Raw genomic sequence first — 41,707 nt, forward strand, 5'->3', positions numbered from 1 at the left:
CTAATATTTACTGTTATCATGTTATAAAAACATTAATTATATTTTAAGCCTTGATATAGCGGTATTTTGAGCTTGCTCAATCTTTGGCAGTCTGCTTTATAGTCTGTACCTAGTCTAAAGGTCAACATATCTCGCAAATTCATCACCTATCTTGTTTTGTTTGTCTTTCATCGTATGAGTATAAACATCAAGGGTCGTTTGTACTTTACTATGACCTAGTCTAGCTTGTACTTGCTTAATATCCATACCAGACGCAAAAAGTAGCGTAGCATGAGTATGTCTAAAACCATGAGACGTGATTGGATGAATACCGGCTTTTTTTGCTATTTGCTTAATGTCGTATGTTATTACAGAGCTAAATATAAAGCTATTCTTATTACTGTTAAAAATTAACTGATGCTTATTCATTGAGTTAATCCCTATCTTTAATAATTGTTTTCTTTGCTCAAGTTGCCAAGATTTTAATATTTGAATTGTTTCAACATCAAGACTTATAACTCTATTACTTGCCTTAGTCTTTGGCGTTTGAATGGTTATGCCTTTATCAGTCCTTGCAAGAGTTTTATTAATAGTGATGGTATTATTCTTGTAATCCAAGTCATGCCACGTTAGAGCCAAACACTCGCCGATACGGATACCAGAATAGGCAAGTAAGCGGAATATAGTATATTTTTCTTGGTTGTAATACTTAGCAACCTCAAGGAACTTTTTTAATTCATCTTTATTATAAAAATTGTCGTGCTTGTCTGATATTGTTGCTTGTTTCTTAGGTTTAATCACGTATAGCATCGGATTGCTTTCAATCATGCCAAGCCTTAACGCATAATCAAGGGTATTTTTAACAATGCTAATTAAATATACATATCCTTTAGGTGTAGTAACAAAAGCTTTACTAACAAAATCTTGGCAATGTCTCACTGTTATCTTGTCTACATACATATCGTTAAAATATGGACGTACGTATTTAGTTACTCTAGTTTCAATAATATGATAAGTTGACGCCTTAACCCTTGTTTTGTGTAATGTTAACCATTCATCTAAGACATCGCCAAATTTTCCACTCTTAACATCTTTAAAATATTGGTTAGTACTAACTAAGTACTTAATCTTTAATAACTCATTCTTTGCATCCTCTTCACTGGTAAAACCTTGACGCCTTATATAGCGTTGCTTTCCAGTCAATTCATCAACGCCCGCATAATAACGGAACTTATAACGTGTATTTTCATCTTTATCTAGATATTTTTGTATTTTTACCATGTTCAATCATCCTCGTATTTAGTCTAACAACCCGCTTAAATATCAATAGATGAATATATGTATTATCTAGAATAAGATGCTTGAGGACTTTAGCTCAATTTTGAGCAGTCCTAAAATACTTTTTAAAGTCTGAATTTTATGCCTTTTGAGAAAGTCGCTACTACCTTTTAGACATTTTTGTCCAAAAGCCTATTAAATAAGGTTTTTCTCAAAAAAGTGAAAAACTAAATGCAAGCGATGCATCTACTGGAATAACCTTGAAAAAACTTATATTTCCCGTGTTGGACATTTTTGTCTATCACGCTAGAGAGCTATTAATCTTTTTTGACTAAGAGCTACAGGGCGTAAAGTTTGAACTTTCTCAAAAATAAGAATGTTGCTACTACCGCTATGAACAAAAATGTACAGGGCGTAAAGTTTTTAACATCTTAATACTTACCGTGTTTCTCAAAAATGAGTAAGACGCTAAAAGCACTAGATCAAAAAATAGCTTGAGTAAATCATTGATCTTACAGGTTTATCTGAAAAATCCGATAAACTTAGTTTTTCCGAAAAAACGGATAAACCTAGTTTCGTACAAAAATGTACGAAAATCAAATGTCAAAATCAGAAGCATCCATAGGAGTATACTTGTGATATTTTGAATTCATAAATTTTGTAAAATTAATTATGTCTTTTAAGATTTCATCACTATCATCCTTATTTTTATTAATTACTATAACAGTTTCATTAATTAAATCTATGAATGTACGTGCAAATTTTTCTTTTGAAATCCCCGCATAATTGATTATAAAGTTTTGATAATAATCATAATTCTCATCAAAGTTGTCAGAAATACATCCGAGATCAAAACCATTTAATATTAATAAGTTTAATAATGTATCAAATGTATGAATTAAGATAGCACGCTCATTGTAATATGCGTGTTCATCTTCGTACTCTTCTACTGGAACTATTTCTTTTAAATTTCTAACCCTACTAGGTCTTTTTTCTTTTATACCTGTTCTACCAAGTAAATAATCAGTAGTTACATCAAAATAATTAGCTACTTTTTCCAATTTATCACTCGGTGCTTTTTTTCTCCACTTATTAACCGCTCCATTACTAAAGTCTAGTTGCTTTTCTAATTCACGAATAGAAATGTTTTTTTCATTAGCTAAGTCTTTAATTCGTTGGTATATAGACATTCTTTTCACTCTTTCAAAAAATATTAAGAAAAATAAACTACACATTATTGACATGTAGAAAAATAGGCTATATATTTAAGTATGTAGTTAACACATCTACAAAAAATTAAAAACCATGATTAATACATTTATGTGTTAATTATTTTTTCTATGCCTTGATTGTAGAATAAAAAGCTACAAAAATCAATAATGTAGATAAAAAAGATACAGAAAGGAACTATACAATGCTTTATGAACGTATTTCAAAACTTGCAAATAAAAAAGGTTACTCAATAAGAAAAATAGAGCGAATTTGTGGTTTCAGTAATGGAACGATTAGAGCATGGAGGAATAATAACAATGCTCCTGTACGCAAATTAAAAAGAGTTTCTGATCTTTTAGGCGTAACCATTGATGAACTTTTAAAAGAGTAAGGAGGCTTAGACATGCTTAATTTAGTTTTTTACAGTGATAGCACGCTAAAGGCACAACCATACACAACGCCAGACGTGATTGCATCCAATACAGGAAATTCTTTAAAGGCAGTCAATCAGTTAATCAGATACAAGAAAGAACATTTAGAACGTTTTGGAATTTTGACATTTGAAATGGCTAAATTAAATGGACGTGGTAGACCTAGAAAGATCTATCACCTTAACGAACAACAAGCGACTCTTTTAATTACATTCTTGGACAATACGCCACAAGTTGAATTATTTAAGGTTGCCTTAGTCAAACAATTCTATGAGATGAGAGACGAGCTAACCAAGAGAAACATTAACAGAGCGATAGAAAAGCCAGTTAAAAAGACTCTAATGGATAGCGTTAAGAACTGGAAACATGCCAGTAAATACGCTTATAGCAACATCAACAAGCTATTAATTAAGGTTGCTACTGGAATGAATATTCAAGAATTAAAGAAACAAAGAGGCGATGCAAAGACCGCCCTTGATTTACTGACATCACAAGAACAAGAGAAATACAAGGAACTAGAAAATAAAGTCATCGCATTTATTAATGCTGATTTTGATTATTCACTTATAAAAGCCTTGCTAACTGGTGGAAAAATCCAAGTAGTACAGGCAATATAAACAATTAAGCTAAACAACAACCCGCTTAAACATCAATAGATGAAATTAAAACAATCAAAAACAAAAAGACTTGTCCAAAATTGGACGCATCTTTTACTTAAGAATACAAGAACTATTAGAGAGGAGTTTTCACAATGGAATATGTAAGAGATAAACAACAAACACAACAAGCATCGCCGGTAATTAAGGTTTATTTAACCGATGATCAATTTAAGGAATTAGTACCCTCATTGCTAGATAGACTAAGCTCAGACTTAGTAAATGAATTGATTGATGAACGCATCGAAAAAGAGCAAGCCCCTTATTTAAAGCAAAAAGACTTTGCCAAATGGATAGGCGAGAGCGTAGCAACAGTAAACGAGCTAAAGGCTCAAGGCTTACCAGTATCTTATGCACTAGGCACGGCAAGATATGGAAAGCAAAGTTATATTGACTTTATGAAATCAAAAGAAAAACAAAATATGCCGGGAGGATTTTAACAATGAAAAAGATAGACATGTATGACGTATCTAATGAATTAGCAACTTATTCAATCCAACTAAAAGACATAAGCGAGCTAATACTTTTTAACTTGAATAAGTCAGACATTAGCAAGAGCGATGAATTAGACCGCCTCTACTTTTTAAATGATTATATAAAGCAACTCTCAAACGAGTTAGACCAATTTAGTACGAAAGTTATACGAGGTGATAAAAATGACCGAGACAATTAACGGAATACCAACAAGCAAGACATTAAGCGATATTTTTAACGTTGTCTGTAACTCTAGTTTAGATAATCCAGTGAAAACAAAACAATTAATACTACTAACTGGATTGAATGAAAGACAATTAAGAGATGCTATCAACACTTTAAGATTTATGTACGGCGTACCTATTGGAGCGGTGAGAGGAACAAAGAAAAACGGTTATTATCTCATCAATACTCAAGATGCCCTACTGGAAACAATAGCACCGATAAGATCTCAAGCACGAGAAGAATTGAAACTTATTAGGAAACTAACAACCAACTTTAATGAATGGAAAGAGGTACAACAACAATGATTACTTACACACTTAACATCGCTCAATACATTATATTAATTGCCTTGTCTGTTAGTACTGGATACATTCTTAATGAAATTGTAAGAGCAATTAAAAATGGTGATTTTTTTGATTGAGAGCAAAAGAAAAAGCCTATTCAGTTAGTGGCTGAATAAGCTCGAGAAAATAAATATCTTAAACGATCACAAACAAATAAAAGCATTCGATTTATTTGTGCTTTTTTATTATACCATACAGGAGGTACAAAATGAACGATGATATACAAAATTGGAATGTACCAACTAAAGACGAGAGAGAAACTATATTAATTTATGATGAACTATTAGACCAGTGGCACATCTATACAGACGTACCTAAACACATTAAAAAATACGAGAAATACCTTGATGAAAGTAAGCAGTATAGAAAAGGTTACGATGCTAAGGGCGTGTTATCCATGCTAGACGGATGCATTAAAGGCGGTAATGTTTCAATCAATAAGAAAAGAACGATGACCGAGGAGCAAAGAAAGCAAGCAAGCGAGAGATTGAAAACATTTAGACAAAACAACAAGGCTTAAAATGCTTTATTTGCTCAAAATCGTACTGAATTCATTCAAAAAAACAACATAACCTATTAACTGAGTGTAATTATACCTAATTGGAAATACACTCTTTTATTTTAGAGAATAGAGGCGAAAAACATGAGTAAAAAAGATACAACATATATATTAAACGAGATTAGAAATTATCTAGATGAGTTCAATAATGCAAGCGATGATTATTACTCTTTCATAAAGCTAAGCAAAGAACTAACGGAACTAAGAAACACGATACAAAGAATTGAACTAGCTGATGCAAGTATACCCTACATTAACCAGTTAAAGAAACAGTATGATGCCAAAGAGAAAATCTACATCGCATTATACAAGCATATAAAACACGGTTTAATTTCATCGTGGTATGAAACCAACAAGATAATAAAAGACATTGGAAAAATAAGCGATGCTGATTTATCAAGTAAGAACAAACAAATGCAATACCTCAATCACTATAAAACCTTGCTACAGGAAAACAACAATATTATAAAACCAACACTAAAAGAACGCATCGCATATAGTCTCAGTAACCTAATTAGAAAGAGATGAAAGCATGAGTAAATTAATAACGAATGAAGAACCGGTGATGGTAATATCACCTAAGTTAGCAGTATTATTAGGCGATGCAGATAAGGCAATTATCTTACAACAGATAGACTATTGGTTAGATCATTCAAATAATATTCGTGATGGTCATAAGTGGGTATACAATAGCGTGGCAGATTGGAAAAGACACTTTCCGTGGATCTCAACTAGCACAATAACAAGGAAATTAAAATCACTAGAGGATCAAGGCTTATTAATTACAGGTAACTATAACAAAAGGAAATTCGATAAAACAAAATGGTATAGGATTGATTATGATGAATTCAAAAAAATTGAAAAAGCGTTTAGTCAAAATGACCAAACGATTATGTCATTTTGGGTAAATGGAGTTAGTCAAAATGATAAAACCAATACCAGAGATTACACAGAGAATAACACAGATACTTATAACTCAAATGAATTTGATTATAATGAGTTTATTGAATGGTTTAATAAATTAGCTGATAAGGACTTAAAAAATACAGAAATTAATAGACAATATATTAAAGATTTATTGAATGATGGTTATACCAAAGATGATATAGTTAATGTAATTGAATATAAAGTAAATGAATGGAAAAATAGCGAGAAGATGAATATGTATCTTAGATTTAGTACATTACTTTCACCTAATAATTTTGAAAGGTATTTACAAGATGCAAAAGAATTTTTACCCTCTGAACCACAAGAGAAAAGAAAAAGAAAAGTTCCGCTAAAAGAAAAAGAAAGAGACCCTATTGATGAACAAATACATCAAGGCAAATTATTTTTAGAGAACTTTCCAGATAATGAGGTAATAAAAGCAGAGCTTAAGAAACTTGAACAAATTAGAGATGAACTAAATAAAATTGATGAACAAATATATGGAGGCAAATTATTTTTATCAGAGCATCCAGATAATGAGGCAATAAAAAAAGGAATAGAGAAACTTGAACAACAAAGACAAGATATGATTGAAAAGGCGATGATATTAAGTGAATGAATTAAGTGAGTTACTTGGCGATGAAAAAGAGATAGACATTAAAAAGACGATTGATAATGTAAAATACTTTTTTAAAGTCAAATATGATAAGTTGCTGATGCTTGCTAGTGAGGATCAATTACAAGGAATTAGATACGATAAGTTAAAGGTTACCTCATCGCCTATTAACAATATTGAAAGTACGCAGTTAAAACGAATAAAGGCACAAGGCTATCTTAACAACATTAATCAATGCATTAATAGCCTAGATCCACTAAAAGCTAAAGTTTTAAGATACAGATTGATAGATAATAAAATGATGATTGAGGTTGAGTCAATTATTGGCTACAGTCATAAATCAACTTATCGTATATTTAATAATGCTTGTTATGAGTTTGCTCAACGTTTAAAGTTACTAGCTGATATAGACTTACTAGAATATAAAGAGTAGTCAAGATGCATCTACCCTTTTAAGTTGCTAACTCAGAAAATTAATTCATTGTCGAAAATTCGACCGTGAGAACTAACTGGATATAAAAAAACTACCGTAGCGATGAACCACGGTAGCAAATACGAAAAAATGATAATAACTAAGAACCTTAATTCTAAGATCCTTAGTAACATGGTAGTTATATTATACCATGATTGCTAATTATTTACATGTTGCCACTTGGTAGCATGTTTTTTTATTGCTTACACGCCGTTATTTAATCCACTAATACAACTAGATCTTCCCAAAATTGAGGACATCTTTTAAGCAGTTTATAGATACGCCTTTATTTAAATCACTAACACAATTACATAGCTTACTAGAATTACAGACGCTTAGAACTAACATTACAAGAGCTAAATAAACACGTTTCAAGACATTTAAACCTTATCCAGTATAATTACACTCAAAAATATTTCATGTTAATATTTCCACTATTTTCATTCAAAAATAGAGAAATAAACGCATTCTATGCCTTAAGTTATATTAATCCATACATCGCAAAATAAAATTATTGTAATTCGATTGAGTTGATTTAAACATGTAGCCCCCTAACCTCAATAAATACTTGAAATAATTAGCGTTCAACGGTGATGAGGTACTTATACATTAAATTCGTTTTTCAGTAAAAAAACACTTATAATTTTAGAGGAAAATATTTAATTCTTAACCCGTCCGAAATTGGCTCGGTTAAATTTATATCAAGGGTTCATTGACAAATAGTCAATAATTAGTAGAGCTGAATTTCAAGCTCTATTAGAGGAGCATAATTTCATTATTTTCAATACAGGCGATGCCTTACTGGACGGAATTTTCCGCTCAGTTAAAACAACTTTTAAAGTGAGGTTTAGCAAATGAATACAGACAACGAATTTAAGCATAACAAGGCTTACTTAATGCAATATCGTAAAATGCATACAAAGATAGAGAGATTAAAGGATAAACTAGAGAGGCTTAATGAACGCTATAACCTAAAGGGCGTATCTTATTCATCGCAACCCTCTAGCACGGTAACACAAACATTAGATGATATTATTGCTCAGAAAGAATATGTTGAGGGAAAAATTAGAGAACTTACAGGCGATGCAATCAAGATAAGCAACGAGATACAAGATAAGTTACTGGATCTAGATAATCAATTAGAGGCTGAAATTTTAGACCTATATTTTCTTGAAAGTCATAGCTTGAATGAAATTGCTAATGATTTATGTTATTCAGAGCGTCAAATTGAACGATTATATGTTAAAGGTATCAAACATCTTTTTAAATAATATATAAAAAATTTACTAGGCTGAAAATTCGGCTCAGTGTTTTGTATATTCTCATGGCTGAAAATTAAGCAGTGAGAAAATAAGATCCTCAAGGGCGAGACATTTTTGTGACACCCTTAAAAGTCTGAACCGTCTGAAAATTAAGCTCGTTATAAACGTGAATACGAGTGCGGAAAATTACGCAATCAGAATATACATAATCTCACTGCGGAAAATTACGCAGTGAAATAGTAGAGCCGAAAACTTGGCTCAATCAATCTAGACTTTATTAACGTACGCATCCTATAACTCGCATCCAACTCAGACCAAAATAAAAAGGCGTTCCTCGGTTAGAAACACCTTATAAAAAAACAGTCTGTACATTAATCTCTTATCCTCATTCTACCGATATTTAAACGGGTTGTTAGCAGTCTGTTAGTAGTCTGTTTGACAGTCTATTTTATCCTTAATCATTAAAAAACATTTATAATCAACATTGCCAAGAATGCTATTATATAGGCTTTTCTTGAATATCCTTAAGCATTTAGATAGTCAAAAACTATTATGTTATAATAAATCAGAGAAAAATTCGAGAGGNGAGAGGTTAAGATTATTCATGCAAAAGGTAAAGAATGATATAAAAATAAAAGTTGGACAGAAGTTTCCTTTAACAATTAAAAGACTAGGAATAAATGGTGAAGGAATTGGATATTTTAAGCGTAAGATAACATTTGTGCCTCAAGCACTTCCTGGTGAAGTAATTTTGGCTGAAGTAACTAAAGTTCATCCTAAGTATTTAAATGCGAAAATAAAGAAAATTAGAAAAGCAAGTCCTGATAGGGTAGAACCTGTTGATAATTATGATGTTGGTGGGATAGAGCTTGAACATTTAGCATACAGCAAGCAGTTAGAATTTAAGACAGATGTTATTCGTCAATCTTTAGAAAAATTCAAACCAACCAATTATGAAAATATGGAATTACGGCCAACCTTAGGGATGGAAGTACCTTATGAGTATCGAAATAAAGCCCAATTTCAAGTAAGAAAAGTTAAGGGAAATAAGGTAATTGCCGGATTATACAAACCTAATAGCCATATCTTAGTAGATTTACCAACTTTTAAAACTCAAATGCCATTAACAATGGAAATAATGAGAAAGATAGTTAAGCTATTAGAAAAATGGAATATTTCAATTTATGATGAAAGAAGAAATTCTGGAATCTTAAAAACGGTTGTAATCAGACAAACGCTAAAGACAGAACAAGTTCAAGTAGTATTTGTAACGGCAAGAAATAATTGTGCTAACTTAAATCAGGTTGTAAACGAAATTATGTCAGCATATCCACAAATCGTATCAGTCATGCAAAATATTAATCCAAGCCGTTCTTCCTTGGTTTGGGGTGAAGAAACCTTTAAGTTAGCTGGAACGGATAGATTACTAGAACAATTAGGAGACATAAAATTTGAACTATCTGCACGATCATTTTTCCAATTAAATCCTAGTCAAACTGAAGTATTATATACAGAAGTGAAAAAGGCATTGGATTTAAAAGAAGATGAAACACTAGTAGATGCATACTGTGGGGTAGGAACAATTGGTTTATTTGTTTCACCAGACGCCAAAGAAGTAAGAGGAATGGATATTATTCCTGAAGCAATAGAAGATGCTAAGAAAAATGCAGAATTATCAGGTAGAAAGAATATTCATTACGAAGTAGGGAAGGCAGAAGATCTTTTTGCCAAATGGACTAAAAATAATTTTGTACCAGATGCTTTGGTAGTTGATCCTCCAAGAACTGGACTGGATGATAAGATGATAGAGACTATTTTAAAGTATCGTCCCAATAAATTTGTATATGTTTCATGTAATCCGTCAACTTTAGCTAGAGATTTAGTGAAGTTGGTCAAAATATATAATGTTGAGTACATTCAATCAGTAGATATGTTTCCACAAACAGCAAGAGTAGAAGCCGTTGTTAAATTGAGTAAAAAGTAATTAAATAATATACATTTTTTGTAAATTAATTAGCTCTTTTTGTGTATTTAGAGAAATATCTGGTATAATATCAATGAATATCGGTGTAATTTACATTCGTGTTTATGAAGAAGCGGAGGATTTTCTTATGATGAATATATCTGGTCCGCGAGAGGGCGATTTCATAACTATTAAAAGTTATAAGCATGACGGTAGTTTACATCGAACGTGGCGAGATACAATGGTACTTAAAACCAGTGAGAATGCGTTAATTGGTTGTAATGACCATACTTTAGTAACAGAATCTGACGGAAGAAGATGGATTACAAGAGAACCAGCTTTAGTTTATTTTCATAAACATTATTGGTTTAATATTGTGACAATGATTCGTGAGAACGGAGTATCATATTATTGTAATTTAGCCTCACCTGCTGTATTAGATAAAGAGGCTTTGAAGTATATTGACTATGATTTAGATGTCAAAGTCTTTCCTAATGGTGAAAAACGTTTGCTAGATGTCGATGAATATGAGGATCATGGAAATAAGTGGCATTATTCGGCAGACATTGATAAGATTTTGAAACATAACGTTAGGGTTTTAGTTGATTGGATAAATAATGGTAAAGGTCCATTTTCAAAAGAATATGTTGAAATCTGGTATAACCGTTATTTAGAATTGTCGCGTCAACAGTGAATTACCGCTGTAATGTAATATATTCTAAGGAGTAAAAAGAGGTTGCGATGTTATATCACAGCCTCTCTCTTATTTAGCAATAGTTTTTTGAGGAGGTTTCTATGCCTAATAAAAAGAATTTGATGTTTTGGTCGTTAGAAATTTTGATTGTTGCAACATTAATTTGGGTTTGTATGAAGATAAATTTTGTTTTTCAACCAGTAGCAGCATTCTTTTCAACCTTATTTATCCCGGTAATCATATCAGGATTTTTGTATTACATGCTACTACCATTAGTGAAGTTATTAATGAAGGTTAAGATTGGGAAATTTAAAATTAATCGAACTGGAGCAGTCGCCATTGTTTTTATAGCAGTGTTTGCGATTATTGCGATGTCAATTGCTTTCCTCTTACCCAAAATTATTGTGCAGGTAGAAAATTTAATTACAAAATCTCCAACCTATGTTTCTCAGTTGGAGAAGAATTTCCAACATTTTTTGAAATATGATAGTCGAAGTAGTTGGTTGAAAGATATTGATTTGCAATCTTACTTAAACCGTTTTGAAGGATCCGGTAGTGAGATGATAGCTAAATTTATGAAGTCATTAACTAACAGTTTAGGAAGTATTATCTCCGCAATAACTAATATCACAGTTACAGTTTTAACTGTTCCATTTATGTTATTTTATATGTTAAAAGATGGTTATAAATTAATGCCTAGTATTTTAAAGTTTGTACCGCGTAAACGTACTGCTCAAGTTGAAGCAATGTTACAAGATATGAGCAATACTTTATCAAAATATATTAGTGGACAAGCAATTGAATGTATTTTTGTTGGTATTTGTACAGCTATTGGTTATGGACTTGCCGGTGTACCTTATGCCTTATTGACAGGAATATTTGCTGGGGCAACTAATATTATTCCATATATCGGTCCTTATATTGGATTAGTTCCAGCTTTGATCCTATCCTTAACTGATTCTTTTAACACTGCAGTAATGGCAATAATAGTCTGCATTATCGTACAGCAAATTGATGGTAATCTGATATATCCAAATGTTATCGGAAAATCAGTCGATATCCATCCTCTAACAATTATCTTATTGTTGTTGGTAGCTGGAAAAATTGCTGGGTTACTAGGTATTATCTTATGTATACCATTTTATGCAATCATCAAGGTAATTGTTAAACATGTAAGGGAAGTTATTATTTTAGAGAATGAATCCTCAGATGAAGTAAAAATTGAAAAATAATTAAAATATTAAGATTTATCTGAAACTATTAATGATTAGTGATAACATATAAGAGTAGAACTCTAAAAAGTAAGGATGAGCGAGATGACAGAAAAAATTGCAGTTCTTGGTGCTGGATCTTGGGGAAGTATCTTGGCTGGTGTTTTAGATGAAAATAAAAACGAAGTATGGTTGTGGACTAATAAAGAATCACAAGCCAAAGAATTAAATGAAAACCATACTAATGAACATTACATACCAGGACACAAGTATTCAGAAACAATTAAGGCTACAACAAATCTTAAAGAGGCAGTTGATGGAGCTTCAGCAGTTTTATTCGTAGTACCTACTAAAGTAATAAGACTAGTTGCTCAACAATTAGTTGAAGTTTTAAAAGAACTAGGACAAAAGCCATTAATTATTCATGCAAGTAAAGGGCTTGAATTAGGTTCTCACAAACGAATTTCTGAAGTAATAGAAGAAGAAATTCCAAGTGAATATTGTAAAGATGTAGTAGTCTTATCTGGACCAAGTCATGCTGAAGAAGTAGCACGTAAAGATATTACTTTAATTACGGCAGCTTGTGAAAACTTAGATTCAGCTAAGAAGGTACAATCTTTATTTATGAATGATTATTTAAGAATTTATACAAATAAAGATGTAATAGGTGTTGAAACAGGAGCAGCATTTAAGAATGTTATTGCGATTGGTGCAGGTGCTTTGCATGGTTTAGGTTATGGTGATGACGCTAAAGCCGCTTTAATGACACGTGGTTTGGCTGAAATTAGTAGATTAGGTGTTGCTTTTGGTGCTGATCCACTAACATTTATCGGTTTATCAGGTGTAGGTGATCTAATCGTTACATGTACTAGTGTTCATTCAAGAAACTGGCGTGCAGGTAATCAACTAGGTAAGGGTAAGGCACTTGATGAAGTTATTCAAGATATGGGCATGGTTATTGAAGGTATCAATACTTGTAAAGCAGCCTATGAATTAGCTCAACAAAAAAATATTGAAATGCCAATTACTGAAGCTATCTATAATGTTCTTTATAATGGTAAAGATATTAAAGATGAAATTAGTTTATTGATGCAACGCGAAGGAAAAGAAGAAATTAAATGATTATTTTTTGAGGTAGTCTGATTGAGGCTACCTTTTTTATATAAGTTAACGATAAAAAACTAGAGTATTTTAATAATCAAAAATTACAGGTATAATGATAATAGTTATTATTAAAATAAAAGGTGAGTAGTGGACATGGAAAAGATAAGTATAAAGTATTTAACTAAAAAAAGTCCGCTTTTAAGCGATAAGAATAAAAAATCAGAAAATAATTTTTGGTCTTTACGAGGGATCACTTTTAGCGTAACTGAAGGCGAAGCGATAGGTTTGATTGGGAGGAATGGTTCTGGAAAAGCCTTGTTACTAAAAATATTAGCAGGGCTAGAAGAACCTACTACAGGATTTATATCAACAAAGTCCCATATATATTTAGCATCAATGACAAATTCTATTAATTTTCAGTTAACAGGACTTGAAAATATAAAAAAACAAGTAGACCAAGCATACGATGATGAAATTGAAGCTGATCATGTAGTTAAGGCGATTATTGATTTTACTGAAATCGGGCAATGGGTATATCGACCAGTATCAGAATACTCAACAGGAATGTTGTCTAGACTAGCATTATCGATAGCTTTATTTAACAAACCTGAAGTAGTTTTGTTGGATGAAGTATTTGCATCGTTAGAAAGAGCATTCTTTGAAAAAGTTATTCGAAAAATTCAAGATTTAAAAGATCATGGAGTATCTTTTATTATTACAGCTACGACTGGTTTAGTATTAGAAACTCTATGTGAACGTTCGATGTGGTTAGACTTTGGTGAAGTAAAAGAATTAGGTCCTACTCAAATTGTAATGAGTAAATTCCAGTATCAAAATGATTGGTATAATGGTCTAACATTACCTGAAAAAAATAAATACTTAAAAGAAAAGCAAATAGAACAAGAAAATTTTGATATTACTAAAGTGTATAATGAGTTCAAAGTTGAACAATTTGAGCATGGATATACTAGACGCGATGAACCTAGAATGAAAAAAGCATTTTATCACAATCATCGCCAAGACCCAGTAATATCTGAAGCAGAGAAAGAAGTAAAAAATAACAATCTGAATAAGAATGTTAAAGGACATAAAAAGAAAAAAGGTAATAAGGGATTAGTTAGAGTTGTAGGTGTTGTACTAGTTCTAATCTTATTACTAGGTGTAGGTAAGGTGTTGCATTCACACCATGAAACAAAAAACAGACAAGTGGAATCTAGTAAAAAAGTTGAAGCTAAGAAACGCTATAGCAAATCAGTATCTATCTCTAAAGCTGAGGAAGCAAGCAAGCAAAGTAAGATTGAGAGTTCAAAGAAAGAGCAAAGTTTAGCAGAAAGTAAACGTGCAAGTGAAGCAGCAGCCTCAAGTGCTGCCGCTGCAAGTGAAAGTGCTAGAAAAGCTAGTGAGAGTGCTGCCAGTGAAAGTAAAGCTTCTATGTTATCAAACTCACAGGAAGTGACAGTTAATGATGGTGATACTTTAGCAACGTTAGCTAGCCAATATGGAACGACAGCACAAGCTATTCAAGATTTGAATGATATGGGGACAAGTAACTCATTAACGGCTGGGCAAACTATTAGAGTTCCAAATAGTAATTAGAAATATAAGGGGTAGGTGTTGAAACCTGCTCTTTTCTTATGTAGTATAGAAAATGGTATTTGAAAAGAATTAATTAGAGAGGTTTAAAATGGATAAAAAACAATTAGAAGAATCAGTTAATAATCGTCGTACATTTGCGATTATTTCTCACCCGGATGCTGGTAAGACTACGATAACTGAACAATTATTACTTTTTGGTGGAGTTGTAAGAAAAGCAGGAACTGTTAAAGCTAAAAAAAGTGGAAATTTTGCTAAGTCTGACTGGATGGAAATTGAAAAGAAACGTGGAATTTCTGTAACAAGTTCGGTAATGCAATTTGACTATGCTGGGAAAAAAGTCAACATTCTTGATACACCTGGGCACGAAGATTTTTCCGAAGATACATATCGTACTTTGATGGCGGTTGACTCAGCTGTCATGGTTATTGACTCAGCTAAGGGTATTGAACCACAAACAAAGAAATTATTCCAAGTTTGTCGTATGAGAGGTATTCCAATTTTTACTTTTATTAATAAATTGGACCGCGATGGTAGAGAACCATTAGATTTAACAGCTGAATTGGAAGATGTTTTGGGAATTGAATCCTATGCTATGAACTGGCCAATTGGTATGGGTAAAGGTTTGAAGGGGTTATATGACATTTATAATCATCGCATTGAATTGTACCGTTCTGAAGATGAAGGTCAAGCCTTTTTAGAATTAGACGATAATGGTGAAATAAAAGGAGATAACCCATTAAAAGATGAAAGTATCTACAAACAAGTTTTAGAAGAAATAGAACTTATTGAAGGTGCAGGTAGTGAATTTGATGAAGAAAAAATCGCTAAAGGTGAATTGACACCAGTATTTTTCGGATCTGCACTGACAAACTTTGGTGTTAAGACATTCTTAGATGCATACTTAAAATACGCTCCAAAGCCTGCAGCACATAAAACAGAAGATGGTTCAGAAGTAGAGCCAGATAGAAAAGATTTCTCTGGATTTATCTTCAAGATTCAAGCCAACATGAATCCAAATCATCGTGACCGTATTGCTTTTGTTAGAATCTGTTCCGGTGAATTTGATAGAGGAATGGATGTGTTCCTAGAAAGAACAGGCAAGAAACTAAGATTATCTAATTCAACTCAGTTTATGGCTGATACACGTGAAACATTGGAAACAGCTGTTGCTGGGGATATTATTGGTTTATATGATACTGGTAACTTCCAAATTGGAGATTCAATTTATACAGGTAAAAAAGCTGTTAAATTTGAAAAATTGCCACAATTTACACCAGAATTATTTATGCGTGTGACTGCCAAGAATGTTATGAAACAAAAATCTTTTCATAAAGGAATTCAACAATTAGTACAAGAAGGAGCTGTTCAGCTCTACCAAAGTTACAGTACTGGAGATTATATTTTAGGTGCTGTAGGACAACTTCAATTTGAAGTGTTCCAATTTAGAATGGCAAATGAATATAACTCTGAAGTTGTTATGACTCCAATGGGACATAAGATTGCACGTTGGATTGATCCAGAACAATTAGATGAAAAGATGTCTAGTTCACGAAATCTTCTAGTTAAGGATAGAGCTGGTATGCCATTATTCTTATTCGAAAATGAATTCGCTGAAAGATGGTTTATGGATAAATATCCAGATGTTAAATTAACAGCTAAATTATAATAATAACTAAGTCATTAGAAAAATTTCTAATGGCTTTTTATTTTTATAAAGACAAAGACACTTTCTAAGTAAAATTTTTATTAAATTTACTAATATTTTAGTAAAAATAGTTTGGTTATATAAAAACTATGAGTTATAATCAACAATGTAAGCATTTTATTAGAAAGGTTGATAGTAATGGAAAATACAAAAGCAAAGTTAAGTTGGCTAGAGAAACCCGATGTTTTTGCAATAAATCGTTTGGAGGCTTATTCAAGTCATAAATTTTATGCTAGTCAAGAAGAATATCAAAATAAGGAAACAAGTTTAAAACAAAGTTTAAATGGATTATGGAAATTTTCTTATGCACAAAATCCAGACTTGAGAGTAAAAAAATTCTATAAAGAAGATTTTAACGATAGTGGGTTTGATACGATAAAGGTTCCTGGTCATATTCAAACTCAAGGATATGATCATTTGCAGTATATTAATACACAATATCCCTGGGATGGATTAGATGAATTACGACCACCATATATTTCAAGAAAATATAATCCAGTTGGAAGCTATGTTAAGACATTTACAGTAGATAAATCTTTAAAGAATAAGCGTATCTTTATCTCGTTTCAGGGCGTTGAAACTGCGATGTATCTTTGGTTAAATGGAAAATTTATTGGCTATAGTGAAGATTCATTTACACCTCATGATTTTGAACTTACTGACTTTATTAGAGAAGATTCAGAAAATAGGTTAGCAGTTGAGGTATATAAACGTTCATCAGCAAGTTGGATAGAAGATCAAGATATGTTCAGATTTTCTGGAATTTTTCGTGATGTATACCTTTATGCAATTCCAGAAGTTCATGTGCGTGATATATTTGCAAAAACTACGTTAGATGATAGTTATAAGGATGGAATTTTGCTATTAGATACTAAGTTAGAAGGAAATCTAGAAAATACAGAAATTAATGTAGAGTTATATGATGAAGATCAAGTAGTTTGGTCTCGAAAAGAAAAAGCACGTGAGAAAACATTTATGGACATAAAACTGGAAAATATAAAAAAATGGAGTGCTGAAACGCCTTATCTCTACGATTTGAAGATTACATTGGTAAAGAATAGAGAAGTAATTGAAGTGGCAACTCAAAAAATAGGTTTCCGTAGATTTGAAATGAAAGACGGAATCATGCTAATCAATGGGAAGCGAATTGTTTTTAAGGGGGTTAACCGTCATGAATTTGACTATCTCCATGGTAGAGCAATTTCTGAGGATGTAATGCTACATGATATTAAGTTTTTCAAACAAAATAATATTAATGCTGTAAGAACTTCACATTATCCTAATCAAACACGATGGTATGAACTATGTGATGAATACGGTATTTATGTTATTGATGAAACTAACTTAGAAAGTCATGGTTCATGGCAAAAATTGGGTGAATGTGAACCATCTTGGAATGTGCCTGGAAGCAAAGAAGAATGGTTAGATAATGTCTTAGATAGGGCAAATTCAATGTTTCAGCGTGATAAGAATCATGCATCTGTAATTATATGGTCATGTGGTAATGAATCCTATGCTGGTGATGATATCGTAAAAATGCATGATTTCTTCCATAAAGTAGATGATTCACGTTTAGTACATTATGAAGGTGTAACTTGGAATCGTGATTTTGAGGAAGCAACTGACATGGAAAGTAGAATGTACGCTAAACCTCAAGAAATCGAAGAGTATTTGCAAGGAAATCCTTCAAAACCATATATATCTTGTGAATATATGCATTCAATGGGAAATTCCACAGGTGGTATGAAGTTATATACAGATTTAGAAGATAAATATCCACAATATCAAGGTGGTTTCATATGGGACTATGTTGATCAAGCAATGTTAAAAACTGATGACTTTGGCGAAAAAGTTTTAGGTTATGGTGGAGATTTTGATGAGAGGGCAACTGATTATGAATTTTCTGGAGACGGTATTGTTTTTGCAGATCGTACACCGTCTCCTAAAGCTGCTGAAGTTAAGCAATTGTATGCTAATGTTAAAGTGAAAGTTACTGAAGAAGGAGTAATTATAAAGAATGACAATCTCTTCATTGACACAAGTGCGTATATTTTTGAAACTATTGTAAAACGTGATGGTCAAAAAATATGGCAGAAAGATTATTCATTTAACGTTTTACCACAAACAAAACAAGAAGAAGTCATTGATTGGCCAAACATTGAAAAAATCCCAGGAGAATATATTTTTGAAGTAAATGTTTGTCTAAAAGAGAGCGTTGCTTGGGCAAATGAAAGACATGAATTATCATTCGGACAGTTAGTAACTAAAGTATCGTCTAAGGATAATGAAATAGTATCTGGGAAATTAAATGTTGTGCATGGTGATGTTAATATTGGTATAAATGGTGATGGGTTTAGTGTGCTACTTTCTAGAGCTGAAGGTGGAATAGTATCTTTGGCTTATAATGGTAAAGAGTATATTACACGTACACCTAAAACAACATTTTGGAGAGCGATGACTGATAATGATCGTGGTGTTAAGCATGGTTTCGATCGTGGGGTATGGTTGCAAGCAGGTTTATATCAAAAATTAGTTGATGTTAATGTAAAGGAAGAATTAAGTGAGATAACTGTTTCATTTAAATGGAAATTGCCATTAGCTAAAGAAGTATATAACGTAATAAGTTATACAGTTACACCAGATGGAAAAGTAAAAGTAACTGCTAAATATTTTGGAGTTGACGGACTACCATCATTACCTGCATATGGTTATGAGTTAAAATTAAAACGTAAATACAATCAGTATAAATTCTACGGATTAGGTCCAGATGAAAACTATATCGATCGAGATAATGGGGTAAAACTAGGCATATATGAAGGTGATGCTGATACTAATTTAGCTCCATATTTAGTACCACAAGAAACAGGGAATCATCGTGGTACTAGATGGTTGGAAGTAACTGATGTATATGGAGAAGGGTTAAGATTTGTGGCAAACGGTGATACTTTCGAAAGTTCAGTACTTCCATATAGCGAATATGAAATAGAACAAGCAATGCATCAAGAAGAATTGAGTAATCCTCATTATACTTGGGTAAGATTATTAGCTGCTCAAATGGGTGTAGGTGGAGATGATTCTTGGGGTGCACCTGTACAAAAACAATTTTGGATTCCATCAAATAAAGATTTGACAGTATCATTTACAATTGAACCAACAATTTAACAAAATAGAGTCTCGTATTTCTTATGAAGTATGAGACTTTTTTGATACAAAAGAACAGGTGGTAAATGTATATGATGTCACTAAAATAACTTTAGTAAAAATTAATAAAAAATATCCTGAAAATTTACTAAACATTATTGACTTAATCGTTGAAATCGTTTACTATAAAGTTGTAAAAAATAGTAAAGGGGATTTCGTTATATGGAAATAAGAAATTCACAAAGTAAAAGTGAGAAGATTACTTCTCGTATTGCATATACCTTTGGTGCCTTTGGTAACGATGTGTTTTATGCAGCGATGTCTACATATTTAATTAATTTTATTACATCTCATTTGTTTGATACAGGGGATAAAACGTTAAATAACCATTTAGTTAGTGCTGTTACATTGATTATCATGGTTTTACGTATTGTTGAATTATTAATTGATCCATTTATTGGTAACGCTATCGACCGTACCAAGACACGCTGGGGACACTTTCGTCCTTGGGTAGTAATTGGTGGTACTGTTTCATCAATTGCTTTATTGGCATTATTCTCAAATATGGGTGGTTTAACTAAAACACATCCATGGTTATATTTAGTAATTTTTGCATTTCTTTATATTGCAATGGATATATTCTATTCATTTAAAGACGTCGGTTTCTGGTCTATGTTGCCAGCGCTATCATTTGATTCAAGAGAACGTGAAAAGACAGCTACATTTGCTCGTATCGGTTCTTCAATCGGTGGTTCCTTAGTTGGTGTTGTTGTTATGCCTCTTGTATTATTCTTCTCCCTTCAAAGTAATGGAGGAACAGGTGATGACAGAGGTTGGTTCTGGTTTGGCTTTATTGTAGCTGCAGTTGCTTTTGTAACAGCATTAGCAGTTGGTATTGGAACACGTGAAGTTGACAATAAATTACGTGAAAATAAAGAAGATACAGCTGGTGTAAGTGCAGTTTTCAAGATGTTAGTTAAGAATGACCAATTAATGTGGGTAGCTTTGGCTTACTTACTATATGGTGTAGGAGTTAACTTAGTAAATGCTCTAGAACTTTACTACTTCCAATATATTATGGGGAATCCAAAAGGTTTCAGTCTACTACAATTTATAAACATGTTTGTAGGTATTTTTGCTGTAAGTGCCTTCCCTAAATTAGCAGATAAATTAAATCGTAAGCCATTATTTATTTGGTGTTTAGTAACTATGTTAATTGGAATTGGTTTATTCACTGTTGCTGGCAAGAGTTTATTGCTTGTATTGATTGCCGCTGAATTATTCTACATTCCTCAACCAATTGTTTTCTTAGTTATTTTAATGATTATTACTGACTCCGTTGAATATGGTCAATGGAAGTTAGGGCATCGTGACGAATCACTTGCTTTATCAGTTCGTCCTTTAGTTGATAAGTTCGGTGGAGCTGTTTCTAACGGTGTTGTAGGACAAATTGCTGTTTTAGCAGGAATGACTACTGGTGCAACTGCTGCTTCTATCACTATGCATCAACAAATGGTCTTCAAATTTATGATGTTTGGTGTTCCAGCAATCTTCATTTTAATTGGGATGTTTGTTTTCTGGAAGAAGATTACTTTAACTGAAGAGCGACATGCAGAAATCGTTGCAGAACTTGAAAAGACTTGGGGCTATCAATTTGATCAATCTAATGCAGAAAACGATAAGTTAATTAAGTCTGACGAATTAACTGCAATGGTTCCAGTAGCAGGTAAAGTTATTGCTATGAAAGATGTACCTGATGAAGTATTTTCAACGGGTAAGATGGGACAAGGTATTGCAATTAAACCTACAGATGGTAAAGTATATGCCCCATTTGATGCTGAAGTTAAGACAGTCTTTGCAACTCGTCACGCTATTGGTTTGGTTTCTGATAACGGAATTCCAGTTCTAATTCACGTAGGTATTGGTACTGTTTCTATGAAGGGTACAGGTTTTGTAACATATGTCAGAGAAGGACAACATGTTAAGAAAGGTCAACAAATTCTTGAATTCTGGGATCCAGCAATTAAGAAAGCTGGTTTAGATGATACAGTATTAATGACCTTTACACATTCAGATTTATTTAAGGAATTTGATGTAAAAGTACCAGTTGGTTCAGAAGTTGTTAATACAAATACAGCTATTGAAATAAAGAAATAGAGATTAATAAAAAAGTATGAGCTCAATTGAACTCATACTTTTTTTGTGAAGATAAATAATTAATTGATAGTGCTATCTCTAAGAACCAATTTTGTTCCTAAGGTAACTTTTTTTGCAACGTTAAATGGGTGAGCGATGTAATCCAATAGTAAGTTAACTGCTTCAACGCCCATTTCTTCAGTGAATACTTTAATACTACTTAATGATGGATAAACATATTTAGTAATAGAGGTATCGTTAAAAGAAATGATACTTACTCGGTCAGGAATAGAAATTTTTTCTTCTTGAAGTGCTCTGACGGCGCCAATAGCAATAGCATCATTAGCAGCAAAAAAAGCTTCTGGGAGGTTATCGCCTAGTTCTACGATAGCTTTTTTCATCATTTTGTACCCAGATTCAGGATTGAAACTTCCAACATATACATTTTGATGGTTGTAAAGATTTAAACGACTAAGATAATCTTTAAATATAGTAAAACGTAAATCAATCAAAGTTTGAGAATTATCCGAAGTATGTTCCTCACCTGCTAATAATCCGATGTTTTTTTGACCTTTTTCTAAGAAGTGATCTAAAACAGTGATAACGGAATTTTGGAAATCAGTTACGACACAACTAAAACCATTGCTTAAGGAATCACTGTCAACAAAGATTAAATTAGCATTTAGATTATCAAGTTGTTGTATTTCATTAGTACTATATTTTCCAATTGCAATGATCCCATCGACATTTTGGATTGCATCTAAAGGATCGTCATGGAAAATACGCACAACTTCATATCCTAATTCTTGAGCTCTTTTTTCGATTCCTAGACGAATTGAATAGTAGTACAAGTCTGTTAATTCTTGAGCTTCAGTATACCATTGCACAATTGCTATCTTATTTAAATGTTCTTCTTTATTCTTCTTTTTATGTTTAGAATAATTTAACTTTTCAGCAGTTTTAAAAATTCTTCTTTTAGTCTCATCGCCAACAGATAACGATTCATCATAATTTAAAACACGAGAGACGGTTGCTGGTGAAACGCCTGCAAGTTTGGCGATATCTTTAATAGTAGCCATATAACCCCATCTTTCTAAGTAACTTCAATATATATTGTATCATAGATTGATATAATAATAAATTTTTCTCATATTTTTAGTAAATTTTATTGAAAAGTTTACTAAAAAGTACTACAATAAAATTGTTAATAAAACGTTTTCTTTATACGAGATAACGAGGAGGATTATATTATGGATAAAAAGGTAATTAATGATAAATTTACAGAAATTTTTGGTGAACAAGCTGAAGCTACATTCTTCTCACCAGGACGTATTAATTTAATTGGTGAACATACAGACTATAATGGCGGTCATGTTTTCCCATGTGCAATTAGCTTAGGAACTTATGGTGCTGCTCGTAAACGTGAAGATAATAAATTACGTTTTTATTCCGCTAACTTTGAAGATTTAGGAATTATCGAAACATCACTTGATGATTTAAAGTACGACAAAAAAGACAATTGGGTAAATTATGCTAAAGGGATGATTTATTTCTTAAAGGAAACTGGTCATGATGTTGATAAAGGAATGGACATCTTTATTGAAGGAAATATTCCTAATGGTTCCGGCTTATCTTCATCTGCTTCATTAGAAATGTTAATTGGTGTAATTGCCCAAGAATTATTTAACTTAGATATTGATCGTGTTGACTTAGTTAAGTTAGGAATGGAAACAGAAAATAAATTTATTGGTGTAAATTCTGGTATTATGGATCAATTTGCAGTAGGAATGGGTAAACAAAACCAAGCAATCTTATTAGATACTAATACTCTTGAATATTCATATGCACCAGTAGATATGGGAAATAACGTAATTGTTATTATGAATACAAACAAACGTCGTGAATTAGCTGATTCTAAGTATAATGAACGTCGTAGTGAATGTGAAACTGCAGTAGGTGAATTACAAGCTAAATTAGATATTAATACTTTAGGTGAACTAGATGCTCAAACTTTTGATGAATATGCTTACTTAATTGAAGACGAAAATCGTTTGAAGAGAGCACGCCATGCTGTATGGGAAAATCAACGTACAATGCAAGCACAAGCTGCATTAGAAGAAGGTGACCTAGAAAAATTCGGTCGCTTAGTAAATGCATCACATGTTTCACTTGAACATGATTATGAAGTTACAGGAATCGAGCTTGATACATTAGCACATACTGCTTGGAAACAAGAAGGTGTACTTGGAGCTCGTATGACTGGTGCTGGTTTTGGTGGTTGTGGTATCGCAATTGTTGATAAAGATAAAGTTGAAGCATTTAAAGAAAATGTGGGTAAGGTTTATACAGAAAAGATAGGTTATGCTCCTGCATTCTATATTGCAGAAATTGCAGATGGAACAAAAGTACTTTAATAAAGAATAATTAATGGAGGGATTTTGATGGCTACTTTAGTTTTAGGTGGAGCTGGATATATTGGTTCACATACAGTGGATAGATTGATAGAGAAGGGTGAAAAAACAATCGTTGTTGATAGTCTGGTGACTGGACATCGTCAAGCGGTTAACAAGGATGCTAAGTTTTATCAAGGAGATATTGCAGATAAAGATTTTATGCGTCAAGTTTTTAAAGAAAACTCTGATATAGATGCGGTCATTCACTTTGCTGCCTATTCTTTAGTAGCAGAGTCCATGAAAAAGCCATTGAAGTATTTTGATAACAATACTGCTGGAATGGTTAAGTTATTAGAAGTAATGAATGAATTTTCAATTGATAAAATTGTTTTTTCATCTACAGCAGCTACTTACGGTATTCCAGAAGAAGTTCCCATTAAGGAAACAACTCCACAAAATCCAATCAATCCATATGGAGAAAGTAAGTTAATGATGGAAAAGATTATGCGTTGGGCTGATAAAGCATATGGAATAAAATTTGTACCATTACGTTACTTTAATGTGGCTGGTGCTAAACCTGATGGATCAATCGGTGAAGATCATATGCCTGAAACTCATCTTTTACCAATTGTGTTACAAGTAGCAATGGGTAAAAGAGATAAGCTACAAATCTTTGGCGATAATTATAATACTCCAGATGGTACTAATATAAGAGATTATGTTCATCCTTTAGATTTGGCAGATGCGCATATTCTAGCGGTAGATTATCTAAAAGCCGGTAATCCAAGTACGGCATTTAACTTAGGTTCGTCTACAGGTTTTTCTAATCGAGAAATTTTAGAAGCTGCAAGAAAGGTTACAAATAAAGAAATCCCAGCTGAAATAGCACCTAGACGTGGTGGAGATCCAGATGTATTAGTGGCTTCTTCTACAAAAGCGCGAGAAGTTTTAGGTTGGAAACCTCAATTTGATGATATTAGTAAGATTATTGAGACAGCGTGGAAGTGGCACACTTTACATCCAGAAGGTTATCAAGATAAGTAAAGAGAGGTTCTGAGAAAGATGGATGATAAATTACTATTAGATACATTTATAAAACAAGTAATTGAACAAGGAAATTATACAGAACTTGATAGGAATTACTTATATAATCGGATTTTGAATTTGGTAGGAGAAGGTGTTGAAAAACTAACAACTACTAAAAATGAAATTATTGATTTAAAAGACGGGCTAGTCGAATATGCTGTCCAACATGGTAAAGTTGGTGAAACTTTGAATGAACAAGATTGTTTAGGCGCAGAGTTGATGAATTTCATTACTCCTTTACCAAGTAAAGTTAATCAAGATTTTTGGCAAACTTACCAACAAAATTCACCAGAAGAAGCTATTCAGAATTTTTATGATTTAAGTAAGCGAAATGACTATATTAAGACAAAAGCTATTGCGAAAAATATTTATTTTCCAGTTGAAACATCATATGGACAATTAGAGATAACAATTAATTTATCGAAGCCTGAGAAGGATCCAAAACAAATTGCTTTGGCTAAAAAGATGAAGGCAAGTGGATACCCTCTATGTCAACTTTGTATGGAAAATGAAGGCTATCAAGGAAGAGTTAATTATCCTGCAAGAGCAAATCATAGAATTATTCGTTTCGATTTAGATGATAAACAATGGGGATTCCAATATTCGCCATATGCTTATTTTAATGAACATTGTATTTTCTTAGATACAATTCATGAACCAATGGAAATCACCAAGCAAACATTCAATAATTTGTTAGGTATTATTGAGCAATTTCCAGGATATTTTGTAGGAAGTAATGCTGATCTGCCAATTGTAGGTGGTTCTATATTAACACATGAACATTATCAAGGTGGACGTCATACTTTCGCAATGGAAAAAGCACCAATAGAAACAGAATTAAAATTTGCAGGTTATGAAGATATACAAGCAGGAATTGTTAAATGGCCAATGTCAGTTATTCGTTTACGTGGAAATTCAAAAGAAGATTTAGTAGATCTAGCTGATAAAATTCTAAAAACTTGGCGTAGATATTCAGATGAAAAAGTTTCTGTCTTAGCTGAATCTAATGGTGAAAAACATCATACGATTACGCCAATTGCTCGCAAACGAGATGGACAGTTAGAATTAGATTTGGTATTGCGTGATAATCAAACTTCAGAACAATATCCAGATGGCATCTACCATCCTCATCCAGATGTTCAACATATTAAGAAAGAAAATATTGGGTTAATTGAAGTAATGGGATTAGCAATTTTACCTCCTCGTTTGAAAGGTGAACTTCAAGAAGTTGAGAAATACTTATTAGGTCAAGAAAATAAAATGGAAGAATATCATCAAGTGTGGGCTGATGATATTAAACAAAAATATTCAGATATAAATCAAGATAATGTTGATACAATTATTCATCAAGAATTAGGTCGAGTATTTGCTAGAGTGCTAGAAGATGCTGGAGTTTATAAGCATGATGAAACCGGTAGAATGGCATTTAAACGTTTTGTAGAAGAAGTAGGCATTGTGGATTAAAGTAAACTATAGCTAAGGAAGGTTTGGTAAAGTGGTAGATTTAATTACAGTAGATAAAGAAAATCGAGTTTTTCATTTGCATAATGAGCAACTTTCATATATTTTTTCAATTGAAGATGGCGATACTATTAGTCATTTATATTTTGGTAAAAGGGTAAAAAGTTATCATGGACAATTACGTTATCCACGAGTAGATAGAGGATTTTCTGGTAATTTACCAGGTAGTTTAGATAGAACCTTTTCCAAAGATACTTTGCCACAAGAATATAGTAGTGCCGGTGAGATGGATTATCGAGTTCCAGCAACAGTAGTGCGTCAAAAAGATGGCTCAAATGGCTTAATGCTAAAATATAAGACTTACAAAGTTGAAGAAGGAAAACCTGAATTGACAGGACTTCCAGCAGCTTATGTAGAGTCAGAATCGGAAGCTAATACTTTGATTGTTACGCTAGAAGACGAGAAAAGTGGAGTTTTATTTGACTTACTATATACAATATATCGTGATTATCCAATTATTACACGTTCAGTTAAGGTTAAGAATCTAGGACAAGAAAATGTAAACTTGGAAAAAGTTGCATCCATGCAAATAGATTTCTCTCAACGAGACTTTGATGTAATTAGTTTACCAGGAGCCCATGTAAACGAACGTCATTTAGAAAGACAAAAATTAGGATATGGGATTCAAACATTTGGTAGCATTCGTGGTACTTCTAGTCATCAAATGAATCCGTTTGTTGCTTTGGTTGATAGCAATACTGATGAATTCAATGGTGCTGCGTATGGCTTTGCGTTAGTTTACTCAGGAAACCATGCTTTTGAAATTGAAAAAGATCAACTTGATCAAGTTCGATTATTAGTAGGGATTAATGGTTATAATTTCAATTGGCAGTTGCCAGCAGGGGAAAGTTTCCAAACTCCAGAAGTATTAATGACATATACTGATAATGGATTGAATGCTATGAGTAAAGCATTTCATAGTATTATCAGAGATAGAATTACACGCTCCAAATATAAATATAAGGAACGCCCAATTCTAGTTAATAATTGGGAAGCTACATATTTTGACTTTGATGAAGATAAATTAAAGCCAATCGTAGACGAAGCCAAGGAACTGGGGATAGAGATGTTTGTATTAGATGATGGATGGTTTGGTCATCGCGATGACGATAATTCATCATTAGGTGATTGGAATGTATACGAGAAAAAATTCCCTCAAGGCTTAAAACATTTTGCAGATTACGTACACAGCAAAGATTTGAAATTTGGTATTTGGTTTGAACCAGAAATGATTTCAATGGATTCAGAATTATATAGAAATCATCCTGAATATTTGATGCAAGTTCCAGGAAGACAACCAAGTCCATCACGTAATCAATATATTTTAGATATGACAAGAAAAGATGTCAGAGATGACATAGTTGATCAGGTTTCAACTATTATTGCTGATAATGACATTGACTATGTTAAGTGGGATATGAATCGTAATTTATCTGATATCTATTCACAAAATCTACCTGCAGATAGACAAGGTGAAGTTTATCATCGCTATGTTCTAGGGGTTTATGATATTTTAGAAAGAATAACTAGCAAGTTCCCAGATGTTTTATTTGAAGGTTGCTCTGGTGGCGGTGGACGATTTGATGCAGGTTTTGTTTACTACATGCCACAAAGCTGGACTAGTGATAATACGGACGCAATTGCCAGATTAACTATTCAATATGGTACAAGTTTAGTATATCCACCATCAATGATGACAGCTCATGTGTCTGCAGTTCCAAATCATCAAACTGGTAGAGTGACACCAATCGATACTAGAGGTGCAGTTGCTATGAGTGCAGTCTTTGGTTACGAGTTAGACTTAACAACATTAACAGACGAAGAAAAAGAAATTGTTAAAAAACAAGTAAATCAATACAAAGGTATTAGAAAATTAGTCCAATACGGAGATTTCTATCGTTTACAATCTTCTAAAGATGGAAATAAAACAGCTTGGATGTTTGTAAGCCCTCAAAAAGCTGAAGCAGTAGTAATGGTATGTAAAGTTTTAGCAGAAGCTCAACCTGTATTAACGAAAACTAAATTATATGGCTTGGATACCAATAGGAACTACCGTGATGTTGAAACTAATAAGGTTTATGGTGGCGATGAATTAATGGAATTAGGATTCTATGATCCTATTATCCGTAATGACTATGCTGCTACAATGTATCATTTTAAAGCTGAATAAATAAAAAAAGAGATGTAAGTTGAATTTCAACTACATCTCTTTTTAAAATTGTAGATATTCCCAAATAGTCCAACCTAGGCCATCGACTTCAAACCAAAGCATACGACCGACACGGTTACGAGCAGTTATGAGTACAGTCTTTCCATTTTCTATCTCATTAATTTTTTTACCAAATGGTCGATCATAAAGAGCAAGTTTTTGGTTAGGTACAAAGTTAATTTCAGCAGTAACAGATAATTTAACTGGTTCAGGAATACTTAGTTCAGGATCATCCTGGATAGGAGCAATCTTTAATGTATCTGATAAAGTATATGGATTGTTTTCTAGTAATTCCATGCGTTGTTCATCAAATTTAACCCAGGAATTTCCGCCAATGTTATACCACCAATCATTATTGATAAGCTGAATAGACTCAAATGTTTGCCAAATAGTATCTGGAGCAAGTGTGACAGAAATATCATGTCCTTCAGGTTCTGTATAACTTAAACAATAAGAATTGATACGAAGATAATGTACATTATGATCAACAATTTTCCAACGTGATTTACGATAATAGTATGTGACTAATTGTTGTTTATCTGAGAAGACACCACGAGTAGGCCCAACAGCTTTTTGTAGTGAATAGTCAGGGATGGTAGGGGCATTTAATTCAAAGCGTTCCCCAAAATCTCCTCGGATAAAGACAGGACGCATCAGTAACTTTTGCTTATCAATATCTTGTGAAAATAGCCAAACATCAGCCCCTTGATGTTTACGATAGGTAAGAGTTATAGAACCATATGGATCAACAAAGGCACTAGTAAATCCTGAAATATTAATTAAGTCATAGTTGGGAAATTCTTTGAATCTTAAATGAAGTTCTTCGCCAATATATCCGGAAATAATTTGTGGAGTAGTCAGACTTTGACCACGATCGTCTTGATATATGATGATTAAAGTAGCGTTATGTCCAACTTTAGTGATAGGTTCCTTATTTTTATCTGAGAGATAACTTTTTTCAACTGTGGATACATCATTTTTTTGTTTTGTTTCATTATTTTTATTAAACTTCATCAAGTTTTTTACTGAGTCTAAGAATGCCATTATTTCACCTCATTTCATGAAGAGCTATTATCTTCTATTATATCATTAAAATAAACAAGATTTTAAATGAATTTGTGAAATAATAAAAGCCCGACAAATTTGATGTAAAATATCAATCTGGGGCTAATAAGTAGTAGTTATATATGAATTAATTATTAACAATAATTTCAACTAAACTCTTTTGTTTAGTAATCTCCATATTTTTAGTGTCATTCTTCAAAAGTTTTTCAACAACAAAATTTATTTCTTTGTCAGTTATTCCACGTAATTTATTAGAAATTACAATTTCAGAAAATCCATGTTTCTTTTTATATACAACACGTGAATTCCCTAAAGTATAAACTTTAATGAAGTGGACAGGGGTGGCTGCTAATTCACGTTGAATATCTTTAGCATGACTAGCAGTTACATCAACTAAATGCATCATAATAATCACCGAACCTTTCCTATATCTCTAATTATATTATAGCTAAATATATTAATTTTATCAAAAATATTGAATAAAAAAGCATAAAAAAGAGAGTTAAAAAATTAACTCTCTCAAAAAATTAGCCTTCATTTTTTTCAGACTTAGATTTAATTACGATGTCATCATTCTCATCTAAATCAGCAACAAAATTTTGAACATTTGGATTATCAAGATAAAAATCAGCAATTTTATCTTCAATTTGTTCTTGAATTACACGACGAAGAGGTCTAGCGCCCATCTTAGGATCATAACCTAATTCTGCAAGTTTATCTGCGACTTTATCACTAACATCAATGTGCATATTTTGATCAGCCATCATTTTATTAACATCATCTAGCATTAATCGAACAATTTTGACTAAATTATCTTTAGACAATGGATTAAATTCAATGATATCATCAAAACGATTTAAAAATTCAGGTTTAAAGTACTTGGTTAATTTATCAATAACTGAATGAGATGAACCATTTGCTTCAGCTCCAAAACCAACTGATACTACAGAATCACCACTACCAGCATTACTTGTCATAATAATGATAGTATCTTTAAATGAAACTGTTCTTCCTTGGGAATCGGTTAGACGACCATCATCAAGGATTTGTAAGAACATATGCATTACATCAGGATGAGCTTTTTCAACTTCATCAAGTAAAATTAAGCTATAAGGATGACGGCGAACTTGTTCAGTTAATTGACCAGCTTCTTCATAGCCGACATATCCAGGAGGAGAACCGATTAATTTAGAAACTGAGAATTTTTCCATGTATTCACTCATGTCAAATCGAATCATTGAGTCTTCAGTACCAAATAACTCGCGGGCTAATTGCTTAGCTGTTTCAGTTTTACCTACACCAGTAGGACCAACGAATAAGAATGAACCAATTGGACGTCCTGATTTGTTGAAACCTATACGATTTCTTCGAATTGAACGAGCAACCTTATCTACAGCTTCATCTTGACCAATAACATGTTTTTCAAGTGAAGAGCCTAAATCACGAAGTTGTTCCTTTTCCTTAGCTTTTAATTCACCAACAGGAATGTTAGTTTTTTCTTCTATAATATGTTCCATATCTTTTTCGGTAACAACCGGAGTATCTTCATCTGAAGCATTGTCTTTCATCTTTTCAAAACGTGATACTTGATCACGATAGTAAGCAGCTTTTTCATAATTTTCTTCTTTTAGTGCAGCTTGTTTTTGATTTTCGGCATTCTTAATGCGTTCTTCAATAATTTTTGGATCAGTTGCATGAATTGTTAAATTCTTACGAGACCCAGATTCATCTAATAAATCAATTGCTTTATCAGGTAAGAATCTATCTTGAATATATCTATTAGATAAAGTTACAGCAGCCCTTAAAGCTTCATCAGTATATTTTACATGATGATAAGCTTCATATTTATTACGAATACCATTTAGAATTTTAATAGTTTCTTCTACACTAGGTTCATCAACTTGAACTGGTTGAAGACGACGAGCAAGTGCGGCATCTTTTTCAATTGTTCTGAATTCATTTAGGGTAGTAGCACCTACTAATTGGAATTCTCCACGAGCAAGAGATGGTTTGAGTACATTACCAGCATCCATTCCACCTTCTGCATTACCAGCACCAACAATTTCATGAATTTCATCAATAAATAAGATTACATCTTTTTGTTGTTTCAATTCTTTCATTAGTTGTTGCATTCTTTGTTCAAATTGTCCACGGATACCAGTTCCTTGTACTAAAGAAACAACATCTAGACGAATAACTTTTTTCCCGATTAGTTTTTGAGGAACATCGCCATTAACAATTTTTTGGGCGAGTCCTTCAACAACAGCAGTTTTACCAACACCAGCTTCACCAATTAAAACAGGATTATTTTTAGTACGTCTATTTAGAATTTCAATTACTCTGGCTATTTCTTTATCACGTCCAATAACTGGATCGATTTGACCATTTTTTGCTTCTTCTGTTAAATCTAATCCATATTGTCCCAGAATAGAGGAATCACCATTACGATTACCGTTATTTCCACCTATGCGACCACTTTGTGTAGGTGGCTCTTGAGACATACTTTGTTGGTTAGAAAAATTAGGATTAGATATAGCTTTGAAAATATCATCTAAACTACCAAAACCAAATGGATCTTGTCCGATATTATTAAAGCCGTTAGCTTCATTTTTGATTTCTTGGTAACAATTTTGACAAAGATCAATAGAGGTTTGGCGACCGTTTAAATTAGTTGTTAAGTGAATTGTCGCAGGATTTTTATGACAATTTTGACATAACATTGATTTTCACGACCTTTCTATCAACATATCAAAGTTATTTTGACCAACTTTGACCTTAATGACTTCATTATACAATGTTAGGTATAAAGTTCAAGTATAAAGACTTGGATAAAATATATGTTATAATTTTGTGCGCGAGGTGATTTTTATGGAAAAAGATTATACTGCATTGTTAGACGAACTTAGAGAAGGAACACTAGATAAGTTAGAAATAAATACAGAAGAATTCATGGATTTTCAAAAAGCTTTTATGAATTATAGTCATAGAAAGAATATTGTTGGAACAGCTAAACGAGGTGGGGGAGCTACCTATATTTATAGTAAGGAATCCAAATTAATTTAGTATTAATTATGTTTTGTGCATGATAATGATTTTAGCAAGTATATTTTAAGTATAAATCAGTAAAGACAGTTATTTAACAGTAAAAATACCTAAAAAATATGTATAAATTTAAAATGAAGTAAGTCTTGTCTTACTAAGGTTTTCATGTTATTATCATAGTATCGAGATTGTTATCGTTTGCATATTGTTAATGTAAACGTGTTCTTAACAAGGCTCTTAATCACATATATTTACTTATTCAAAGGAGATTGATTAATAATGGAAAAGAAAGAATTTCACGTAATCGCAGAAACAGGTATTCACGCACGTCCAGCTACATTGTTGGTACAAGCAGCAAGCAAATTTAACTCAGATGTAACATTGGAATACAATGGCAAGTCTGTAAACTTGAAGTCTATCATGGGTGTTATGTCCTTAGGTGTAGGCCAAAATGCTGATGTTGTAATTTCTGCAGACGGTGCAGATGAAGCAGAAGCAATTGCTGCTATTGAAGAAACAATGAAAAAGGAAGGTTTAGCTGAATAATGACTAAGGTTTTAAACGGTATCGCAGCTAGTGATGGTATTGCAGCTGCTAAAGCTTACATGCTCGTTCAACCTGATTTATCATTTGAAGAAAAAACTATTGATAATCCAGATGCTGAAATCGAACGTTTAAGTGTAGCTGTTGAAACTTCCAAACAAGAACTTGAAGTCATTAAGCAAAAAGCTACTGAAAATCTAGGTGCTGAAGAAGCACAAGTTTTTGAAGCTCATTTGACAATTTTATCTGATCCAGAATTATTTGGACAAATTAACGATAAAATTAAAAATGACAAAGTAAATGCTGAAGCTGCTTTGAAGAGTGTAACTGATATGTTCATTCAAATGTTCGAAGCAATGGAAGATAATGCTTATATGCAAGAACGTGCTGGTGATATTCGCGATGTTACTAAGCGTGTTATGGGTCACTTGTTGGGAGTATCTATTCCTAACCCTGCATTAATTAATGAAGAAGTAGTTATTGTTGCTCATGACTTAACTCCTTCCGATACAGCTCAATTGGATCGTAATTTTGTTAAGGGATTTATCACAGATATTGGCGGACGTACTTCTCACTCTGCTATTATGTCTCGTACATTAGAAATTCCTGCAGTTGTAGGTTCTGGTAATGCTACAAGTGAAATTTCTGAAGGTCAAATGGTTATTATTGATGGTTTAGATGGACAAGCATTAGTAGAACCAACTGACGAAGAATTAGAAGATTACAAGGCTAGAGCTAAAGCTTTTGCTGATCAAAAAGCAGAATGGAAATTATTGAAGGATGCTAAGTCAGTTACAGCAGATGGTAAAGAGGTTAAATTAGCTGCAAACATTGGTACACCTAAAGATGTTGAAGGTGCAAATGATAATGGTGCAGAAGCAGTCGGTTTATTCCGTTCTGAATTTCTTTACATGGATGCTTCTGAATTGCCATCTGAAGAAGATCAATTTAAGGCATATAAAGCTGCTGTTGAAGGTATGAATGGTAAGCAAGTTGTTGTTCGTACAATGGATATTGGTGGAGATAAGGAATTACCATATCTTCCATTACCAGAAGAACAAAATCCTTTCTTAGGATATAGAGCTATTCGTATTTCTTTAGATCGCCAAGATATTTTCCGCACACAATTAAGAGCTTTGTTGCGTGCATCCCATTATGGTAGCTTAGCTATCATGTTCCCAATGATTGCTACTGTCCAAGAATTTAAGGATGCAAAAGCAATCTTTGAAGAAGAAAAAGCAAAACTTGTTGCAGATGGTGTTCCAGTATCTGATGATATCGAAGTAGGTATGATGATGGAAGTTCCAGCTGCTGCAATGGTTGCAGATAAATTAGCTAAGTACGTTGACTTCTTCAGTATTGGAACAAACGACTTAATCGGTTATTCTATGGCTGCTGACCGTGGTAATGAAAAGATTTCTTACCTATACCAACCATATAACCCTTCAATCTTGAGATTAATTAAGAATACAATTGAAGCATCACACAAAGAAGGTAAATGGACTGGTATGTGTGGTGAAATGGCTGGAGATCAAGTTGCAGTTCCTATCTTATTAGGATTAGGTTTAGATGAATTCTCAATGAGTGCTACTTCAATTTTGAAGACACGTAGTTTGTTGAAGACACTAGATTCTAAGAAGATGGAAGAATTAGCTGATAAAGCAGTTAATGATTGTGAAACAGCTGATGAAGTTGTAGAACTTGTAAATCAATACACAAAATAGTTTAGTATAACTTATATAAAAGGCTTGAGAGGGGAATACCTTCTCGAGCTTTTTTGATTTGTAAATTATTTGTAAAATTTGGGATATTTGTTGATCAAATTATGGGTTTTAATTGCAATGGTTTTGTTAAAAACATATAATTAACAATGACTATAAAATGACAGAGGGGGATATATGTGAATATCGGAATATTTACGGATACTTATTATCCGCAAGTAAGTGGTGTTGCGACCTCTATCAAAACGTTACGAGAACAATTAGAGAAACAAGGTCACACAGCGTACATTTTTACGACAACTGATCCTAATGTTGACAAAAGTATTTATGAGCGTAATATTTTTCGCTTTTCAAGTATTCCATTCATTTCATTTACAGATAGACGTATTGCTGTAAGGGGACTTTTTCATGCTTATCAAGTAGCTAAAGAATTAAATTTAGATATTATTCATACTCAAACAGAATTTTCGATGGGATTAATTGGGAAATTCGTCGCTAAAAATTTGAAAATTCCATGCATACATACTTATCATACAATGTATGAGGACTATCTACATTATGTGGCTAAAGGAAGATTATTAAAGCCTTATCATGTTAAACAAATGTCTAAATCTTTTTGTTACCACATGTCAGGAATAGTAGCACCTAGTTTAAGAGTTAAAGAGACATTAGAACGATATGGAATTGATGAACCTATTGAAATAATTCCAACTGGAGTAGATATCTCTAAATTTTCTAAAAGTACAAATGAAAATATTAGAGAAAAATATAAAATAAATTCAGAGCAACCTTTACTACTAACTTTGAGTAGATTGGCTTTTGAAAAAAATATAGATAAGTTACTAAATGCTATGCCCGATATTTTAGCTAGAGTTCCAGCAACTAAGTTGATGATTTGTGGTGATGGACCTGCTAGGGAGAGTTTGGTACAACAGGTATCTGATATGAATTTAACTGATAGCGTTATTTTTACTGGAGAAATTAACAATGATGAAGTAGGTAGCTACTATAAGGCAGCTGATGTTTTCGTTTCAACTTCAGTATCAGAGTCACAAGGATTGACCTATATAGAAGCAATTGCTTCAGGTACAAAAGTAATTACTACTCACAGTCCATATACAGATTCAATTTTGACAGATGCAAGTATAGGTATGACCTTTACAGGCGAAGATGAATTGGTTAACAAAGTTGTTGATTACTTAGTGAATGGTAAAAAATATAATGATCCTAAACCGAGAGAAGAATTGTTGAATAGTATTTCTGCAGATAATTTTGGGAGAAAAGTTGTTTCTTTTTATGAAAAATGTATGCTAGATTTTGATATGAAAAAGAAATTAAGATTTAATTCTGATGAGCTGAACAAAGCGAAAGGAAGATAATTTTGATAAAGATAGGGATGTTTTCTTCGGCAACTAAGGTTAAAGGACAAGGTGTTGGAAGTGCATATACAGAGTTAATAAATTTATTAAAAAAATATTATTCACAAGAACTTAATATAGAGATTAATAAATTTAACCGTGTAAATATTAGTCATTATCACACTATTGATCCGCAATTTTATTTATCTACTTTTCTTCCGGGAAGAGGCTGCAAAATTGGATATGTACATTTTTTGCCAGAAACGATAGATGGAAGTTTAAAATTGCCTTGGTTGGCGAAAAAAGTTTTTTTTAAGTATATAATTTCTTTTTATAAAAGAATGGATCAGCTAGTAGTTGTTAATCCATCATTTATTGAGAAATTGACGGCTTATGGAATAAAGAGAGAAAAGATAACTTATATACCTAATTTTGTATCCAGTGATACTTTTTATAAAATTTCAGATTCAAAAGAGAATTTGAGAAAGAAATTGAATTTAGATAATAAATTTACAATAGTTGGTGTAGGACAAGTACAAGAACGTAAGGGAGTACCTGACTTTGTAAAATTAGCTAAGCTAAATCCTGGAATACAGTTTGTTTGGGTAGGTGGATTTTCTTTTGGAGCTATTACTGATGGATATGACGAACTAAAAAAAGTTATAAAGAATCCTCCTGCAAATTTGAAATTTCCGGGAATAGTTGATAGGGATAAAATGAATGAGTATTATAATGCTGCTGATTTATTTTTGCTTCCTTCATACAATGAATTGTTTCCAATGAGTGTATTAGAAGCATTTAGTGCAGGTCTGCCAGTTATGTTACGTGATTTAGATTTATATTATTCAATCATTGATGGTTACTATGAACCGGCTAAGGATGTAAATGATATGAATAAAAAAATTATTAATTTATCGCAAGATAGAAAAAAATTAGAAAAATTGGAAGAAAAGTCTAAAAAAGCTGCAGAATATTATTCTGAAAGAAGACTAGCAAAAATATGGCTAGCTTATTATCAAAAATTTAGTAGGTAAGATTATGACAAGAAAAAATAGAATAGTGTTATTCATAATGTTTGGTATAGGAATAGCGATTTTTTTATTCTCTTTACGAGAAATATCTTTTCGTAGCTTTGTACATGATGTTACCACCTTAAATTTGTGGTGGTTAGGAATAGCATTTTTGTGTATGTTTCTTTCCTTAGTATTTGAAGCGTTAGTCATAAAAATACTAGTTCAAAGGCAGATTAAAAGTTATCCTTTTTTTGATGCGTTACGCGTGCCAATGTTAGAGCAACTATTTAATGGGATAACACCTTTTTCAACAGGGGGACAACCCGCACAATTATTTGCATTAATGCAATCAGGCTTAGATGCTGGACGTGCAACGTCAAGTACATTGATGAAATTTATTGTTTACCAAGCTATGATAGTTGTTAATTTTGTATTATGTTTATTAATAGGTTTTAATTTTATTCAAGAAAAAATACATACGCTAGCGTGGTTGGTAGTATTTGGTTTTATTATACACCTAGCTGTTATCGTCAGTTTGCTAATGGTGATGTATTGGTATGATTTTACTAAGAAGTTTATAAAAGTAACATTATTACCAATAAAATGGATATTTAATGACGAAAAATATCAAAATTGGAATAAAATAGTTGATGAGAAAATTGATAATTTCTATGAAGAGAGTTTAAAATTGAAATCTAATTGGAAATTATTATTAAAAATAAGTGCAATAACTTTTGTACAGTTAGCTGTATATTATATTATTCCATACTTCATCCTATTATCGTTAGGAGTGACACATGTTAACGTCATTATGGTAATTTCTATGCATGTTTTGATAGTTATGATTGTGTCTTTATTCCCAATACCTGGAGGAGCTGGAGGAGCTGAATATAGCTTTTCGGTAATCTTTAGTAGTTTTATCGGTACTGGAAGCAAGTTAGTTTTAGCAATGCTTTTATGGAGAATAGTTACTTATTATTTTGGGATGCTGAGTGGCTTGATAGCAATGTTAATTCAACCTAAACGAATTGTAACGAAAAAATAGATTGTATAGAAAAGGGAAATTTTTAATAAAATCTAATGTAAAAATATGGTAAACATGATATTATCATGTTTGTATATTATAAGTATTGCAATAACGATTATTGTTTAAAGAAAAGAGGCTGTAATTTATGGAAAATTCACAACTTGTAGCGATTATCACACGTCTTGATGCTATGGCTAAAAGTGATAGCGATGAAGTTCAAGTTAGACGTTTTGAAAAAAATGGCTCTGAACGTGGTCAAGTAGCATATGATCCAACTACAAATACTTACACTCTTGAAGAGATGCAGACACATCAAAAGTTTGAATTTGATGATATTGATCTAGCAGCTATTGAAATTTTTGATTTGTTGGATGATTAGTCTTAACTTTAATTTGTTAAGTAATTATGAAGGATGGCTTACTATTATTTAAATAGGCCATCTTTTCTATTATAATCGTTTTGTATTAATCTGTTATGGAGGCAAAAAGAGATGCGATTAGCATTAAGAAAAATTCGAGATGGATTGAGTACACGAATAGGTTTCTTTACATTAACGCTTTTCCTTTTTTGGATGAAGACTTATATCGTATACAATACTAAATTCACTTTGGGAGTATCGGATGGGATGCAAGAATTCTTGTTAGCTTTGAATCCGATACCGGCAGGATTATTATTATTTGGAATAGCACTTTATTTCAGAGGTAGAAAATCTTATTGGATTATGATAGTCATTAATCTGCTACAATCGTTATGGTTGTTTGCCAATATTTTATACTATCGAGAATTTTCAGATTTTCTATCGATGAGTATCATAAAATCATCGGGTTCTGTTTCAAATAACTTAAGTTTAAGTATTAGTCAGATTATACATGGAACAGACTTTTTAGTATTTTTAGATGTAATTATTTTAGCCCTATTGGTGATTTTTAAAGTAATCAAACCTGATTTGAGCCCTGTGAAAATTTGGAGACCTATAATAATTACGGTGTCTTCACTAGTTTTATTTGCTATTAATTTAGGTTTAGCCGAGAAAGACCGTTCGCAACTATTAACAAGAACATTTGATAATAATTACATTGTTAAGTACTTAGGTTTAGATTTCTTTGCGGGTTACAGTACATATCAAGCTCATCAAGAATCTGCAACTAGAGCTAATGCTAGCAAGAAAGACCTAGATGAAATTCTGAAGAAAATTAATAAAAATAGAACATCTCCTAATATTGAGTATTATGGAAAGGCTAAAGGAAAGAACGTGTTTATTTTCCATTTAGAAAGTTTCCAACAATTTATGATTGATTATAAAGTTAATGGTGAAGAAGTAACACCAAATATAAATAAGTTTTATCATGATTCTAATACATTAGCATTTGATAATTTCTTTAATCAAGTAGGACAGGGTAAGACTTCTGACGCAGAAACTATGTTAGAGAATTCATTGTATGGATTGCCATCAGGTTCTGCTATGACAAGTTATGGAGCTGGAAATACGTTCCAAGCATTGCCAGCAATGTTAGATCAAAGAGGATATACCACAGCTGCATTCCACGGAGATGTAGGAAGTTTCTGGAATAGAGATAATACCTATAAGTCTTGGGGATATCAATATTTCTTTAGTAAAGACTACTATAAGAGTAAGAAAGATTATAATATAGGTTATGGATTAAAAGACAAGATTTTCTTAAAACAATCCGTAAAATATATTGAACAATTGCCACAACCTTTTTATGCAAAAATTATTACTCTAACAAACCATTATCCATATGAATTGGATAAAAAGAATCAATCAATTGCGAAAACAACAACAGGAGATGCAACTGTTGATGGTTATGTCCAAACTGCGCGCTACCTCGATCAGTCATTTGAAGAATTTATTAATTATTTGAAGAAGGCAGGATTATATGATAATTCAATGATTGTTGTATATGGTGATCATTATGGTATCTCAAATAACCACAAAAAAGCAATTGCGCAATTATTGGGTAAAAAGAAAGTAACTAGTTATGATTTGGCTATGTTCCAAAAAGTTCCATTCATGATCCACTTAAATGGATTGAAAGGTGGCATTAATCATACATATGGTGGAGAAATTGATGTAATGCCTACGTTAATGGACTTACTAGGAATAAAAGATACAGGAACTGTTCAACTTGGACAAGATTTGTTATCAAATAATAGAAGTCAGACAGTTGCGTTTAGAAATGGTGACTTTGTATCTCCTGTTTATAGTAAAATTGGAAGCAAAGTTTATAATAATAATGGTGAAGTTGTAAATTCTAAGTTAACTTCTAAGGAGTCTAAGGAAGTTGAAAAGCAACAAGATGAAGTAGACAGTGAGTTGAATATGTCTGATAAGATAATAACAGGTGATTTACTGAGATTCTACAATTTGGAAGGCTTTAAGAAAGTAGACAAGTCACAATATACTTATAAGAAGAGTGTGGCTTTGAAGGAATTGAAAGAAGCACAGAAGAAAAAGAAAACAAGTTTATTAACAAAGAATAATGGTAAATCGACAGAGGATATGTTCTCAACTGATGCTCCAGAACTAAAAGAGAAATAATATAAATACTGTTAAGTGTCGTAAGAGATACTTAACAGTATTTTTTTGTAAAAAAATAATTGACTCTTAAAAATAAGTTTGCTATTATATTACTTGTCGCTGATTTAGAAAGTGATAAAAAATATTAAATGAAAAAGTTATTGACAAATATATGACAACTTGATATGATATAAAAGTTGTCAGT

36 protein-coding genes are annotated in these 41,707 nt (G+C 32.3%); 30 read left to right on the forward strand and 6 right to left on the reverse strand.

The window, feature by feature from the left end; genetic code table 11:
• Window positions 1-114: 114 nt before the first annotated feature.
• Entirely contained in the window at window positions 115-1,260 is a 1,146-nt protein-coding gene (locus FC55_RS07580; protein WP_003699567.1) for a site-specific integrase, read from the reverse strand.
• Window positions 1,261-1,853: 593 nt separating this feature from the next.
• The gene (locus FC55_RS10305) at window positions 1,854-2,447 is read right to left on the reverse strand and encodes a helix-turn-helix domain-containing protein (RefSeq protein WP_003699565.1); all 594 of its coding nucleotides are present in this window, start codon (window positions 2,445-2,447) and stop codon (window positions 1,854-1,856) included.
• A gap of 224 nt (window positions 2,448-2,671) precedes the next feature.
• Between FC55_RS10305 and FC55_RS07590 the strand changes: the two genes are divergently transcribed.
• From FC55_RS07590 to FC55_RS07680, 18 genes are all read left to right on the forward strand, one after another.
• Window positions 2,672-2,860, forward strand: coding sequence for a helix-turn-helix domain-containing protein (locus FC55_RS07590; RefSeq protein WP_003699564.1), 189 nt, complete (start codon window positions 2,672-2,674; stop codon window positions 2,858-2,860).
• 12 nt (window positions 2,861-2,872) lie between these two features.
• Window positions 2,873-3,517 (forward strand): Rha family transcriptional regulator, encoded by a 645-nt coding sequence (locus FC55_RS07595; RefSeq protein WP_003699562.1) that lies wholly within the window; start codon window positions 2,873-2,875, stop codon window positions 3,515-3,517.
• A gap of 134 nt (window positions 3,518-3,651) precedes the next feature.
• Window positions 3,652-3,996: a hypothetical protein gene (locus FC55_RS07600; RefSeq protein WP_003699561.1), complete on the forward strand. Its 345-nt coding sequence runs from the start codon at window positions 3,652-3,654 to the stop codon at window positions 3,994-3,996.
• Between the two features lie 2 nt (window positions 3,997-3,998).
• Entirely contained in the window at window positions 3,999-4,229 is a 231-nt protein-coding gene (locus FC55_RS07605) for a hypothetical protein (protein ID WP_003699560.1), read from the forward strand.
• The gene (locus tag FC55_RS07610; protein WP_003699559.1) at window positions 4,213-4,560 is read left to right on the forward strand and encodes a hypothetical protein; all 348 of its coding nucleotides are present in this window, start codon (window positions 4,213-4,215) and stop codon (window positions 4,558-4,560) included. The genes FC55_RS07605 and FC55_RS07610 overlap by 17 nt, the downstream gene beginning before the upstream one ends.
• A gap of 247 nt (window positions 4,561-4,807) precedes the next feature.
• On the forward strand, window positions 4,808-5,119 hold the full coding sequence (locus FC55_RS07620; RefSeq protein WP_003699556.1) for a hypothetical protein: 312 nt from the start codon (window positions 4,808-4,810) through the stop codon (window positions 5,117-5,119).
• Between the two features lie 123 nt (window positions 5,120-5,242).
• Window positions 5,243-5,686: a hypothetical protein gene (locus FC55_RS07625; RefSeq protein ID WP_003699555.1), complete on the forward strand. Its 444-nt coding sequence runs from the start codon at window positions 5,243-5,245 to the stop codon at window positions 5,684-5,686.
• 4 nt (window positions 5,687-5,690) lie between these two features.
• The gene (locus FC55_RS07630) at window positions 5,691-6,704 is read left to right on the forward strand and encodes a conserved phage C-terminal domain-containing protein (protein ID WP_003699554.1); all 1,014 of its coding nucleotides are present in this window, start codon (window positions 5,691-5,693) and stop codon (window positions 6,702-6,704) included.
• On the forward strand, window positions 6,697-7,134 hold the full coding sequence (locus FC55_RS07635; protein WP_003699552.1) for an ArpU family phage packaging/lysis transcriptional regulator: 438 nt from the start codon (window positions 6,697-6,699) through the stop codon (window positions 7,132-7,134). The genes FC55_RS07630 and FC55_RS07635 overlap by 8 nt, the downstream gene beginning before the upstream one ends.
• Window positions 7,135-8,027: 893 nt before the next feature.
• The gene (locus FC55_RS07640) at window positions 8,028-8,444 is read left to right on the forward strand and encodes a sigma-70 RNA polymerase sigma factor region 4 domain-containing protein (protein ID WP_003699551.1); all 417 of its coding nucleotides are present in this window, start codon (window positions 8,028-8,030) and stop codon (window positions 8,442-8,444) included.
• 595 nt (window positions 8,445-9,039) lie between these two features.
• Window positions 9,040-10,419 (forward strand): 23S rRNA (uracil(1939)-C(5))-methyltransferase RlmD, encoded by a 1,380-nt coding sequence (gene rlmD, locus FC55_RS07645; protein ID WP_003699549.1) that lies wholly within the window; start codon window positions 9,040-9,042, stop codon window positions 10,417-10,419.
• A gap of 127 nt (window positions 10,420-10,546) precedes the next feature.
• Window positions 10,547-11,092 (forward strand): nucleoside tri-diphosphate phosphatase, encoded by a 546-nt coding sequence (ntdP, locus tag FC55_RS07650; RefSeq protein ID WP_003710725.1) that lies wholly within the window; start codon window positions 10,547-10,549, stop codon window positions 11,090-11,092.
• Between the two features lie 101 nt (window positions 11,093-11,193).
• Window positions 11,194-12,324 (forward strand): AI-2E family transporter, encoded by a 1,131-nt coding sequence (locus FC55_RS07655; protein WP_003699547.1) that lies wholly within the window; start codon window positions 11,194-11,196, stop codon window positions 12,322-12,324.
• An 84-nt stretch (window positions 12,325-12,408) separates the two neighbouring features.
• Window positions 12,409-13,425, forward strand: coding sequence for an NAD(P)H-dependent glycerol-3-phosphate dehydrogenase (locus FC55_RS07660; RefSeq protein ID WP_035149543.1), 1,017 nt, complete (start codon window positions 12,409-12,411; stop codon window positions 13,423-13,425).
• Between the two features lie 135 nt (window positions 13,426-13,560).
• Complete coding sequence (locus FC55_RS07665) at window positions 13,561-15,003, forward strand: ATP-binding cassette domain-containing protein (RefSeq protein WP_003699545.1); 1,443 nt, start codon at window positions 13,561-13,563, stop codon at window positions 15,001-15,003.
• An 88-nt stretch (window positions 15,004-15,091) separates the two neighbouring features.
• A complete protein-coding gene (locus tag FC55_RS07670) occupies window positions 15,092-16,669 on the forward strand; it encodes a peptide chain release factor 3 (protein ID WP_003699544.1) in 1,578 nt (525 codons plus the stop codon).
• A gap of 177 nt (window positions 16,670-16,846) precedes the next feature.
• Complete coding sequence (lacZ, locus tag FC55_RS07675; RefSeq protein WP_003699542.1) at window positions 16,847-19,870, forward strand: beta-galactosidase, LacZ type; 3,024 nt, start codon at window positions 16,847-16,849, stop codon at window positions 19,868-19,870.
• A gap of 201 nt (window positions 19,871-20,071) precedes the next feature.
• Window positions 20,072-22,006, forward strand: a complete 1,935-nt coding sequence (locus FC55_RS07680; protein ID WP_003699540.1) for a PTS sugar transporter subunit IIA — start codon at window positions 20,072-20,074, stop codon at window positions 22,004-22,006.
• Between the two features lie 59 nt (window positions 22,007-22,065).
• On the opposite strand, the gene FC55_RS07685 is transcribed toward FC55_RS07680, so the two are convergent.
• Entirely contained in the window at window positions 22,066-23,064 is a 999-nt protein-coding gene (locus tag FC55_RS07685) for a LacI family DNA-binding transcriptional regulator (protein WP_003699539.1), read from the reverse strand.
• Between the two features lie 171 nt (window positions 23,065-23,235).
• Here FC55_RS07685 and FC55_RS07690 point away from each other — a divergent pair, with 171 nt between their 5' ends.
• From FC55_RS07690 to FC55_RS07705, 4 genes are read left to right on the forward strand one after another with little or no spacing between them, the layout of a single operon-like run.
• Window positions 23,236-24,399, forward strand: coding sequence for a galactokinase (locus tag FC55_RS07690; protein ID WP_003699538.1), 1,164 nt, complete (start codon window positions 23,236-23,238; stop codon window positions 24,397-24,399).
• A gap of 27 nt (window positions 24,400-24,426) precedes the next feature.
• Window positions 24,427-25,422, forward strand: coding sequence for a UDP-glucose 4-epimerase GalE (gene galE, locus FC55_RS07695; RefSeq protein ID WP_003699535.1), 996 nt, complete (start codon window positions 24,427-24,429; stop codon window positions 25,420-25,422).
• 18 nt (window positions 25,423-25,440) lie between these two features.
• Window positions 25,441-26,928, forward strand: a complete 1,488-nt coding sequence (gene galT / locus FC55_RS07700; protein WP_003699534.1) for a UDP-glucose--hexose-1-phosphate uridylyltransferase — start codon at window positions 25,441-25,443, stop codon at window positions 26,926-26,928.
• Between the two features lie 31 nt (window positions 26,929-26,959).
• Window positions 26,960-29,155 carry an alpha-galactosidase gene (locus FC55_RS07705; protein ID WP_003699532.1) on the forward strand — a complete coding sequence of 732 codons (2,196 nt, stop codon included), beginning with the start codon at window positions 26,960-26,962 and terminating at the stop codon, window positions 29,153-29,155.
• A gap of 42 nt (window positions 29,156-29,197) precedes the next feature.
• Here FC55_RS07705 and FC55_RS07710 read toward each other — a convergent pair whose 3' ends face one another.
• The 3 genes from FC55_RS07710 to FC55_RS07720 all read right to left on the reverse strand — a co-directional run bounded on the left by FC55_RS07710 (window position 29,198) and on the right by FC55_RS07720 (window position 32,979).
• Entirely contained in the window at window positions 29,198-30,238 is a 1,041-nt protein-coding gene (locus tag FC55_RS07710) for a MucBP domain-containing protein (RefSeq protein WP_003699530.1), read from the reverse strand.
• Window positions 30,239-30,386: 148 nt separating this feature from the next.
• Window positions 30,387-30,665, reverse strand: a complete 279-nt coding sequence (locus FC55_RS07715) for a DUF1827 family protein (RefSeq protein WP_003699529.1) — start codon at window positions 30,663-30,665, stop codon at window positions 30,387-30,389.
• Window positions 30,666-30,786: 121 nt separating this feature from the next.
• On the reverse strand, window positions 30,787-32,979 hold the full coding sequence (locus tag FC55_RS07720) for an ATP-dependent Clp protease ATP-binding subunit (RefSeq protein ID WP_003699527.1): 2,193 nt from the start codon (window positions 32,977-32,979) through the stop codon (window positions 30,787-30,789).
• A gap of 148 nt (window positions 32,980-33,127) precedes the next feature.
• Between FC55_RS07720 and FC55_RS07725 the strand changes: the two genes are divergently transcribed.
• The 8 genes from FC55_RS07725 to FC55_RS07760 all read left to right on the forward strand — a co-directional run bounded on the left by FC55_RS07725 (window position 33,128) and on the right by FC55_RS07760 (window position 41,523).
• Window positions 33,128-33,322: a hypothetical protein gene (locus tag FC55_RS07725; protein ID WP_003699525.1), complete on the forward strand. Its 195-nt coding sequence runs from the start codon at window positions 33,128-33,130 to the stop codon at window positions 33,320-33,322.
• A 258-nt stretch (window positions 33,323-33,580) separates the two neighbouring features.
• A complete protein-coding gene (locus tag FC55_RS07730; RefSeq protein WP_003699522.1) occupies window positions 33,581-33,847 on the forward strand; it encodes a phosphocarrier protein HPr in 267 nt (88 codons plus the stop codon).
• Window positions 33,847-35,568 (forward strand): phosphoenolpyruvate--protein phosphotransferase, encoded by a 1,722-nt coding sequence (ptsP, locus tag FC55_RS07735; protein WP_003699518.1) that lies wholly within the window; start codon window positions 33,847-33,849, stop codon window positions 35,566-35,568. Before FC55_RS07730 ends, ptsP begins: the two co-directional genes overlap by 1 nt.
• Before the next feature lie 176 nt (window positions 35,569-35,744).
• Entirely contained in the window at window positions 35,745-36,944 is a 1,200-nt protein-coding gene (locus FC55_RS07740) for a glycosyltransferase family 4 protein (protein WP_003699517.1), read from the forward strand.
• Between the two features lie 2 nt (window positions 36,945-36,946).
• Window positions 36,947-37,957, forward strand: a complete 1,011-nt coding sequence (locus tag FC55_RS07745; protein WP_003699516.1) for a glycosyltransferase family 4 protein — start codon at window positions 36,947-36,949, stop codon at window positions 37,955-37,957.
• A 4-nt stretch (window positions 37,958-37,961) separates the two neighbouring features.
• Entirely contained in the window at window positions 37,962-38,981 is a 1,020-nt protein-coding gene (locus FC55_RS07750) for a lysylphosphatidylglycerol synthase transmembrane domain-containing protein (RefSeq protein ID WP_003699514.1), read from the forward strand.
• 127 nt (window positions 38,982-39,108) lie between these two features.
• A complete protein-coding gene (locus FC55_RS07755) occupies window positions 39,109-39,342 on the forward strand; it encodes a YkuJ family protein (protein ID WP_003699512.1) in 234 nt (77 codons plus the stop codon).
• Between the two features lie 111 nt (window positions 39,343-39,453).
• Window positions 39,454-41,523: an LTA synthase family protein gene (locus tag FC55_RS07760; RefSeq protein WP_003699509.1), complete on the forward strand. Its 2,070-nt coding sequence runs from the start codon at window positions 39,454-39,456 to the stop codon at window positions 41,521-41,523.
• The last annotated feature ends 184 nt before the right edge of the window (window positions 41,524-41,707 follow it).

This window comes from Ligilactobacillus salivarius DSM 20555 = ATCC 11741 (genome assembly GCF_001435955.1).
Lineage (GTDB): Bacteria > Bacillota > Bacilli > Lactobacillales > Lactobacillaceae > Ligilactobacillus > Ligilactobacillus salivarius.

Bases quoted from the DNA above. Each gene is read 5' to 3' on its own strand.
- FC55_RS07580 (WP_003699567.1), bottom strand. From the start codon at position 1,260: ATGGTAAAAATACAAAAATATCTAGATAAAGATGAAAATACACGTTAT.
- FC55_RS10305 (WP_003699565.1), bottom strand. From the start codon at position 2,447: ATGTCTATATACCAACGAATTAAAGACTTAGCTAATGAAAAAAACATT.
- FC55_RS07590 (WP_003699564.1), top strand. From the start codon at position 2,672: ATGCTTTATGAACGTATTTCAAAACTTGCAAATAAAAAAGGTTACTCA.
- FC55_RS07595 (WP_003699562.1), top strand. From the start codon at position 2,873: ATGCTTAATTTAGTTTTTTACAGTGATAGCACGCTAAAGGCACAACCA.
- FC55_RS07600 (WP_003699561.1), top strand. From the start codon at position 3,652: ATGGAATATGTAAGAGATAAACAACAAACACAACAAGCATCGCCGGTA.
- FC55_RS07605 (WP_003699560.1), top strand. From the start codon at position 3,999: ATGAAAAAGATAGACATGTATGACGTATCTAATGAATTAGCAACTTAT.
- FC55_RS07610 (WP_003699559.1), top strand. From the start codon at position 4,213: ATGACCGAGACAATTAACGGAATACCAACAAGCAAGACATTAAGCGAT.
- FC55_RS07620 (WP_003699556.1), top strand. From the start codon at position 4,808: ATGAACGATGATATACAAAATTGGAATGTACCAACTAAAGACGAGAGA.
- FC55_RS07625 (WP_003699555.1), top strand. From the start codon at position 5,243: ATGAGTAAAAAAGATACAACATATATATTAAACGAGATTAGAAATTAT.
- FC55_RS07630 (WP_003699554.1), top strand. From the start codon at position 5,691: ATGAGTAAATTAATAACGAATGAAGAACCGGTGATGGTAATATCACCT.
- FC55_RS07640 (WP_003699551.1), top strand. From the start codon at position 8,028: ATGAATACAGACAACGAATTTAAGCATAACAAGGCTTACTTAATGCAA.
- rlmD (WP_003699549.1), top strand. From the start codon at position 9,040: ATGCAAAAGGTAAAGAATGATATAAAAATAAAAGTTGGACAGAAGTTT.
- ntdP (WP_003710725.1), top strand. From the start codon at position 10,547: ATGATGAATATATCTGGTCCGCGAGAGGGCGATTTCATAACTATTAAA.
- FC55_RS07655 (WP_003699547.1), top strand. From the start codon at position 11,194: ATGCCTAATAAAAAGAATTTGATGTTTTGGTCGTTAGAAATTTTGATT.
- FC55_RS07660 (WP_035149543.1), top strand. From the start codon at position 12,409: ATGACAGAAAAAATTGCAGTTCTTGGTGCTGGATCTTGGGGAAGTATC.
- FC55_RS07665 (WP_003699545.1), top strand. From the start codon at position 13,561: ATGGAAAAGATAAGTATAAAGTATTTAACTAAAAAAAGTCCGCTTTTA.
- FC55_RS07670 (WP_003699544.1), top strand. From the start codon at position 15,092: ATGGATAAAAAACAATTAGAAGAATCAGTTAATAATCGTCGTACATTT.
- lacZ (WP_003699542.1), top strand. From the start codon at position 16,847: ATGGAAAATACAAAAGCAAAGTTAAGTTGGCTAGAGAAACCCGATGTT.
- FC55_RS07680 (WP_003699540.1), top strand. From the start codon at position 20,072: ATGGAAATAAGAAATTCACAAAGTAAAAGTGAGAAGATTACTTCTCGT.
- FC55_RS07685 (WP_003699539.1), bottom strand. From the start codon at position 23,064: ATGGCTACTATTAAAGATATCGCCAAACTTGCAGGCGTTTCACCAGCA.
- FC55_RS07690 (WP_003699538.1), top strand. From the start codon at position 23,236: ATGGATAAAAAGGTAATTAATGATAAATTTACAGAAATTTTTGGTGAA.
- galE (WP_003699535.1), top strand. From the start codon at position 24,427: ATGGCTACTTTAGTTTTAGGTGGAGCTGGATATATTGGTTCACATACA.
- galT (WP_003699534.1), top strand. From the start codon at position 25,441: ATGGATGATAAATTACTATTAGATACATTTATAAAACAAGTAATTGAA.
- FC55_RS07710 (WP_003699530.1), bottom strand. From the start codon at position 30,238: ATGGCATTCTTAGACTCAGTAAAAAACTTGATGAAGTTTAATAAAAAT.
- FC55_RS07715 (WP_003699529.1), bottom strand. From the start codon at position 30,665: ATGATGCATTTAGTTGATGTAACTGCTAGTCATGCTAAAGATATTCAA.
- FC55_RS07720 (WP_003699527.1), bottom strand. From the start codon at position 32,979: ATGTTATGTCAAAATTGTCATAAAAATCCTGCGACAATTCACTTAACA.
- FC55_RS07725 (WP_003699525.1), top strand. From the start codon at position 33,128: ATGGAAAAAGATTATACTGCATTGTTAGACGAACTTAGAGAAGGAACA.
- FC55_RS07730 (WP_003699522.1), top strand. From the start codon at position 33,581: ATGGAAAAGAAAGAATTTCACGTAATCGCAGAAACAGGTATTCACGCA.
- ptsP (WP_003699518.1), top strand. From the start codon at position 33,847: ATGACTAAGGTTTTAAACGGTATCGCAGCTAGTGATGGTATTGCAGCT.
- FC55_RS07750 (WP_003699514.1), top strand. From the start codon at position 37,962: ATGACAAGAAAAAATAGAATAGTGTTATTCATAATGTTTGGTATAGGA.
- FC55_RS07755 (WP_003699512.1), top strand. From the start codon at position 39,109: ATGGAAAATTCACAACTTGTAGCGATTATCACACGTCTTGATGCTATG.
- FC55_RS07760 (WP_003699509.1), top strand. From the start codon at position 39,454: ATGCGATTAGCATTAAGAAAAATTCGAGATGGATTGAGTACACGAATA.